A 56247-nucleotide genomic window follows, 5' to 3' on the forward strand; every position below is an offset into this window, starting at 1 on the left:
AGATGGACATGAAATCGGTAGTATGGGTTATAATTACACGTCCTACACTTCTCTAGAGGCAAATGAAATACGAAGAGATCTTCTGCGAGCACAAGATGTTTTTACAAAACTCGGCGTGAAACAAATTAAACTATTGCGTCCACCTAGTGGAGACTTTAACAAGGCAACACTTAAAATAGCAGAATCACTCGGATACACTGTCGTTCATTGGAGTAATAACTCAAACGATTGGAAAAACCCTGGCGTAAACAATATCGTTTCCACCGTCTCTAATAATCTAAAAGGTGGAGATATCGTCTTATTACATGCATCCGATTCTGCTCTTCAAACAAATAAAGCTTTACCACTGCTTCTACAGAAATTAAAGAGTGACGGCTATGAACAAATATCCGTATCACAACTTATTTCCAACACAAGTACGAAAAGTAAAGATGTCCAATAATTTTTCACACATAAAAAGCTCTACTACCTTTCGTTCAGGTAATAGAGCTTTTTTTATCCCGATATTTCCATTCGTACAACTACCCTGCGTAAAAACTCTCTTAATTAGGCCGACTTACTCGCCTTTCCAATTAAACGATGTAATATAAGTAACTGATATGCATTACATAATAAAAGTGGTATCACCATTAAATATAACCAATCTGTATCATTAATTCGAAGTGCTGGTACCCACTCAAGAATTGTTACAACGACCATAAAGAACAAAGCTGGCACAAATGCCTTTTTATTCGTTTCCTTACTTTTTATATAAGCAACGATGGCACCAAACATAAATAACACACCAGCAACAAGTATGTTATTCCCTAATGAAACTTCCCCATTTGCAATCAATACCGATCTTAAATACACAAAATCAAATAAAACGAATGCAATAAAGAAGAGCTGGACTATATTCCATAAAGAAGACGATCGAAACATTCCCAGTCCAAAACGGTGGATTGTTAAATAAGCAAAGAACCCCATTTGACTTATCACACTAAAAATAAATCCTACACCCATCAACCAGAAGGAGACTGCCAAAATTTCCTTTCCGTCGAAATTTTGAAAAAATTTAGCGTACTTGTCCCACTCTAAAACAAATCCAATAATGACTGTACTAACCCCACCAAGAAACAACGTCGTAAAAAATAGTCGTACCCACTTGCGGCTATTCACAACACATCCCCCATTATCCTTATATTTCTAATTAAATTGTATCAATGACAATTTCAAAAAGCTAGCCATGTTCATGTATAAATTCCTTAAAGATATTTATATTAAAAAGAGAGAACTGTGCTGAAAGGAGTTCCAACTTATGAAACGGATGCTGCTCGTTTTGACTTCTTCTTTTCTATTTCTTGTACTTGTAGCATGTGCACAAGAAAAAGAAGCAAAGTCCGAACTTGATTATGATCAAACGAAGAAAATGATTGTTGATATTTTAAAAACCGATCAAGGTAAGAAAGCCATTCAAGATGTGTTAACTGATGAAAAAATGAAACAAGCACTCATACTAGATGAAACAGTAGTAAAGAAAACGATTGAAGATGCAATGGTATCCGATAAAGGGCAACAATTCTGGGAAAAGCTCTTTAAAGACCCTGAGTTCTCATCGAAATTCGCTAAAAGTATGGGAAAAGAACAAACAGCCTTAATGAAAACATTACTAAAAGACCCTGAATACCAAGCAGGCGTCATGGAAATTATGAAAAACCCTGAAGTAGAAAAAATGATGTTACAAACGATGAAGAGCAAAGAATACCGTCAATATTTACAACAAGTACTAACAGAAACTGCTGAAAGCCCACTCTTCCAAGCTAAGATGATTGATATTATTAGTAAAGGTGTCCAAAAAGCCGAAAAAAGTGGTTCTGATAAAAAGGAAGCCGGCGGTGAAGGTGGTTCCCAAGAAGGTAAAAAGGAACAGCAGTAAAAATAATAACGATAATAATGAGTGGACAATATATGTATCATCCACTCATTATTATTTTATTTTTGCGCAACAGTTGTTTTATCAATTACCGTTTCAGCTATTGTGCGATAAATAAGACCTGTCGTATGCGTATCTTCATATACTGACGGCGCAAAATCTTCTTTATTCCAATCAGGTTGTTGAAGCGGGATTCGGCCAAGTACTTCTGTTTGAAGTTCTGTAGCTAGTTTATCTCCTCCACCTCTTCCAAACACATATTCTTTTTCGCCAGTTGTTTTACTTTTAAAATAAGCCATATTCTCAACAACACCAAGAATACTATGTTCTGTACGTAAAGCCATTGCTCCAGCACGTGCTGCTACAAATGCCGCTGTTGGATGCGGTGTTGTGACAATAATCTCTTTACAAGCTGGTAGCATCGAATGTAAGTCTAGCGCAACATCACCTGTACCTGGTGGTAAATCTAAAACTAAATAATCTAAATCGCCCCATTCTACTTCTGTAAAGAAATGATTTAACATTTTCCCAAGCATAGGTCCTCTCCAAATAACCGGTGCATTATCTTCTACAAAGAACCCCATTGAGATTACCTTTACACCTAGACGCTCCACTGGAATGATTTTATCTCCTCTTACTACAGGGCGTTTTTCTATCCCCATCATATCAGGTACGCTAAAACCATAAATATCGGCATCAATGATACCAACTTTTTTCCCTAGACGAGCTAGAGCAATAGCAAGATTAACAGAAACTGTTGATTTCCCTACTCCACCTTTTCCACTCGCCACTGCTAAAAATGTCGTTTTCGAATTTGGTGACAATAAAGATTCAGTTTGCTCTTCTTCTTGTTCTGGTGCAAACTGAGCTAATTCCTCTTCTGTAAATTCTGCAAAGCGAAGCCCTACTGTTGCTGCTCCTAGTTCTTTCACTAACTTTACAATTCCAGATTGCAATTGCATTTGTTCCGCTGTACCGGTTTTTACGATTGCAATTTTAACACTTACATGTTCCTTCTCAGGCTTGACTGTCACCTCTTTAATTGCCCCTGTTTCTTTTAACGTTTTATGTAAAAACGGATCTACAATCCCTTCTAACGCTTCCACTACTTGCTCTTTCGTTACCATAATTAGCCCAGCCCCCTGTATGAAAAATAACATAATGTTAATTAAATATATCTCTCTTTACTTTTGAAATAAATGCGTTTACATTTCCAGTATAACATATTTTCGGAAAACTTCGTTAACGAGAGAAACGCAAAAAAATCCTCCTTATTCTGGAGGATTTCCTTTTTCCGTGAAATAACGTAATATACCACGATATACTGCAGCTGCTACCTTTTGCTGATATTTCTCCGAATTTAACATATACCTTTCATTTACATTCGATAAAAAGCCAGCTTCAATTAAAGCGCCTGGTGTTTTCGCATACTTTAATAAATACACATGAGAAATTGTTTTAGCAGAACGATTTGTATTCTCTAAACTCGTTCTCAACTCAGCTTGTATAAATTTCGCAGCACGTTCATTTTCAATTGAAGAACGGTAATAGAACGTTTGTGCGCCCTTCGATCCACTACTAGTTAAAGCATTTAAATGGATACTTGCAAAAAAGTCTACATCGGGTTTATTAATAATCTCTACACGTTTTTTTAAATCTTCTGCTTTACGTCTACTATATGACTTTGTATCTTTCTGGGCTAAATCATAATCTCCCTCACGCGTTAAAATAACTAGTGCACCTTGCTCTTGTAAATAATCTTGCACCTTCTTTGTGATCTCAAGCGTAATATCTTTTTCTACAATATCCTTGCCACCAACAGCCCCTCCGTCTGGTCCACCATGCCCAGCATCTAATACGATTACTTTCCCTGATAAGGGTAAATTCCAAGCTCGCCACGATTTTGTAATTTGAAATTCTTGTTTGACTAAAAAAAACAAAATAACCGCAGCGAGTGCAAAAGAGATAATTCGAATTCTCTTCATACCTTTCCTCCTCCAGCTAGTCCCTCTAATTACTTATATGGGACAAGAGGAAAGTTTATGCTTGTCTTAATGAAGCTTTAATCGATATCTTCTTTCACCTTTTTCATATCCTTCCTGCCACCATAAGCCGATAAACTGCTGGCAAGATTCAAAAAGTAATTCCTCATCTTGTAATTTAATTTCCCGCATAGTCATGCTCGTTAAAAATTGAAATAGTGTTTCCGTTAATTGTTGCTCTTCTTCTAAGGCCCTATATTTCACATCAAAGAACGATTCGCCATAATAGCCAAATTTACTATATCTCGCTCCTAATAAATACGATTCTATCCCTAATTCAATGCAGTAATCTTCATACTGACGATGAAGTTCCTGCATCTGAAAGGCATCTCTAATATTTGAACGTAATGTTTTTAATGATAATTCCCGCAGCATCTTCCGCTCATATTTCAACTGCTTTTCTTTTTGTTTTTCTTGTAAGCTGACAATGACATTCATAGTACTTATAAACCTCCCTAATACGTATTAGTCTAAACTTCTAAAGAAGAAGCATACGCGAGAGGATAGCACTAAAATATTCCAAACTACAAAAATTACAAAAGAGGAATGAAACATAAAAAAACCCCAACCAAAATGGTTGGGGTTTGTAGTTCGCAAAAATTAACGTTTTGAGAACTGAGGTGCACGACGTGCGCCTTTAAGACCGTATTTTTTACGCTCTTTCATACGTGCGTCACGAGTTAATAGACCTGCACGTTTTAGTGTTAGACGGTATTCTGGATCAGCTTTTAATAAAGCGCGAGAAATACCGTGACGAATAGCACCAGCTTGACCAGTGTATCCACCACCATTTACGTTTACAAGTACATCGTAGTTACCTAAAGTTTCTGTTGCAACTAGAGGTTGTTTCACTACTTCACGTAATGCAGCAAATGGGATATAGTTTTCAAAATCACGACCGTTAATGATAACGCGTCCTTCGCCTGGAACTAGGCGTACGCGCGCTACTGAACTCTTACGACGTCCAGTGCCATAGTATTGAACCTGTGCCAAAGTAAGCCCTCCTTTAATTGATTATCCGCGAAGTTCGTAAACTTCTGGTTTTTGTGCTTGGTGTGGATGCTCTGCTCCAGCATACACGTTTAGTTTCTTAGAAACTTGACGGCCTAAGCGTCCTTTTGGAAGCATGCCTTTAATTGCAAGCTCTAACATTTGTACAGGGTAGTTTGTACGCATTTCAAGAGCTGTTCTTTGTTTAAGTCCACCTGGGTGGTTAGTGTGACGGTAGTAAATTTTATCGTTTAATTTATTACCTGTTAAATGAATTTTCTCAGCGTTAATAATAATTACATGATCACCCGTGTCAACGTGTGGTGTAAATGTAGGTTTGTTTTTACCACGTAAAATGGATGCTACTTCACTAGCAAGGCGACCTAAAGTTTGACCTTCAGCATCAACCACATACCATTTACGCTCAACTTCGTTAGCTTTTGCCATAAAAGTCGTACGCATGTGTTTCCCTCCTCGTTATCTTTTCCATAGAAAAAATCTATTGTTTATCTTAAACACGATTTCCTTCCGGGGCTAATCGTGGTTTTAGAAACAATACCATATGTTATGATATACTTTTGAGTTTCTAATGTCAAGCAAATGTTACACCAGGATTAGTTGTTATAGTTTACCTGCCATAAATAAAGCCCATGACCAGGAGCCATCTTTCCAGCAAACTGACGATTTTGTTTCGCTAAAATCTCTGGAATGCTATCCGGATCAAGCTTTCCTTGCCCTACGCTCAGTAACGTACCAACAATAATCCTGACCATATTATATAAAAATCCATTACCTACAAAACGAAAAATTAATTCGTCGTCCTGCTCAATTAGCTCGATTTCATAAATTGTTCTCACTTTATCTTTTTTGTCAGTTTTTGCCGAACAAAAAGAAGTGAAATCATGCGTTCCAATAAAATAAGGGATCGCTTTTCTTATAGCGTTTATTTCGAGCGGATATGGATATTGATATACGTAATTTCTACGGAATACATCCGCAGTCTTTGATAATAATACACGATAACGATATTCTTTTCTCTCGACACCGTAACGTGCGTGAAATTCTTCTGTTTTTTTCTCTACCTGTGTGATAACAATATCATCTGGTAACATTGTGTTTAATGCATTGTTCCATTGCCACTCTTCAAGAGACAACGGTGTATCAAAGTGTATCACTTGTCCTTTAGCATGAACAGTAGAATCTGTTCTGCCCGATGCCTGAACACGGACAAGTTCCCCTTTATGCAATTTCTGTAAAGCTTTCTCTATTTCTTGTTGAACAGTACGATGCTGCGGTTGAATTTGATAACCACAAAAGTGCATGCCATCATATGCAACCGTACATTTTATTCTATCCATTTCTTTATTCTCCATTACGATCGCACCCATGCCAAAATACAAGCTAAACAAAGTAAGCTTATAATTGTTACTGTATCGCTTGTTTTCCAGCGTAGTTGCCTGAATTTAGTACGTCCTTCGCCACTTTGATATCCACGGGCTTCCATAGCAATTGCTAAGTCCTCTGCACGCTTAAAAGCACTGATGAATAGAGGAACGAGTAGTGAAATGATAGCTTTCATCCTATCTTTTATCGGTCCCCCTGCAAAATCAATACCACGTGACGATTGTGCCTTCATTATTTTACTCGTTTCATCCATTAATGTCGGGATAAAACGAAGAGAAATTGACATCATTAATGCGATTTCATGAACAGGAACTTTTATACGCTTCAACGGCTTTAATAACGTCTCCAAACCATCTGTAATCTCAATAGGTGTCGTCGTTAACGTTAATAATGTCGTCATTAAAATAATAACGAAGAATCGTATAGAAATGTATATTCCTTGCTCTAATCCTTTTTCATGTATCGAAAACCAACCAAGCTGGAATAGTACTTCCCCTTCTTTATTTGTTAAAATATGCAGGAAAAATGTAAACAGAAAAATCCATAGAATTGGTTTTAAGCCCGAAAGTACATAACGAATCGGCACTTTTGCAAAAAATAAAGCAATGAGTGCATATAAAAATAAAAATCCATATGAAATCGCATTATTTGCTAAGAAAACAACAAATACATATAAAAAGACAATCAGCAGCTTCGTACGTGGATCAAGTTGATGAATAAGAGAATTCCCTGGAATATATCTTCCAATAATCAACTGCTGCATGATTCATGACCACCTTTTCGTAACACCTGCACAACTTCATGAGTAAGATCCTCTAAAGATAAGGTAGCCTTTGGGATTGAAATGCCAAACTTCTCTTCAATTGCACGTTTATACTTTAAAGACATAGGAAGGTCCACGCCAATTTTCTCTAGTTCATCAGCATGTGAAAATACTTCCTCTGCACTTCCTTGCAAAAAGACCGTTCCTTTATGCATGACTACAATCTGCTCGGCATATTTAGCAGCATCCTCCATATTATGCGTTACAAGGATAACTGTAAGGCCTTTCTCCTTATGTAGCTTATAAAACATCTCCATAAGTTCATTTTGCCCTTTTGGATCTAGTCCTGCTGTAGGTTCATCTAATACAAGCACTTCGGGTTCCATCGCTAATACGCCTGCTATCGCAACACGCCTCATTTGCCCACCACTTAACTCAAATGGTGAACGTAATAACAGTTCTGGTTCTAACCCTACAAGTTCAATTGCCTCTCTTGCCTTTTGCTTCGCTTCTTCTACAGATACACCAAAATTAGTAGGTCCGAAGCAAATATCTTTCTCTACAGTCTCTTCAAACAACTGATGTTCTGGGAATTGAAAGACAACCCCTACCTTTTTACGTAGTGGCTTTAGCTTTTTTTCTTTCTTTCCTGCCGAAATGAAATGTTCACCAATTTGAACTGTGCCATTTGTCGGCTGCAATAAACCATTTAAATGTTGAATCATCGTCGACTTACCTGAACCAGTATGACCGATAATGGCATAATAGCCCCCACTTGGAAACGACACGTCTACATCATAAAGTGCGCGTCTTTCAAATGGAGTTTTATGTTGATAACGATGTTCTACTTTTTGGAATGTAATCTCCAAAGTTCGTTCACCAAGCTTTCCATTGTAAGATGCGTATTTTGCAAGAGAATTTCATTTCTTTTTAATAATTCTGCTATTTTCACTGAAAATGGTACATCTAATCCAATTTCTTGGAGCATATGAGAGGACTTGAAAATTTGTTCTGGAGTCCCTTCCTCTAATATCTCTCCCTTATTTAAAATAATGACACGGTCTGACTGTGCCGCTTCTTCTAAATCATGCGTAATTGATAACACGGTAATACCTTTTCCATTAACAAGTTGTCTAACCGTTTCTACCACTTCACGTCTCCCTTGAGGGTCTAGCATTGACGTTGCTTCATCTAATATCAAAATAGATGGCTGAAGTGCTAAAACGCCTGCTATTGCTACTCGCTGCTTTTGCCCACCAGATAACGAATGTGGCTCATCATTAAGAAAATCTTCCATACGGACTAGTCGTAAGGCCTGATCTAATCTTTCTACCATTTGCTCTCTTGGCATTCCGATATTCTCTAAACCAAAGACAACGTCATCTTGCACTGTTGTTCCAACAAATTGATTATCTGGATTTTGAAATACCATCCCAATTTGTTTTCGAACATCCCATACCGTTTCCTCTGACAAAACCATTGTATCATTTACTGTAATTGTCCCTGCTTCCGGCAAAAACAAACCATTCAATAATTTTGCAAGTGTAGACTTCCCAGAACCGTTTTGTCCAATAACAGATACCCATTCACCTTCATATAAGGAGAATGAAACATCTTTTAATGCATAAGTGGCTGCACCAGGATATTGAAATGATATATTTTCTGTCCGAAGTTTCTCTTTTTTCAATACAAGGCACCCTTTCCTTCGCCAAGTAAGCCTATTTTTATATTTAAAAAAAAGGGCCATGACCAGTTTCTTGAAAAGAACTGTCCTGCCCTTTTAATTATCATTATACTAACTCGATAATTACCATTGGTGCTGCGTCTCCGCGACGTGGACCAATTTTTGCAATACGAGTGTATCCGCCTTGGCGCTCAGCATAGCGTGGAGCTACATCAGCGAATAGTTTTTGAAGTGCATCTTGACCAGTCTCAGCGTTAGCTACTTCATTGCGAATGAAAGCTGCTGCTTGACGACGAGCATGAAGATCTCCGCGTTTACCTAAAGTGATCATTTTTTCCACTACAGAACGAAGTTCTTTTGCACGAGTTTCTGTCGTTTGGATGCGCTCGTTGATAATTAAATCAGTAGCTAAGTCACGTAACATAGCTTTACGTTGCGCACTTGTACGGCCTAATTTTCTGTATGCCATTCGTAGTTCCCTCCTTTGTTGATGGGTTTAAATCCTCAGTCATCTTTACGTAAACCTAAACCTAATTCCTCAAGTTTATGTTTAACTTCTTCTAAGGATTTACGTCCTAAGTTACGAACTTTCATCATATCTTCTTCTGTTTTGTTCGCAAGCTCTTGTACAGTATTAATTCCTGCACGTTTTAGGCAATTATAAGAACGAACAGAAAGGTCTAGTTCTTCGATAGTCATCTCAAGAACTTTCTCTTTTTGATCTTCTTCCTTCTCGACCATAATCTCAGCATTTTGTGCTTCATCAGTTAAACCAACAAAGATATTTAAATGCTCAGTTAAGATTTTGGCACCTAAAGAGATAGCTTCTTTTGGCCCGATGCTTCCATCCGTCCATACATCAAGCGTAAGCTTATCATAATTAGCCACTTGTCCGACACGTGTCTTTTCCACTTGGTAAGTCACACGTGATACTGGAGTATAAATAGAATCAATAGGAATTACTCCTATTGGTTGATCTTCGCTTTTATTTGCATCAGCTGGCGTATACCCACGGCCACGCTTTGCAGTTAAACGCACGCGGAAATGCGCATCTTTTGCTAACGTTGCAATGTGTAAATCTGGATTTAAGATTTCTACATCACTATCGTGAGTAATATCAGCAGCTGTGACAATACCTTCGCCCTGCACATCAATTTCCAACGTCTTCTCTTCTTCAGAGTAGATTTTAAGAGCTAACTTTTTCAAGTTTAAGATGATCGTTGTAACGTCTTCTACTACGCCCTCAACTGTTGAAAATTCATGTAATACGCCATCGATTTGGATAGCAGTAACAGCGGCACCAGGGAGTGAAGATAAAAGAATACGACGTAAGGAGTTACCCAACGTAGTACCATATCCACGCTCAAGCGGTTCAATTACGAATTTACCATATTTAGCATCTTCGTTAAGTTCAACCGTTTCGATTTTCGGCTTTTCGATTTCAATCATTAACTAAACCCTCCTTCAAAACGTCGAAACCCCGGTTAAACAAAGGTATAACCCCTGTCTAACCGAAAGTCCCCCTTAGGCAGTTCCCGATTGTGCACAACAAGCGATGTTTCTGTACGAAATTTCTCGATAATGCATCATATCCATTATAGACAAAAGGGAAAATTCTATACAGAAAAATTACACACGACGACGTTTTGGTGGACGACATCCATTATGAGGAACTGGAGTAACATCTCTAATTGCTGTTACTTCTAGACCTGCAGCTTGAAGAGCACGAATTGCAGCTTCACGACCAGCACCAGGACCTTTAACAGTAACCTCTAAAGTTTTTAAACCGTGCTCCATTGCAGCTTTAGCAGCAGTTTCAGCAGCCATTTGCGCAGCGAATGGAGTAGATTTACGAGATCCACGGAAACCAAGTGCACCAGCACTAGACCAAGAAAGCGCGTTACCGTGAGTATCTGTAAGTGTTACGATTGTGTTGTTGAAAGTAGAACGAATATGAGCTACACCAGCTTCAATATTCTTTTTCACACGTTTTTTACGAGTGTTTGTTTTACGTGCCATTGTTAGTTCAACCTCCTTTACTTATTATTTCTTTTTATTTGCTACTGTACGACGTGGACCTTTACGTGTACGAGCATTGTTTTTAGAGTTTTGACCACGAACTGGTAAACCACGACGGTGACGAAGACCACGGTAAGAACCGATCTCCATTAGACGTTTGATGTTAAGAGATACTTCACGACGAAGGTCTCCCTCAACTTTAATACGATCGATGATATCACGGATACGTCCTAATTCGTCTTCCGTTAAATCACGAACTCGTGTTTCTTCAGAAACACCAGCTTCAGCAAGAATTTTTTCAGCAGTTGTGCGACCAATGCCGAATACGTAAGTTAAAGAAATAACAACGCGTTTGTCACGAGGAATATCTACACCTGCGATACGTGCCATTCCGAATGCACCTCCTTCTGATTAACCTTGTTTTTGTTTATGTTTAGGGTTTTCACAAATAACCATTACTTTTCCACGTCTACGAATAACTTTACATTTTTCGCAGATTGGTTTAACTGACGGTCTTACTTTCATGTCTCGAACCTCCTTAAAGATTACGGAGTGCTATATTATTTAAAACGGTACGTAATACGACCACGATTTAAATCGTACGGAGATAATTCTACCGTAACTTTGTCTCCTGGTAAAATACGAATGAAGTTCATACGGATTTTACCAGAAACGTGAGCCAATACGACATGCCCATTCTCTAATTCTACTTTGAACATAGCATTTGGCAACGTTTCAAGAACGGTACCTTCGACTTCAATTACATCATCTTTAGCCATTCAATAGTTCTCCCTTCTTCAAATCAGTAACATTTTACACTGCTCTGAAATCCCGGAGAGCCAGCTACTTATAAAGTGGTAAGGATTTCGTATCCTGCTTCTGTAAGAGCAATCGTGTGCTCAAAATGGGCACACCATTTACCATCTACCGTTACCACTGTCCAGTCATCAGATAGTGTTTTTACATATCGTCTTCCTTGATTCACCATCGGCTCAACACAGATGACCATTCCCGGCTTTAATCTAGGGCCTCTATTTGGTGGACCATAGTGCGGGATTTGAGGGTCCTCATGTAAGTCTTGCCCGATTCCGTGACCAACATACTCCCTAACGATCGAGAATCCATTCTCTTCAGCATGGGTTTGAACCGCATGTGAGATATTTGATAATCTCTCGCCTGGTTTTACTTGTTCTAGACCAAGATACAACGATTTTTCTGTGACATCAAGTAGCTTTTGAACAGATTCAGAAATGTTTCCAACTGGATACGTCCATGCAGAATCTCCATGGTACCCATTGTATTTCGCACCAATATCGATACTGATGATATCGCCCTCTTTGAGCTTGCGCTTCCCTGGAATTCCGTGTACAAGCTCTTCATTTACAGAAGCACATATGCTCCCCGGAAATCCGTTGTATCCTTTAAAAGATGGCGTAGCACCATATTTTTGAATCGTCTTTTCCGCTATTTGATCGAGCTCTTTCGTTGTAATTCCTGGAGTAATGTGCTGTTTTAACTCTTGATGAGTTAAAGCAACGATCCTGCCAGCTTCTCGCATGATTTCTATCTCGCGAGGAGTTTTGCAGATTATCATTACGCTAAGCCTCCGATGAGAACATCGATATCAGCAAATACTTTATTGATATCTTGCTCACCATTAATGCTTTGTAAGTAACCAAGCTCCTCGTAGAAATCAAGCAAAGGTTTAGTTTGCTTAATATTTACATCTAAGCGATTTGCTACAGTTTCTTCATTGTCATCAGAGCGTTGATATAATTCGCCACCACATTTATCGCACACGTCAGCTTTTGCTGGCGGATTGAATTCTAAGTGGTAAGTCGCACCGCACTCTTTACAAATGCGACGGCCTGTAAGGCGCTTTAATAACAACCCTGAATCCACATTAATGTTTAAAACATAGTCGATTTTTTTGCCAAGATCTTTCATAATCTCTTCAAGAGCTGATGCTTGTGCAACAGTTCGTGGGAAACCATCTAATAAGAAGCCTCTTACGCAGTCTTCTTGGCTTAAACGTTCACGAACGATTCCGATTGTAACTTCATCTGGAACAAGTGCACCTTTATCAATAAAAGATTTTGCTTGTAAACCCATTTCAGTTTCAGCCTTCATAGCTGCACGGAACATATCTCCTGTTGAGATGTGAGGGATGTTATACTTGGCAACAATCTGTTCGGCTTGTGTACCTTTACCAGCACCAGGAAGCCCCATTAAAATTAAGTTCATCCTTGTTCCCCCTCAGAGTACATGAGCATGTAGGGAAGACAATACTTCCCACTTACTCACTGCTTGATAAACCCTTTGTAATGGCGTTTTACCAGTTGGCTTTCTAGTTGCTTCATTGTTTCTAAAGCAACGCCGACAACGATTAACATACTCGTTCCACCGATCTGTGCAGATGGAGGAAGATTTCCCAGCTTCGTAAAGATAACTGGTAAGATTGCAATCGCTGCTAGGAAAATTGATCCTACAAAGGTCAAACGATACAAGATTTTTGTTAGATATTGTTCTGTATTCTTACCCGGACGAATACCTGGAACATATCCACCTTGTTTGTTTAGATTCTCTGACATTTGCTCTGGATTAACCTGAACAAACGCATAGAAATATGTGAAGGCTACAATGAGCGCAACATATATGATCATTCCCACTGGGTGAGAATAGTTAAAGTTTGCAATAATCCACTGCGATACATCATGTTTCGGGAAGAACTGTGCAATAGTCGGAGGCGTAATTAAGAATGAAACAGCAAAAATTACTGGAATAACACCAGCACTATTTACCTTAAGCGGTAAATGTGTGTTTTGTGCTCCAGCATAACCACCATTTCCTCCTGTTACACGCTTCGCATATTGAATTGGGATCTTTCTAACAGCCTGTTGAATGAAAATAACACCCACAATAACTGCTAACACAGCTAGTAAGATCAATGCAACTTTAACGATACTCATGAACAATTGATCTCCGATATTTTGAAACTGTTGCTGATACACTTGAGATATAACACTTGGGATCGCTGCGGCAATACCACCAAAGATTAGGATGGAAATACCATTACCTACACCTTTAGCTGTAATCTGTTCACCTAACCACATTAAAAATGCAGTACCAGCAGTCAGTACCGTAGCAATGTATAAATAAGTGCTCCAACCAGGATTCAAAATTAATTGTCCACCTACCATACCGTTAAAACCGATTGACATACCAAACCCCTGAATAAACGCAAGAACAATTGTAAAATAACGCGTGAATTGCGTTAATTTACGACGGCCCATTTCACCTTGCTTCGCCCATTCCGAAAATTTAGGAACAACATCCATCTGCAATAATTGCACGATGATGGATGCTGTAATATACGGCATGATTCCCATCGCAAAGATGGAGAAGTTTTTCAAGGCTCCACCGCCAAATGTATTTAGAATACCTAAAGCATTTAATTGATCTTGTGCCTTCAGTACGTCTCCATTTGTAAATGGCACGGGGATAAACGTGCCAATCCTGAATACGATTAACATCGCTAAAGTGAATAATATTTTACGTCTTATCTCAGCAACGCGCATAAAGTTGGAGATTGTACGAAACATTAGATCACCTCAACTGATCCGCCAGCTGCTTCAATTGCTTCTTTAGCACTTGAAGAGAACTTGTGCGCTTTAACAGTTAGTTTTTTCTCTACTGCGCCGCTTGCAAGAATTTTAACACCGTCGTTTAATTTGCTGATAACGCCAGTTTCCAGCAATAATTCAGGTGTTACTTCTGTACCATCTTCAAAACGATTTAACGTTGATAAGTTTACAATAGCAAACTCTTTACGGTTAATGTTTGTGAAGCCGCGTTTTGGTAAACGACGGAATAATGGAGTTTGACCACCTTCGAAGCCAAGACGAACACCGCCGCCAGAACGTGCGTTTTGTCCTTTATGACCTTTACCAGCAGTTTTACCGTTACCAGAACCGATACCACGACCGACACGGTTACGTACTTTACGAGAACCTTCTGCAGGTTTTAATTCATGAAGTTTCATTCCCAGGCACCTCCTTATATTAATGAGTTATCCTTAAGCTTCTTTTACAGTTACAAGGTGAGAAACTTTGTTGATCATACCAAGAATAGCAGGAGTTTCTTCCTTAACTACAGTTGAATTCAACTTTTTAAGACCTAAAGCTTCTACCGTCGCACGTTGATCTTGTGGACGACCAATTACACTACGAGTGAGGGTAATTTCTAACTTTTTCGCCATTTGTTTTCCCTCCTTAACCTAGTAGCTCTTCTACAGATTTACCGCGTAATTTTGCAACATCTTCAGCGCGCTTAAGTTCGCTTAATCCGTTCACAGTAGCGCGAATCATGTTGATTGGTGTGTTAGAACCAAGAGATTTCGAAAGAATATCTTGTACACCTGCTAATTCAAGGACCGCACGAACAGGTCCACCAGCAATAACACCAGTACCCTCAGCAGCAGGCTTTAAGAATACTTCACCAGCTCCAAAATGACCGTTGATTGTGTGTGGAATTGTTGTACCAACTAATGGTACAGCGATTAAGTTTTTCTTAGCGTCTTCGATAGCTTTGCGGATTGCGTCTGGTACCTCTTGTGCTTTACCAGTACCGAATCCAACATGACCGTTTTTATCGCCAACTACAACTAGTGCAGCAAAGCGGAAACGACGACCACCCTTAACAACTTTCGCGACACGATTTATCGTAACTACACGTTCTTCAAGTTCTAATTTACTTGGGTCAATGCGATGCATCAATTTTCCCTCCTTTGACCATTAAAATTGTAATCCAGCCTCACGAGCAGCTTCAGCTAGAGCTTTAACACGGCCATGGTATAAGTAACCACCGCGATCAAATACTACTTCTTTAACGCCTTTCTCTACAGCACGCTTAGCAACTGATTCTCCAACTTTCGTAGCAGCTTCAATATTGCTAGTACCGTTAAGAGCAAGGTCTTTATCAAGAGTAGATGCACTTACTAACGTTACACCATTTACATCATCAATAACTTGAGCGTAAATATGTTGGTTAGAACGGAACACGTTTAAACGTGGACGTTCTGCAGTACCAGTAAGTTTAGCACGTACACGCGCATGTCTTTTCTTACGAGTCGCATTTTTATCAGCTTTAGTGATCATTCTTGTCACTCCTTTCTCTCACCTAACGGGTTTACTTAGCAGTTTTACCTTCTTTACGACGAACAACTTCGCCTTCGTAACGAATACCTTTACCTTTGTAAGGCTCAGGAGCACGTACAGCACGGATGTTAGCAGCGAATTCGCCAACACGTTGCTTGTCGATACCTTTGATTACGATCTTAGTTGGTGCAGGTACTTCAACTTCAAGACCTGCTTCCGGAGTCATTTCTACTGGATGAGAATAACCTACGCTTAATACAAGTTTATCACCTTGTTTTTGAGCACGGTAACCAACACCGACTAATTCAAGTCCGCGTGCGAAACCTTCAGTTACACCTTCAACCATGTTTCCAATTAAAGCACGAGTTGTACCGTGTAATGCACGGTGTTCCTTCTGTTCAGATGGACGCTCAACTGTTAATGTATTCTCTTCAATTTTGATAAGCATATCAGCATTGAAAGTACGAGTTAATTCACCTTTAGGGCCTTTTACTGTTACAGTATTGTCTTCTGCAACTGTAATAGTAACACCTGCAGGGATTTCAAGAATCTTTTTACCAATACGAGACATGTGGTCACACCTCCGTTCGTTTTAAATATATATTACCAAACGTATGCTACTACTTCTCCACCAGTTTGTAATTGACGAGCGTCTTTGTCTGTCATTACTCCCTTAGATGTAGAAACAAGAGCGATACCTAATCCGTTAAGTACACGTGGTACTTCGTCAGCTTTAGCGTAAACGCGTAAGCCAGGTTTACTGATACGTTTTAATCCAGTGATTACACGTTCGTTGTTTGCACCATATTTCAGGAAAATACGAAGGATACCTTGTTTGTTATCCTCGATGTATTCTACATCACGAATGAAACCTTCACGTTTTAAAAGTTCAGCGATCTCTTTTTTGATTTTAGAAGCAGGAACCTCTAATTTCTCATGACGTACCATGTTCGCATTACGGATGCGAGTAAGCATGTCTGCAATTGGATCTGTCATCACCATGTGTTTTACCTCCTTCCCATTTGTGGGTTTTACCAACTAGCTTTTTTAACACCAGGAATTTGACCTTTATATGCAAGTTCACGGAAACAAATACGGCAAAGTTTAAATTTGCGGTATACAGAATGCGGACGACCGCAGCGTTCGCAACGTGTATACTCTTGTACTTTAAACTTAGGAGTACGCTTTTGTTTCGCAATCATAGATTTTTTAGCCACGTTTTCGCCTCCTCTACTTAGCGTTGGCTTCCATTATTTTTGGAATGGCATACCGAATTGTGTTAAAAGTTCACGAGCTTCTTCATCAGTGTTCGCTGTAGTAACGATTACGATGTCCATACCGCGGACTTTGCTTACTTTATCATAATCAATCTCAGGGAAAATAAGTTGCTCTTTAACACCTAATGTATAGTTTCCACGACCATCGAATGATTTCTTAGAAACACCACGGAAATCACGTACACGTGGTAAAGAAACTGATACTAATTTATCGAAGAACTCATACATTTGCTCGCCGCGTAAAGTTACTTTCGCACCGATTGGCATACCTTCACGAAGACGGAAACCAGCGATTGATTTTTTAGCACGAGTTACAACAGGTTTTTGACCTGCGATTTGTGTTAATTCTTCTACTGCGTTGTCTAAAGCTTTTGAGTTAGATACCGCGTCACCAACACCAGTGTTGATTACGATCTTTTCGATTTTTGGTACCTGCATTACAGATTTATAGTTAAACTTGCTCATTAGAGCAGGAGTAATTTCCTTTTGGAACTTCTCTTTAAGGCGATTCAATGAAGTGACCTCCTTTCTTAAGAAAATTATTTATCTAATAATTCACCAGATTTTTTTGCAATACGAACTTTTTTACCATCTTCTACCTTGAAGCCTACGCGAGTAGGTTCACCTGTTTTCGGATCTAAAATCATAACGTTAGAAACGTGAATAGGTGCCTCTTTAGTAATAATTCCACCTTGTGGATTTAATTGAGATGGCTTAGAGTGCTTCTTAACGATGTTAACACCCTCAACGATAACACGGTTTTGCTTTGGGAAAGCCACAAGGATAACGCCTTGTTTTCCTTTGTCTTTACCAGTGATTACCTGTACTTTATCACCTTTTTTTACATGCATCTTAATTCTGCACCTCCTTAGCAAGGCAATACCTTAAATTATAGAACTTCTGGAGCTAAAGAAACGATCTTCATGAAGTTGCTATCACGTAATTCACGAGCTACTGGTCCGAAGATACGAGTACCACGTGGGCTCTTATCGTCTTTAATGATAACCGCTGCGTTTTCATCAAATTTGATGTAAGAACCATCCGGACGACGAGCACCGCTCTTCGTACGTACTACTACTGCTTTAACAACGTCACCTTTTTTAACAACGCCACCTGGTGTTGCTTGTTTTACCGTAGCAACGATAATGTCACCAATGTTAGCATATTTACGACCAGAGCCGCCTAATACTTTAATTGTTAAAAGTTCACGTGCACCAGAGTTGTCAGCAACTTTCAAACGAGATTCTTGTTGGATCATGTTATGAAACCTCCCTTCGGACTAAAAATTCCGATTCGTCTATTTAGATAATAACCGCTTCTTCAACGATTTCAACTAAACGGAAACGCTTAGTAGCAGAAAGCGGGCGAGTTTCCATGATTTTTACGATATCGCCAAGTTTCGCTTGGTTTTGCTCATCATGGGCTTTGTACTTCTTAGAATACTTAACACGTTTTCCGTACAAGGAATGAGTTTTGTAAGTTTCAACTAAAACTGTAATCGTTTTGTCCATTTTGTCAGACACTACACGACCAGTATAAACTTTGCGTTGGTTACGTTCGCTCACTATGCAAACCTCCCCTCAATTTATCGATTAATTCCGATCTCTCTTTCACGAACTACAGTTTTCATACGAGCAATTGCCTTACGCACTTCACGAATGCGAGTTGGATTCTCTAATTGTCCTGTAGCAAGTTGGAAGCGAAGATTAAACAACTCTTCCTTTAAAGCTTTAACTTTTGTTTCGATTTCGGCAGTGGTTAATTCACGAATATCATTAGTTTTCATTAGATTCACCACCATTTTCTTCACGTTTTACGAATTTACATTTCACAGGTAACTTGTGAGCTGCAAGACGTAATGCTTCGCGTGCTACCTCTTCAGATACACCCGCGATTTCGAACATAATTTTCCCAGGTTTTACTACTGCTACCCAGCCTTCTGGTGCCCCTTTACCGGAACCCATACGTACTTCTAGAGGTTTTGCAGTGTAAGGTTTAGAAGGGAAAATTTTAATCCATACTTTACCGCCACGTTTCATGTAACGAGTCATTGCACGACGAGCAGCTTCGATTTGACGGTTTGTAATCCATGAAGCAGCTTGTGCTTGTAAACCGAATTCACCGAAAGCTACTTCAGTTCCACCTTTAGCACGACCACGCATTTTACCACGATGCTCTCTACGATATTTTACGCGTTTTGGCATTAACATATTATTTTCCTCCTTCCTCAGAAGCTTTCTTTTTTGTAGGAAGGACTTCTCCACGGTAGATCCATACTTTTACGCCTAATTTACCGTATGTTGTATCAGCTTCAACTGCTGCATAGTCAATATCAGCGCGAAGTGTATGAAGTGGAACAGTTCCTTCACTGTAAGATTCTGCACGAGCGATATCAGCTCCGCCAAGACGACCAGAAACCTGTGTTTTAATACCTTTAGCACCTGCACGCATAGCACGTTGAATAACTTGCTTTTGTGCACGACGGAATGATACACGGTTTTCTAATTGACGAGCGATGTTTTCGCCTACTAATTTAGCGTTAAGATCAGCTCTCTTAACTTCTAAAATGTTGATGTGTACACGCTTGCCTGTTAATTGGTTAAGAGCTTTACGAAGTGCTTCAACTTCAGTACCACCTTTACCAATTACCATACCAGGTTTTGCAGTGTGAATTGTAACATTTACACGATTTGCTGCACGTTCGATTTCTACTTTAGCAACAGCAGAATCTTTTAAGCGTACATTAATGTACTCACGGATTTTGATGTCTTCATGTAATAATGTAGCGTAATCTTTCTCAGCGAACCAACGAGATTCCCAGTCACGGATAACGCCGACACGAAGACCAATTGGATTAACCTTTTGACCCATCGATTATCCCTCCTTCTTTTCTGATACCACAACTGTGATGTGGCTTGTGCGTTTGTTAATTTGGCTTGCACGACCCATTGCACGTGGACGGAAACGTTTTAACGTTGGACCTTCGTCAACGAAAACTTTCTCAACAACTAAGTTGTTAATGTCCATTTCATAATTGTGCTCTGCATTTGCGATTGCAGATTTTAAAACTTTTTCTACAACTGGAGAAGCAGTTTTTGGTGTGTGGTTAAGGATAGCAATCGCTTCACCCACTTGCTTACCTCGGATTAAGTCTACAACTAAACGAACTTTACGAGGAGCAATACGAACTGTTCTCGCTACTGCTTTAGCTTGCATTGAAGTGCCTCCTCTCATTATCTTCTAGTTTTCTTATCGTCAGCATCATGACCTTTATACGTACGAGTTGGTGCGAATTCACCTAACTTGTGGCCTACCATGTCTTCAGTAACATATACAGGTACATGTTTACGACCGTCATATACAGCGATTGTGTGACCGATGAACTGAGGGAAGATCGTTGAACGACGAGACCAAGTTTTAACAACTTGCTTTTGCTCAGTTTCATTTAGCTTTGCAATTTTACTCATTAAATGATCATCGACAAATGGTCCTTTTTTCAAGCTACGAGCCATTTTGGTGCCTCCCTTCGTGATTGCCGTACGGTTCTTAAAGTGAACCGTACTACAATCCCATTATTTTTTACGACGACGAACGATGAATTTGTCAGACGCTTTGTTTTTCTTACGAGTTTTGAATCCAAGAGTTGGTTTACCCCATGGAGACATTGGAGACTTACGTCCGATTGGTGAACGTCCTTCACCACCACCGTGTGGGTGATCAACTGGGTTCATTACAGAACCACGAACAGTTGGGCGCTTACCTAACCAGCGAGAGCGACCAGCTTTACCGATCTTGATAAGTTCGTGTGACTCGTTACCAACTTGACCTACAGTTGCACGACAAGCAGATAATACAAGACGCACTTCACCAGAAGTTAAACGTACAAGAACGTATTTACCTTCTTTACCAAGTACTTGTGCAGATGTACCAGCAGAACGAACTAATTGTCCACCACGACCTGGTTTAAGCTCGATGTTATGAACAACAGTACCTACTGGAATGTTGATTAATGGTAATGCGTTACCGATTTTAATGTCAGCTTCAGCGCCAGACATAATTTCCATACCTACTTCTAAGTTCTTAGGAGCAAGAATGTAACGTTTTTCACCGTCAACGTAGTTAATTAATGCGATATTCGCAGAGCGGTTTGGATCGTATTCGATCGTAGCAACGCGTCCTGGAATTCCATCTTTGTTACGTTTGAAGTCGATGATACGGTATTGACGCTTATGTCCGCCACCTTGATGACGTACAGTGATTTTACCTTGGTTATTACGACCAGCCTTTTTGCTTAAAGGAGCAAGTAAAGACTTTTCGGGTCTGTCAGTCGTGATTTCAGCGAAATCATTCGTAGTCATGTTACGACGACCGTTAGTAGTTGGATTATACTTTTTAATTCCCATCTCAATTTCCCTCCTTCTTTAGTAAGAATTAAACGCCTTGGAAGATTTCGATTTCTTTGCTGTCAGCAGTTAGCTTAACGATTGCTTTACGACGACGGCTAGTAAAACCAGCGTGACGACCAACGCGTTTTGCTTTCGGCTTGTAGTTCATGATGTTCACTTTTTCTACTTTAACACCAAAGATCGCTTCTAGAGCATCTTTAACTTCTGTTTTATTAGATTTAACGTCCACATCGAACGTGTATTTTTTTTCAGCCATCATTTCCATAGAACGTTCAGTGATAACTGGGCGCTTAATGATATCACGAGGATCTCTCATTATGCAAGCACCTCCTCTACTTTTTCCACTGCCGCTTTTGTCATGATTAGCTTATCATGATGAAGCACGTCTAAAACGTTTACGCCATCAGCAGTGATTACTGTTACTCCAGGGATATTGCGAGCAGATAACTCTACAGATTCGTTTGCATCAGCAGTTACGATAAGAGCTTTCTTCTCAACAGTTAATCCTTTAAGTACTGCTAGCATATCTTTTGTTTTTGGTGCATTTAACACTAGGTCTTCAAGAACTACAATGTTGTTCTCAACTACTTTAGTAGCTAATGCAGATTTGATTGCTAAACGACGAACTTTCTTAGGAAGTTTGTACGCATAGCTTCTTGGTGTAGGTCCGAATACCGTACCACCACCACGCCATTGAGGAGAGCGGATAGACCCTTGACGAGCACGTCCAGTTCCTTTTTGACGCCATGGTTTACGACCACCACCGCGAACTTCAGAGCGAGTTTTTACTTTGTGTGTACCTTGACGTAAAGATGCACGTTGCATCATTACAGCTTCGAAAAGTACAGCTTCATTTGGTTCGATACCGAAAATAGCTTCAGCTAATTCGATTTCACCAACCTGTGAACCAGTTTGGTTATATACAGTAACTTTTGGCATTGGAATTCCTCCTTCCTATTGTGAATTATTTGCTAACCTTCACAGCGCCTTGAACAACTACAAGAGATTTCTTAGCACCTGGAACGTTACCTTTTACTAGTAATAAGTTGCGCTCAGTGTCAACTTGAACGATTTCTAAGTTTTGGATAGTAACTTGGTCTCCACCCATACGTCCAGCAAGTTTTTTGCCTTTGAATACACGGTTCGGAGCAACTGGGCCCATTGAACCTGGACGACGGTGATAGCGAGAACCATGAGACATAGGTCCGCGAGATTGTCCGTGGCGTTTGATAACACCTTGGAAACCTTTACCTTTAGAAATTCCTGTTACATCAACGATTTCACCTGCAGCGAATACGTCAACTTTTACCTCTTGACCAACCTCTAATCCGTCCACGTCTGCATCGCGGATTTCGCGAATGAAGCGCTTAGGAGTTGTAGATGCTTTAGCAGTGTGGCCTTGTTCAGGTTTGTTAGTTAACTTTTCACGCTTATCTTCAAATCCTAACTGAATTGCGTTGTAGCCATCAGTTTCAGTTGTTTTCTTTTGAAGAACAACGTTTGGATTAGCAGCGATAACTGTTACTGGGATTAACTCACCGTTCTCAGCAAATACTTGAGTCATACCGATCTTTCTTCCTAAGATTCCTTTGGTCATGAGTTACACCTCCTACATTTTTAAGTTATATAAATTATAGTTTGATTTCGATATCTACACCAGATGGTAAGTCTAAACGCATTAATGAATCTACTGTTTGTGGAGTAGGACTCACGATGTCGATTAGACGTTTGTGCGTGCGCATTTCGAATTGCTCACGAGAATCTTTGTACTTATGAACAGCACGAAGAATTGTGTAAACAGTTTTTTCAGTTGGTAATGGGATCGGACCAGAAACTGTTGCCCCAGAACGCTTAGCTGTTTCTACAATTTTCTCAGCTGACTGATCAAGAATACGGTGATCGTAAGCTTTTAAACGGATACGAATTTTTTCTTTTGCCATTATTTTCCCTCCTTCGTTCGCCTATTTCTAAAATAGACCTTCTCCATGGAAATTTCCTCACACCATGCCATGGCAAAGCGGCCGGGTGTGTCAGCAACCTTCCACTTCATCGCAGTCAAAGACCAACATTGTCTATTATACAATGTTATTCGTCTAGATGCAAGCATCTTTTTGTTTGCATCTGCTTTTCTCTACTTTTGCTATTATACATGGCACTTTAAAGAATTTCAAGTTTTCATCTAGCAGAATTCATTTTACAGTTTCTGGATTTCGGTTTTGATGATTTTACATTACTATAGAAGAAACTCGTCAAAATATGAAACAATCATTTTGTTCATTATATAAATGCAAACAAAAACCCCAAGGGAAAATCCCTCGGGGTTTTTTATATCAGTTAAGATTACTCAACGATAGTAGCAACTACGCCGTAACCTACTGTACGTCCACCTTCACGAATAGAGAATTTAGTTCCCTCTTCGATAGCGATTGGAGCGATAAGTTCGATAGTCATTTCTACGTTGTCACCAGGCATTACCATTTCAGTACCTTCTGGTAATTGGATGATACCAGTTACGTCAGTTGTACGGAAGTAGAACTGTGGACGGTAGTTAGCGAAGAATGGAGTGTGACGTCCACCTTCTTCTTTAGATAATACGAAAACTTCAGCTTTGAATTTAGCGTGAGCTTTTACAGAACCGCTTTTTGCAAGTACTTGTCCACGTTGGATGTCTTCACGAGCAACCCCACGAAGTAAAGCACCGATGTTGTCACCAGCTTGAGCTTGGTCAAGAAGTTTACGGAACATTTCTACACCAGTTACAGTTGTAGAAGCATTTTCTTCAGCAAGACCGATGATTTCTACAACGTCACCAACTTTAACGATACCGCGCTCAACACGACCAGTAGCAACTGTACCACGACCTGTGATAGAGAATACATCCTCTACAGGCATTAAGAATGGTTTGTCAGTTTCACGTTCTGGAGTTGGGATGTAAGCATCAACTTCAGCCATTAATTCAATGATTTTTGCTTCCCAATCAGCTTCTCCTTGAAGAGCTTTAAGAGCAGAACCTTTGATTACAGGAATGTCGTCGCCTGGGAATCCGTATTCAGATAATAGGTCGCGAACTTCCATTTCTACTAATTCTAATAATTCTTCGTCGTCTACCATGTCGCATTTGTTTAAGAATACAACGATGTAAGGTACACCTACTTGACGAGAAAGAAGGATGTGCTCACGAGTTTGAGGCATTGGGCCATCAGCAGCAGATACTACTAAGATACCGCCGTCCATTTGAGCAGCACCAGTGATCATGTTTTTAACATAGTCAGCGTGACCTGGGCAGTCAACGTGTGCATAGTGACGAGTTTCAGTTTCGTACTCAACGTGTGCAGTTGAGATTGTGATACCGCGCTCTCTTTCTTCTGGAGCAGCATCGATTTGATCGTATCCGCGTGCTTCAGCACCACCAGCTTTTGCAAGAACTGTAGTGATCGCAGCAGTTAATGTAGTTTTACCATGGTCAACGTGGCCGATTGTACCGATGTTAACATGGGGTTTAGAACGTTCGAATTTAGCTTTAGCCATTCTAAATTCCTCCTTAGTTTATATAGGTTATTTTATATTTAGTCTAGAAAGCGAAACTTGCGTCCCACTTTCTAAGCTTACATAAGTAGTTATACTTGAACAATCGATAAAAATCAATTATTCACCTTTATTTTTTTTGATAATTTCTTCAGAAACAGACTTTGGTACTTCTTCATAGTGGTCAAACACCATAGAGAATGTTCCGCGTCCTTGAGTGTTAGAACGTAATGACGTTGCATAACCGAACATTTCAGAAAGTGGAACCATAGCGCGAACAACTTGAGCGTTACCGCGAGCTTCCATACCTTCTACACGTCCACGACGAGATGTTACGTCACCCATAATGTCACCCATGTACTCTTCAGGAATTACAACTTCAACTTTCATCATTGGCTCAAGGATTACTGGGTTACATTTAGAAACCGCAGCTTTAAGTGCCATAGATGCAGCGATTTTGAACGCCATCTCAGATGAATCGACATCATGGTAAGATCCGTCAACTAATGCAGCTTTAATGTCTACTACTGGATATCCAGCAAGTACACCATTTTTAAGTGCATCTTCAAGACCTGCGCCTACAGCTGGGATGTATTCACGTGGAACAACACCACCGACGATCTTGTTTTCGAATTCGAATCCTTTACCTTCTTCGTTAGGTTCAAACTCAATCCAAACGTGTCCGAATTGTCCACGTCCACCAGATTGACGAGCGAACTTACCTTCAACTTTCGCAGCAGAGCGGAAAGTCTCACGGTATGCTACCTGAGGAGCACCAACGTTTGCTTCAACTTTGAACTCACGGCGCATACGGTCAACGATGATATCAAGGTGAAGTTCACCCATACCAGCGATGATTGTTTGGCCAGTTTCTTGGTCAGTGTGAGCACGGAATGTTGGATCTTCTTCAGAAAGCTTAGCTAATGCTGTACCCATTTTATCTTGGTCAGCTTTAGATTTTGGTTCGATAGCTACAGAGATAACTGGCTCTGGGAATTCCATAGACTCAAGGATAACAAGGCTCTTCTCGTCACAAAGAGTATCACCAGTAGTAGTATCTTTTAAACCTACAGCAGCAGCGATGTCACCAGCGTAAACTGTTGAGATCTCTTCACGGCTGTTAGCGTGCATTTGTAGGATACGACCTACACGCTCACGCTTACCTTTAGTTGAGTTTTTCACGTATGATCCAGAGTTTAACACACCAGAGTACACACGGAAGAACGTTAACTTACCAACATAAGGGTCAGTCATGATTTTGAATGCTAATGCTGAGAAAGGCTCTTCATCGCTAGACTTACGTTCTACTTCTTCATCTGTATCAGGAACGATACCTTTAATAGCAGGTACGTCTAATGGAGATGGTAGGTAGTCGATAACTGCGTCTAACAGAATTTGAACACCTTTGTTTTTGAATGCAGAACCACAGATTACTGGGAAGAATTCTACAGAAGTTGTAGCCTTACGGATACCAGCTTTAAGCTCTTCTACAGTGATTTCTTCACCTTCTAGGTACTTCATCATCATTTCTTCATCTAGCTCAGCTACCGCTTCGATAAGTTTTCCACGGTATTCTTCAGCTAGTTCTTTGTGCTCTTCAGGAATCTCAACACGTTGAATGTCTGTTCCTAAATCGTTACCGTACATGTAAGCACATTCTTCAACAAGGTCAATGATACCATTGAACTCATCTTCAGCACCGATTGGTAACTGAATTGGATGTGCGTTTGCTTGTAAACGATCGTGGATTGTTCCTACAGAGTATAAGAAGTCCGCACCAATCTTATCCATTTTGTTAACGAATACGATACGAGGTACGCCATAAGTAGTAGCCTGACGCCAAACAGTTTCTGTTTGTGGTTCAACACCAGATTGTGCATCAAGTACTGCTACCGCGCCATCAAGTACGCGTAAAGAACGTTCTACTTCTACTGTGAAGTCTACGTGACCTGGAGTGTCAATGATGTTTACACGGTGACCTTTCCATTGTGCTGTAGTTGCAGCAGAAGTAATTGTGATACCACGCTCTTGCTCTTGCTCCATCCAGTCCATCTGAGATGCACCTTCGTGAGTTTCACCGATTTTATGAATACGTCCTGTGTAGTACAGAATACGCTCAGTAGCTGTTGTTTTACCAGCATCGATGTGAGCCATGATACCAATATTACGAGTGTTTTCTAAAGAGAACTCTCTTCCCATTTGGTGTCTTGCTCCTTCCATATATGGATTGGATTTTTTATTTTAAGTAGCAAAAAAGCCACTTTATATTGTTACATATGTCAGTATGTCCAGTACTCTCATTATGTAAAACGAGCGCCATTGAAAGGGAGAGGCATTCTCCCTCTCCACACTTCCATAAGCGACAAATAAAGCGGTCTATGCTTACATTTATTTTACGTTGTATCCTACCAACGGTAATGAGCAAATGCTTTGTTAGCTTCTGCCATTTTATGAGTGTCTTCACGTTTCTTAACAGATGCACCAGCGTTGTTAGCTGCATCTAAGATTTCGTTAGCAAGACGCTCTTCCATAGTTTTTTCACCACGAAGACGAGCGTAGTTTACTAACCAACGAAGACCTAAAGTTGTACGGCGTTCTGGACGAACCTCAACTGGAACTTGGTAGTTAGCACCACCAACACGACGAGCGCGTACTTCAAGAACAGGCATAATGTTCTTAAGAGCTTGCTCGAATACTTCCATTGGCTCTTTACCAGTACGTTCGCTTACGATATCGAACGCATTATAAAGAATTGTTTGAGATTTACCTTTTTTACCGTCAACCATCATTTTGTTGATAAGGCGTGTTACTAGCTTTGAATTGTACATTGGATCTGGTAACACGTCACGTTTTGCAACAGGTCCTTTACGAGGCATATTGAGTTCCTCCTTTCATTAAAAAGTTATTATTTCTTAGCCGCTTTTGGCTTTTTAGTACCGTATTTAGAACGGCCTTGCATACGCTTGTCAACACCAGCTGTATCAAGCGCACCACGAACGATGTGGTAACGTACCCCTGGTAAGTCTTTTACACGACCACCGCGAATTAATACTACGCTGTGCTCTTGTAAGTTGTGACCGATACCTGGGATGTATGCTGTTACCTCAATACCATTTGTTAAACGAACACGAGCATATTTACGTAACGCTGAGTTTGGTTTCTTTGGAGTCATTGTACCAACACGAGTACATACACCACGTTTTTGAGGTGCAGAGATATCAGTTGATTTTTTCTTTAAAGAGTTAAAACCTTTGTTTAACGCAGGTGATTTAGATTTCCATACTTTATCAGTACGACCATTTCTCACTAATTGGTTAATAGTAGGCATTTGATTATCCTCCCTTCGCATGTTTGTATGACCACATATCCAGGTGGTTCATTATTAGTTGAAAACAAAGTTTTTGCAAGGGAGAGCAAATGCTCTCTCCTCACAAAAACAGTTTTAACTTATTATTCCTATTGCTGAAGCTCCCACTTGAATCCCCGCAACTTTTCCAAGTTTACGAACTGATTCAACTTTTGTTATGGGTATGTTATGTTGCAATGCAGTACGAATGATAACATGGGTTAACCGCATATCAGCATCTTCTGCAATGACAACTTCTTTAACTATACCATTTTTGATTGCTTCCAATGTACGTTTATGACCAACGACCACATTTTCAGCATTTGACACTTTTTGATAAGACATATAAATATCCTCCAAAGCATCGTTCAGGAGCAACCTTGCTTATAGTAACATTTTGACTCATACAATGTCAACTAGGATTAACTGTTTTTATACAAAATTTACGACGGAAAATTTTACTGTTCCACATAAACTTCATCGTTTTCTACATTCATGTCATCTTGTGTTGTTTTAACAAGATCCACTTTGCGATAACGATTCATACCTGTTCCAGCAGGAACAAGTTTACCGATAATAACATTTTCTTTCAATCCTAGAAGCTCATCACGTTTACCCTTAATTGCTGCATCAGTTAAGACACGAGTTGTTTCTTGGAACGATGCTGCAGATAAGAATGAATCTGTTTCAAGTGAAGCTTTTGTAATACCAAGTAGAACAGGTCTAGCTGTTGCTGGTTGTTTACCTTGTAGTAACACCTTCGCATTTGCATCAGTAAACTGATGGATATCTAGTAATGTTCCTGGTAATACATCTGTTTCACCTGCATCACTTACACGAACTTTGCGTAACATTTGGCGTACCATTACTTCTACGTGTTTGTCACCAATTTCTACCCCTTGCATACGGTATACTTTTTGAACTTCACGTAATAAGTATTCTTGAACTGCCGTAATGTCCGTTACTTTTAGTAATTCTTTCGGATCAATAGAACCTTCTGTTAACTCTTTACCGTGGCTAATTTGCTGTCCTGGAATTACTTTCAGACGAGCACCGTAAGGAATAGCATACGTACGAGTTTCAACTTCACCCTGTACAACTACTTCTTGGCGATCTTTAACATCGTTGATCGCTGCGATAACACCGTCGATTTCACTGATAACTGCCTGACCTTTCGGATTACGAGCTTCGAAGATCTCTTGGATACGAGGTAAACCTTGAGTGATATCATCTCCGGCAACCCCACCTGTATGGAACGTACGCATCGTTAACTGTGTACCTGGCTCACCGATAGATTGAGCTGCGATAATACCTACCGCTTCCCCTACCTCTACGTCTGTTCCAGTTGCTAAGTTACGACCGTAACACTTCTTACATACACCGTGGCGAGTGTTACACGTGAACGCTGAACGAATGTTTACAGTTTCAACACCCGAATTTTCAACGATATGAGCGATATCTTCAGTAATTAATTGATTTTCAGCAACTAATACTTCACCTGTTTCAGGATGTTTTACAGTTTTTCTTGCAAAACGTCCAACAAGACGATCATATAATGACTCGATAACTTCATTACCCTCTTTAATCGCACCAATTAATAAACCACGATCTGTTCCACAATCATCTTCACGAACGATTACATCTTGTGCAACGTCAACAAGACGACGTGTTAAGTAGCCAGAATCGGCAGTTTTCAGTGCTGTATCGGCAAGACCTTTACGCGCACCATGCGTAGAGATGAAGTACTCAAGTACTGTTAAACCTTCACGGAAACTTGATTTGATTGGAAGTTCGATGATACGACCAGATGGATTGGCCATCAGACCACGCATACCAGCAAGCTGAGTAAAGTTCGATGCGTTACCACGGGCACCGGAATCACTCATCATGAAGATTGGGTTGCGTTTATTCAAGGATTTCATCAGTTTTCCTTGGATAACATCTTTTGCATTACTCCAAATAGAGATAACGCGATCGTAACGTTCTTCTTCCGTGATTAAACCGCGACGGAATTGTTTAATTACATTATCTACTTTTGCTTGTGCTTCGTGGAGAATTTCATCTTTTTCACCTAATACAAGAATGTCAGATACCCCAACTGTAATACCAGCTTTTGTAGAGTACTTGAATCCTAAGTTTTTCATACGGTCAAGCATGCGAGACGTTTCTGTAATTTTGAAACGTTTAAACACTTCCGCAATGATGTTACCAAGGATTTTCTTGCTGAATGGCGCCACTTCTTCGCGACTAGCAATAATCTCTTTAATGTTCGCACCTTTTTCAACGAAATATTTCGCTGGTGTTTCTTTTTCAAGGTTTGAATTTGTTGGTTCATTAATATAAGGGAACGACTCTGGTAAGATTTCGTTAAATATTAATTTACCAACTGTTGTTAATAGAAGCATACTCTTTTGCTCTTCAGTAAATGTTGCGTTGTTTACTGCGCTTGCAGCTACTGCAACACGTGTATGAAGATGTACATATCCATTTTGGTATGCAAGTAATGCCTCGTTCGCATCTTTGAAGACCATACCTTCACCGATTGCACCTTCACGCTCAAGTGTTAAGTAGTAGTTACCTAATACCATATCCTGAGATGGAGTAACAACTGGTTTACCGTCTTTCGGGTTCAAGATGTTTTGTGCCGCTAACATAAGAAGACGAGCTTCTGCTTGTGCTTCTGATGATAAAGGTACGTGAACGGCCATTTGGTCACCGTCAAAGTCCGCGTTGTATGCAGTACATACAAGTGGGTGAAGACGGATTGCGCGACCTTCTACTAATGTAGGTTCAAACGCCTGAATACCAAGACGGTGAAGTGTTGGTGCGCGGTTTAGAAGTACTGGATGTTCTTTAATCACAGATTCTAAAACGTCCCAAACTTCAGGTTGTACACGCTCGATTTTACGTTTCGCACTCTTAATGTTGTGTGCTAATCCTTTTTCAACTAACTCTTTCATTACGAAAGGTTTGAACAGTTCAAGCGCCATCTCTTTTGGTAATCCACATTGGTACATCTTTAAGTTCGGTCCTACAACGATTACAGAACGACCAGAGTAGTCAACACGTTTACCTAATAAGTTTTGACGGAAGCGTCCTTGTTTACCTTTAAGCATGTGAGATAGTGATTTTAATGGACGGTTACCTGGTCCAGTAACTGGACGGCCACGACGACCATTATCGATTAATGCGTCTACAGCTTCTTGTAACATACGTTTTTCGTTCTGAACGATAATGCTTGGTGCACCTAAGTCCAATAGACGTTTTAAACGGTTGTTACGGTTAATTACACGACGGTATAAGTCGTTTAAGTCAGAAGTAGCAAAACGTCCACCATCTAACTGTACCATTGGGCGTAGTTCTGGTGGGATTACTGGTAGAACATCTAAGATCATCCAAGATGGCTCATTTCCAGAGTTACGGAATGCTTCTAATACTTCTAGACGTTTAATAGCACGAGTACGGCGTTGTCCTTGTGCTGTTTTTAATTCTTCTTTTAAGAAGTCTACTTCTTTATCTAAATCGATGTCTTGTAATAGCTTTTTAATCGCTTCTGCACCCATAGCAGCTTGGAATGTGCTACCATATCGATCACGATATGCACGGTATTCTTTTTCAGAAAGTAATTGCTTCTTATCAAGTGGTGTATCTCCACTTTCTGTTACAACATAAGAAGCGAAATAAATTACTTCTTCAAGCGCGCGAGGGGACATGTCTAAGACAAGTCCCATGCGGCTCGGGATACCTTTGAAATACCAAATATGAGATACAGGAGCAGCTAATTCGATATGACCCATACGTTCACGACGCACTTTCGCACGCGTTACTTCAACGCCACATCGATCACAAACTACACCTTTATAACGTACACGTTTGTATTTTCCGCAATGACATTCCCAGTCCTTTTGTGGTCCGAAAATACGCTCACAGAACAAGCCATCTTTTTCAGGCTTTAACGTACGATAGTTAATTGTTTCTGGTTTCTTAACTTCACCGTATGACCAAGAACGAATCTTGTCAGGTGAAGCAAGTCCAATCTTCATATATTCAAAGTTATTTACATCTATCAAGGGGCCTACCTCCCTTTTAGTCTACAGGTTATCCCAATTATTCCTTAGTTGTCTCAACTTCGACATTCAATTTGTCTGCTGATTGATGATCATCGTCATCTTCCGTATCACGCATTTCAATTTCTGTATCGTCGCTAGACATCATTTTAACGTCCATACCTAAACTTTGCAGCTCTTTAATCAATACTTTGAATGATTCAGGAACGCCTGGTTCTGGAACATTTTCGCCTTTAACAATTGCTTCATACGTCTTAACACGTCCAACAACATCATCAGACTTCACTGTTAAGATTTCTTGAAGAGTATAAGCAGCACCATAAGCTTCAAGTGCCCAAACCTCCATCTCACCGAAACGCTGTCCACCGAACTGAGCTTTACCTCCAAGAGGCTGCTGCGTTACAAGTGAGTATGGTCCAGTAGAACGAGCATGAAGTTTATCGTCAACCATGTGCGCAAGTTTGATCATATACATGACACCAACAGATACACGGTTATCGAATGGTTCACCAGTACGTCCGTCATACAGGATTGTTTTCGCGTCATTTGCCATACCAGCTTCTTCAATTGTGCCCCAAACATCTTCCTCACGAGCACCATCGAATACTGGTGTTGCAATGTGAATGCCAAGGTATCTTGCTGCCATACCAAGATGAAGCTCTAATACCTGACCGATATTCATACGAGATGGTACCCCTAATGGGTTTAACATGATATCGATTGGCGTACCGTCTGGTAAGTAAGGCATATCTTCTTCTGGTAAAATACGAGAGATAACACCTTTGTTACCGTGACGTCCGGCCATCTTGTCACCTTCAGAAATTTTACGTTTTTGAACGATATATGCACGCACAAGTTGATTCACGCCTGGTGGCAATTCGTCGCCATCTTCACGGTTGAATACTTTTACGTCTAAGATAATACCGCCACCACCGTGTGGTACACGTAGTGATGTATCACGTACTTCACGCGCTTTTTCTCCAAAGATAGCATGTAATAGACGTTCTTCAGCTGTTAATTCTGTTACACCTTTAGGTGTTACTTTACCAACAAGTAAATCTCCATCTTTTACTTCCGCACCAACGCGAATGATACCGCGCTCGTCAAGGTTGCGTAATGCATCTTCCCCAACGTTTGGAATGTCACGTGTAATTTCTTCTGGTCCAAGCTTCGTATCACGAGCTTCTGACTCATATTCTTCAATATGAATAGAAGTGTACACATCATCTTTTACAAGGCGCTCACTCATAATGATCGCATCCTCGTAGTTATAACCGTCCCAAGTCATGAAACCAACAAGCACGTTACGTCCAAGTGCTAGTTCACCTAATTCCATAGAAGGACCATCCGCAAGGATTTCACCTTTTACAACTTCATTTCCAACACTTACGATTGGACGTTGGTTGTAGCAAGTTCCTTGGTTAGAACGAATGAATTTTTGCATTTTGTAGCGATCTAAGTCGCCTTTTACTGTTTGACCGTCAACTTCTACATATCGACGTACCCAAACTTCACGTGCTTCTACTCGTTCAACAATACCAGGGTGTTTACAGATTACTGCAGCACCTGAGTCTTTTGCTGATACGTACTCCATACCTGTACCTACAATCGGAGATTCCGGATTCATTAACGGAACCGCCTGACGTTGCATGTTCGCTCCCATAAGTGCGCGGTTAGAGTCATCGTTTTCTAAGAACGGAATACAAGCTGTCGCTGCCGACACTACTTGTTTTGGTGATACATCCATGTAGTCGATGCGTTCTTTATTTGTGACAATGTTTTCACCACGGAAACGAGCTACGATATCTTCATCAAGGAATTCTCCTTCTTCAGATAATTTCATATTCGCTTGGGCTACAACATAATTATCTTCTTCATCTGCTGTTAAATAATCAACATGCCCTGTTACAAGACCAGTTTCTGGGTCAACACGACGGTATGGTGTTTCAATGAAACCAAACTCATTTACTTTCGCGAACGAAGATAATGAGTTAATCAAACCGATGTTTGGTCCCTCTGGTGTTTCAATCGGACACATACGACCATAGTGAGAGTAGTGAACGTCACGTACTTCAAAGCCTGCGCGCTCACGCGTTAAACCACCAGGTCCTAATGCAGATAATCTTCGTTTGTGAGTTAACTCTGCTAACGGATTTGTTTGGTCCATGAACTGAGATAACTGAGAACTTCCGAAGAACTCTTTAATAGATGCAATAACAGGACGAATATTAATTAATGCCTGTGGTGTAATTGCATTTGTATCTTGGATCGACATTCTCTCACGAACAACACGTTCCATACGAGAAAGACCGATACGGAATTGATTTTGTAATAGTTCTCCAACAGAACGCAGACGACGGTTTCCTAAGTGGTCGATATCATCTGTATCCCCTACTTTATATAGTAGGTTGAAGAAGTAACTGATAGAAGCAAGGATATCACCTGGTGTGATGTGTTTTACATCGCGAGTAATATTTGCATTACCAATTACGTTAATTACGCGCTCGCCTTCTGACTCAGGAGCATAAATCTTAATAGATTGCAGCTCAACATCGCCTTCTACCACTCCACCCATTGGTTTCGCTGTTTTGAATCCAATGTTTTTCTCTAAGTAAGGTAAAATGCGATCAAGTGTACGACGATCTAAGATTGTTCCTTCTGCCGCTAAAATTTCACCAGTTTCTGGATCCACTAATGTTTCAGCTAAACGTTGATTAAACAATCTGTTTTTAATGTGTAACTTTTTGTTGATCTTGTAGCGACCTACATTTGCTAAATCGTAGCGCTTTGGATCAAAGAAACGAGACACAAGTAAGCTCTTAGCATTTTCTACTGTTGGTGGTTCACCAGGACGTAGGCGCTCATAAATTTCAAGCAATGCTTTTTCTGTGCTATCTGTGTTGTCTTTTTCTAATGTGTTGCTTAAGTATTCGTTATCACCTAAAAGCTCGGTGATTTCTTGATCAGAGCCAAACCCTAATGCGCGTAACAAAACAGTTACAGGAAGTTTACGCGTACGGTCAATACGCACATATACAACATCCTTAGCATCTGTCTCATACTCTAACCAAGCTCCGCGGTTTGGAATTACAGTAGCAGTAAAACCACGTTTTCCGTTTTTATCCACTTTGCCACTATAGTATACGCTTGGAGAGCGAACTAACTGGGAAACGATAACACGTTCTGCACCGTTAATTACGAATGTTCCAGTCTCTGTCATGAGTGGGAAATCTCCCATGAACACATCTTGTTCTTTTACTTCACCAGTTTCCTTGTTGATTAGACGCACTTTTACACGAAGTGGTGCTGCATACGTCACATCACGCTCTTTGCATTCGTCTACAGAGTATTTAGGTTCACCTAAGCTGTAGTCGATAAATTCAAGCGATAGATTTCCCGTAAAGTCTTCAATCGGAGAAATGTCTTGGAACATTTCTCGCAAACCCTCATCAAGAAACCACTGATAAGAAGAGGTTTGAATTTCGATAAGATTTGGTAACTCTAATACTTCACTAATACGGGCATAACTTCTTCGTTGGCGGTGGCGTCCGTATTGAACTAGTTGACCTGTCAACTGCTTCACCCCTCAAATCATGAGTATTATAAATGCACAAAAAAATTTGTGCAAAATCACAAATAAATACAACTACTGCTATTTAGCGTAGTCTTTTTTCTCTTAAAGATAAATACGTTGAGTCTTTCTACCTGTTCAAAAAAGAAAAATGGCTTCTATAAGAAAACCATCATTCTGTTTCATAATCTGCTGATTTTACTATCTTTTCCAAGAGAAACAAAAATATACATCTTTCTCAACGCAGAAAATCATATATTGGCATTGTATAATGTTAACATAGCCAAAAATAACCGTCAACGTTTTTTTGATTTTATGATATAATATCCTTTTTTCTTTTCTACAACTTCGACTTCAGAAAACACTTCTTCTAGTTTCTTCAGCGCAGATGGTGCACCTTGTTTCTTTTGAATAACAATCCACAACTCTCCACCTGAAACTAAATGTTCTACAGCTTTTTCTAAAATCTCATGCACGATATCTTTACCTGCACGAATTGGAGGATTAGATAGAATAGCAGCATACATACCATCTACATTTTCATAGACGCTACTTTGAAAAATGTGCACATTTCCAATTCTATTGTTAGCGGCATTTTCTTTTGCAAGCTCAAGTGCCCTTTCATTCACATCCACCATGTGAACTTTACGGTCTTGAAACTCTTTCGCCAACGATAAACCAATTGGTCCATATCCACAACCTACGTCTAATATGTCACCTTTAATATCTGGCACTTGAAACGCTTCAATTAAAAGACGAGAACCAAAGTCCACTTCGTTTTTCGAGAACACCCCACGGTCAGATAAGAAAGTAAATTGAGATCCACGAAGCGTAAATTCCCATCGCTTACGATCACTTTTACTAGAAGGGTCGTTAGAAAAATAATGGTCTGCCATATGGCCACCTCTTTTCTTTACAGTTAAAAAAAAAGCTCGCATGAGAGCGAGCTTTTTTTAAAGCATCAAAAGTTAATTACTTAACTTCTACAGCAGCGCCAACTTCTTCAAGTTTAGCTTTGATTTCTTCAGCTTCTTCTTTAGCAGCAGCTTCTTTGATTACTTTTGGAGTGTTGTCAACTAATTCTTTAGCTTCTTTTAAGCCAAGACCAGTGATTTCACGAACAACTTTGATAACTTTGATTTTTTGTGCACCAGCGCTAGTTAGTTCCACATCAAATTCAGTTTTCTCAGCAGCAGCTTCTCCAGCGCCACCAGCAACAGCTACAGGAGCAGCAGCAGTTACGCCGAATTCTTCCTCGATAGCTTTTACTAAGTCGTTAAGTTCTAATACAGTCATAGATTTAACTGCTTCAATGATTTGTTCTTTAGTCATTGTAAATATCCTCCCTTAAATAGGTTTGTATTGTTTTATCGATAATACGTAATTATCTTTTAAAAAATTAAGCGCCTTGCTCTTCCTTTTGGTCTGCAACTGCTTTAGTAGCAAGTGCAAGGTTACGGATTGGAGCTTGAAGAACGCTAAGAAGCATAGAAAGTAAGCCTTCACGTGATGGAAGAGTAGCGATAGCTTTAACCTCATCAAGTGTTACAAGTTTACCTTCGATTACGCCCGCTTTAATTTCTAAAGCTTCATGATCTTTAGCGAAGTCGTTTAATACTTTCGCAGGAGCAACTACATCCTCGTTACTGAACGCGATTGCGTTTGGTCCTGTTAAGAATTCATTTAACTCAGCCATTTCAGCAGATTCTGCAGCACGACGAGTTAGAGAGTTTTTGTAAACTTTGAACTCAACGCCAGCTTCACGTAATTGCTTACGTAATTCTGTTGCTTCAGAAACTGTTAAACCACGGTAGTCAACAACGATTGTAGATTTACTAGCGCGAAGTTTGTCCGCGATTTCAGTTACAACTTGTTGTTTAGTTTCGATTACTTTGCTCATGTTATTACACCTCCTGTAGATTATATAGAAGATGTACCGAAAGTGCACTAAAAACCTCCATGCCCAACTTGTAGACATGGAGGCATATAGTCACAGAAAAAAATTCCGCTTCGTATATTAACACCTAGGTAGGAAATTAAGTCTATTGACACCTACTGTCTACGGTACACTAATTAAATTCACAACATAAATGATTATATTAAAACTTCTTTATGAAGTCAACTTCCAAAATTTACGCTAATGTAGAAACGTCTACACGTACGCCAGGTCCCATTGTAGAAGCAACTGTTACGTTCTTCATGTAAGTACCTTTTGCAGCAGCTGGCTTAACTTTTTGTAAAGTGTCAGCGATTGTTCTGAAGTTTTCTACTAATTTAGCATCTTCGAAAGATACTTTACCGATTGGAACGTGGATGTTACCAGCTTTATCAACGCGGTATTCAACTTTACCAGCTTTGATTTCGTTAACAGCTTTAGTTACATCGAAAGTAACTGTTCCAGTTTTAGGGTTTGGCATTAAACCTTTAGGTCCTAATACGCGACCAAGTTTACCAACTTCACCCATCATGTCAGGAGTTGCTACTACTACATCGAAATCGAACCAACCTTGTTGGATTTTACCGATGTAATCAGCATCGCCTACGAAGTCAGCTCCAGCAGCTTCAGCTTCTTTAGCTTTTTCACCTTTAGCGAATACTAATACACGTTGTACTTTACCAGTACCGTGTGGAAGAACAACTGCACCACGGATTTGTTGGTCAGCTTTCTTAGGGTCAACACCTAAACGGAATGCAGCTTCTACAGTTGCATCAAATTTAGCTGTGTTTGTTTTCTTTACTAATTCTACTGCTTCTGTTGCAGAGTAAGCAGCTGCACGATCAACAAGCTTTGCAGCTTCTACGTACTTTTTACCTCTTTTAGCCATTTTTATTTCCTCCTCGAATGTGGTTTTAGCGGAATAACCTCCCACGTTTACGCTTATTTTCAGGTATAACCTGAGGATGCGCGCCACCCATTTATTTAAAAACGATAATCATTTACGATAATAAAGGTTGCGAATTGGAATTCCAGACCCGCAACCTTTTTTAAAAAACAAATCGAATTAGTCTTCGATAACGATGCCCATACTGCGTGCAGTACCTTCAACCATACGCATTGCAGCTTCTACGCTAGCAGCGTTTAGGTCAGGCATTTTAGTTTCAGCGATTTCGCGTACTTTATCACGCTTAACAGTTGCCACTTTATTACGGTTTGGTTCACCAGAACCAGACTCAATACCAGCTACTTTCTTAAGAAGAACAGCAGCAGGAGGAGTTTTAGTAATGAAAGTGAATGAACGGTCCTCAAATACCGTAATTTCAACAGGGATGATAAGACCAGCTTGATCTGCTGTACGAGCGTTAAACTCTTTACAGAAGCCCATGATGTTAACACCTGCTTGTCCTAATGCTGGACCAACTGGTGGAGCTGGGTTAGCTTTACCTGCAGGAATTTGAAGCTTTACCATTTTAATTACCTTTTTAGCCACGAGACACACCTCCTTAAGTCCGTGATGTGGTCAATTGGACAGTGATTTGCCCTCCCACGTCATATTTTATCTCTAAGGATAAAATCTTTCAAAAAACGTCTCCGATAACGAAGACGTACTGACTTAAAAGATATTATCACTTTTTACAATTCATTTCAAGTTTCATTTTATAATTTTTCAATTTGATGGAAGTCAAGTTCAACTGGAGTCTCGCGACCAAACATGTCCACAAGCACGCTAACCTTCTTCTTCTCCACATCAATTTCTTCGATAGCACCTGTATAATCTGCGAATGGCCCCTCATTTACACGTACTGTCTCATGAAGTTCAAAGTCGAAATCAACCACCTCGTTGTCCATTCCCATATGTTTCATAATGGTAACAACTTCCTCTTCTAATAGAGGTGATGGTTTAGATCCAGAACCAGAAGAACCAACGAATCCAGTTACACCTGGTGTGTTACGTACAACATACCAAGAGTCATCAGTCATGATTAATTCTACTAATACATAACCTGGGAACACTTTTCTTTTCATTAATTTTTCTTTACCATTTTTCATTTCTACTTCTACTTCTTCCGGGACAACAACACGGAAAATTTTATCTTGCATACCCATTGATTCTACACGTTTCTCTAGGTTTGCTTTTACTTTATTTTCATATCCAGAATAAGTATGGACAACATACCAACTTTTTTCCATTCATTTAGGACGAGCGTCCTTCCCTCCCTGACGTACATTTTTTTGCGCAAATGAAAAAACCCGTTCACCGGGCTTTTACACAGTTCTTATAAATAACATTATATCATGGATAAGTGCTTCTTATTCAAGAATTAACCAAGAATTAACCGAATTAAAGAAGAAATGCCCATATCAACAACTGCGAAGAAAATCGCAAAGAAGACAACTGTAGCGATAACAGTCGCTGTTGAACGGAGTAATTCATCTTTTTTAGGCCAACTTACTTTTTTCATTTCGCGACCTACATCGCCGAAAAAGTTCGTTAAACGCATCTACGGGACCTCCAGTGTATTATTTCAATTATTTATTTTGTTTCCTTGTGAACTGTATGCTGATTGCATGTTTTACAAAATTTCTTTATTTCAAGTCGCTCTACTGAGCTCGTATCTTTCATCGTAGAGTAGTTTCGATTTTTACACTCTTCACATGAGAGTACAACTTTTTTCCTCATTAGTTACACCAACCTTGTAACATTATGTCCCTAAAAATGTATCATACAATAAAAGACAATGTCAATGTCATGCCTTTTGCACTCCCTACAAAAAGAAAACAGGTGATTTTTACACCTGTAGTACTTGTTATGAATTTAAAGTGGTACTCTCTCGCATTTCCATATATCGTTCCAATTTCCGCTTCACCCTCTGTAAAGCGTTATCAATAGATTTCACATGTCTATTTAACTGTTCCGAAATCTCTTGATAAGAACGGCCGTCTAGATATAAAGAAAGCACTTTTCTTTCTAAATCGCTTAATAATTCAGATATTTTAGATTCTATGTCTGTATATTCTTCCTGACTTATAATCATTTCTTCAGGATCAGTTACCTTCGCTTCCGAAATAACATCTAATAATGTCCGATCAGATTCCTCGTCATAAATCGGTTTATCTAAAGACACATATGAATTTAACGGAATATGCTTTTGCCTGGTTGCTGTTTTAATAGCGGTAATAATTTGTCGAGTGATACACAGTTCAGCAAATGCTTTGAATGAAGACAGCTTGTCCTCCTTATAATCACGAATCGCTTTAAACAATCCAATCATACCTTCTTGAACAATATCTTCTCGATCGGCACCCACTAAGAAATAAGATCTCGATTTCGCGCGAACAAAGTTCTTATATTTGTGAATCAAATATTCTAGAGCGTCAGTATTACCTTTTCGAACTAACTCAACGATTGCCTCATCTTCTAAATCACGAAATGTAACGTCGCCTACACTTACGAAGCCTGCTTCCACCTTGATCCCTCCGACCGCTATTTATTTAGCAATATTATACAGTAAAAAGACAAAGAGCGTCAATGCTTCAACGCTCTCCTCTTCTTAATTTTTCTAACTTTTCTGTAATATCTTTACTAAATATCTTTCGCATGGCGGGTTGCTTTTCTTTTGTGTCTTGTGTACGCCTTCTTACTTGTTGCTCCATCGCTTGTACTTCCAACTCTAATTCCCGCGCAGATTTCCGGAGCGCACCTTGAGCAAATATAACCCATTGTTCCGTATAATCAGAAGTCGCAACATATATTTGCGTATTTATATTTCTAAGTTCAATCGCAAGTTGCTCTATCTTTTCATCTGCCGTTTGATTCTTCCTCGTGAATATAACTTCCACACGCGATTGTTTCATCTTTTTTTCAATACCGTGGACTGTATACGCATCAAAAACTATCATTACCTTTGTCCCTGTGTAACCTTGGTAATCCGCCATCTTATCAATCAGTGCATCTCTTGATGACTGCAAATCTACATCCCGTAGTTTCTTCAAGTCTCCCCAAGCTCCAATAATGTTGTAACCGTCAACGATTAAAATATCGTTCATTTTTTATTTACCAATTTCGTTACGTTTACGATATACCTCATACATTAACAAACTTGCGGCCACTGAAGCATTTAAGGATGTAACTTTACCAACCATCGGTAAAGTAATTAAGAAATCACATTTTTCACCAATAATACGACTCATACCTTTTCCTTCACTTCCAATTACTAATCCAATTGGCATTTTACCATCTAAATTACGATAATCCGTTTTCCCTTTTGCATCTGTACCAGCAATCCAAAGTCCACGTTCTTTTAATTCATCGATTGTACGAGATAAATTCGTTACGCGTGCAACAGGAATATATTCAATTGCCCCAGTAGATGCTTTCGCAACTGATGCAGTAAGTCCCACAGCTCTTCTTTTCGGAATTATAATTCCATGAGCCCCTGTTGCGTCCGCAGTACGCATAATAGAACCTAGGTTATGCGGGTCTTCAATTTCATCTAGAATTAAGAAGAACGGATCTTCGTTACGCTTCTCTGCTACTTTAAATAGATCTTCTAGCTCCGCATATTGATATGCGGCCACTTGAGCAATTACACCTTGATGGTTCCCCTCAACTAATTGATCTAACTTCTTTTTTGGTGCATGTTGCAAAATAATTTTATTTTCTTTCGCTAGTGCTAGTACAATTTGTACTTGTCCTTTGGCAGCACCTTCTGCGATCCAAATTTTATTAATATCTCTCCCTGATCGTAACGCTTCAATTACAGGGTTACGTCCGATAATATATTCACTACTCATGATGATGTGCCCCCTTCCTTTTCTTCTAGAACAGCAATTGCCTTATATACAATTTCGTCTAATCTTTCACGATTATTTAATAAGTGATGATAGCCAATTAACGCTTCAAAGGCTGTACTATGTCGATATGTTTGTACATCTGTATTTTTCGGAACAGTACCTGAATTTGCATTACGCCCTCTTCTTAGTACTGCCTCTTCTTCCTCAGTTAAAAATGCTGTCTCTAATAAATGATAAACAACTTTCGCCTGTGCTTTTGCCGAAACAAAGCTTGTCCCTAATCGATGCAACTGATTAGGACGAACCTTCCCTTTTTGAAGTAGGTGATAGCGGATATATTGTTCATATACCGCATCACCCATATATGCTAACGCTAAGCTGTTTAATTGCTTTGCATCAATCATTCTTATCCTCTTTTCCATCTTGTACCTTGAGCGGTATCTTCTAAAATAATATTACGATCTTTTAAATCATCGCGAATCTGATCTGATAATGCAAAATCACGATTTTTACGAGCTTCAATACGTTTTTGAATAAGCGCCTCAATTTCTTCATCTAGTAACTCTTCTTGTGCTAATTCTAACCCTAAAATATCAAATAATGTTTCAAGTTGTTTTACGTATGCTTGAATTACCACTGTAGACGTATGTTCTTCCAGTAAATATTGATTTGCATGATTTGCTACATTATATAACTCAGTGATTGCATTAGCAGTATTGAAATCATCATTCATCGCTTCTTCAAATGCAGTTTGGAATTTTTCCAGATCAGCTAACCATTTCTCATTATGATCTGTTAAATCCGTACTACTTTCCATACGGTGTTTCAAATTACCGTAAGCTGTTTTAATTCTTTCCAGTCCGTTATTTGTGCTTTGTAATAACTCTTCACTGAAATTAATTGGGTGACGATAATGTACTGATAGCATAAAGAATCTAATTAACTGCGGATCATATTGCTTAATGATATCGTGAACTAAAATGAAGTTCCCAAGTGACTTAGACATTTTCTCATTATTAATATTAATATATCCATTGTGCATCCAATAACGTGCAAATGTTTTTCCTGTTAGCGCCTCAGACTGCGCAATTTCATTCTCATGATGAGGAAATGCCAAGTCTTGACCACCGGCGTGAATATCAATTGTGTCCCCTAAGTATTTACGCGCCATTGCCGAGCATTCGATATGCCAGCCTGGACGACCTTGACCCCAAGGGCTTTCCCAGAAGATTTCTCCTTCTTTCGCAGCTTTCCATAGTGCAAAATCAAGAGGGTCTTGTTTCTTTTCTCCTACTTCAATACGCGCACCGTGACGTAAGTCCGCGATCGGTTGATGTGATAACTTACCGTACCCTTCGAATTCCTTCGTTCTAAAGTACACATCCCCTTCTGATTCATATGCATATCCTTTATTCACAAGTTCTTGAATAAATTCAATAATAATATCCATATTTTCTGTTACACGCGGATGAACTGTTGCATGTTTGCAACCTAATGCTGTTACATCTTCAAAGTACGCTTCCACGAAACGGTCCGCAATTGTCGGCACATCTTCGCCTAACTCATTTGCTGCTTTAATTAATTTATCATCTACGTCAGTAAAGTTAGATACATACTGCACATCGTACCCTTTATATTCTAAATAACGGCGCACTGTATCAAATACCATAGGTGGTCTTGCGTTCCCGATGTGAATATAGTTATAAACTGTAGGTCCGCATACATACATCTTCACCTTATTTTCTTCTAATGGAATAAACTCTTCCTTTTGACGTGTTAACGTATTATAAATGTGAATAGTCATTTTTATCCTTCCTTTCTACCTTTACTTCAAGTTGTTTTTTCAATTTATCAAGTTCTACTTCCATGACCTTTAATTTATCAAAAATTGGGTCTGGAAGGTCGGAATGATTTAATTCTTGACCGATCTTTACTCCATTTTGAATAACGACTCGGCCAGGTATACCTACAACTGTAGAATGTGCAGGGACTTCTTTTAATACGACAGAACCTGCTCCAATTTTAGAATTCTCTCCAACTGTAATAGAACCTAGTACTTTAGCACCCGTTGCAATTAATACATTATCCTGGATTGTAGGGTGCCTCTTTCCCTTTTCTTTACCCGTACCACCTAATGTAACTCCTTGATAGATCGTTACATTGTCACCAATTTCGCACGTTTCTCCAATTACAACCCCCATTCCATGGTCAATGAAAAAACGACGACCAATTGTTGCTCCTGGATGAATCTCAATGCCAGTAAAGAAACGACTAACTTGTGAGATCCAACGTGCAATAAAGAAGAAATTCTTTTTATAAAAAGCATGTGCAATTCGATGGGCCCAAACTGCATGTAATCCAGAGTAAGTCAAAATGACTTCGAAATAACTTCTTGCCGCTGGATCCTGTTCAAAAACGACTTCAATATCTTCCCGAAGCCTCTTAAACATCGACGTTCCCTCCCCTTTATGGGCTGCTTTTTCGAGTGAACTAACTCCCTACTTATCCCCCTAAATCTTTATACACGTGGATAAAGCTTATACTCACACCCAGTTTTACGGTATAAAAAAAGACGCCTCTGTCATATTGACAGAGACGCCTTATAAGCGCGGTTCCACTCTGTTTAGGCTAAAAAAGCCTCAAACTCATCTCTGATAACGGTGTACACCGCTTCTGCTTACTTTACGTCCTAAGACGTTTCGCAAAACCATTTGCTGTTCAGCAGAAGACTCGAAGGGGCATTTCAAAAACCCGCTTATAAACCACTTCCAGCCTAAGGTGGTTCTCTCTGTAAAAAGCCTGATTTTCTACTTCTCCTTCTCGTCGCTTTTCCTTATTAGGTTTTAAGTATACTTATTATATTTCTAAACCTAGAAAATGTTAACCAATTACTTTTTGAAGACGATTTAAAACTTTTTCTTTTCCAAGAAGTGCAATAGCATTAGGAAGCTCTGGGCCGTGTGTTTGACCAGTAGTTGCAACACGGATTGGCATAAATAAGTTTTTACCTTTATGACCTGTTTCCTTTTGAACTGCTTTAATAGCAGCCTTAATTGCTGCCGGTTCCATAGCTTCTAGTGCTTCTACTTGACCAGCAAATGCACGAAGTACTTCTGGTACTTGTTCACCTTTTAATACTTCTTGTCCTTCTTCTTCATAATCAACATGATCTTTGAAGAACATTTCAGAAAGCTCTACAATTTCAGCTCCAAAGCTCATTTGTTCATGATATAACGCAATTACATCACGAATCCAAGCTTGTTCTTGTTCACTTAAAGTTTCACCTATACGTCCAGCCTTCACTAAATGCGGTAAGCTTAATTCTACCACCGTATCTAAATCTTGCTTTTTCATATATTGGTTGTTCATCCATTTTAGTTTTTGAGAATCAAATAATGCAGGTGATTTTGATAAACGAGCTGCATCGAACATTTTGATAAACTCTTCTTGAGAGAAGATTTCTTCTTCTCCTACTGGCGACCAACCTAGTAATGCAATAAAGTTAAAGATTGCTTCTGGAAGATATCCAAGCTCTTTATATTGCTCAATAAATTGAATAATAGATTCATCACGCTTACTTAATTTTTTACGGCTTTCATTTACAATTAAAGTCATATGACCGAATTGTGGAATATCCCAACCGAAAGCTTCATAAATCATCATTTGTTTTGGCGTGTTTGAAATATGGTCATCACCACGAAGCACGTGTGTAATTTCCATTAAGTGATCATCTACTGCTACTGCAAAGTTATAAGTTGGAATCCCATCTTTTTTCACGATAACGAAATCACCGAAATCATTTGAATGGAATGCAACTTCATCTTTTACAATATCTTTAAATGTGTAATCACGGTCAGCTGGTACACGGAAACGAATACTTGGAATACGTCCCTCAGCTTCAAATTCTTTCACTTGCGCTTCAGTTAAATCACGGTGGTTACCTGCGTAACGAGGTGTTTCACCACGAGCAATTTGCCCTTCGCGTTCTGCTTCTAGTTCTTCTTCTGTCATATAACATTTGTAAGCTAAACCACGCTCTAATAAATCTTCATATAACTTTTTATAAATATCTAAACGCTCTGTTTGACGATATGGTCCAAATTCACCACCAACATCAACACCTTCATCCCAGTCCATACCGAGCCATTTCAAGTATTTTAATTGGCTTTCTTCTCCACCAGCAACATTACGTTTTACATCAGTATCTTCAATACGAATAATAAACTTACCATCTTGATGACGAGCAAATAAATAATTAAATAATGCCGTACGCGCATTTCCGATATGTAAGTGTCCTGTTGGACTTGGCGCATAGCGCACTCTCACTTGCTTTTCCATAATTGGTACACCTTCCATTCTTAATGTCAACACATTCTATAATTGTACACCAAAAAAATGTGATTATCCATCTTACGAATTAAAAACCATTATTTTTTCTGTAATAAAACAACTGCTTGAGAAGCAATTCCTTCTTCTCTACCTGTAAATCCTAATTTTTCTGTTGTTGTTGCCTTTACATTGATATTATCAATAGACGTTTCTAATAGTTCACTAATGCGTTTACGCATACTTTCAATATGTGGTGCCATTTTTGGCTTTTGAGCAATAATTGTACAATCTAAATTTCCTAATTCATAACCTTGTTCACGCACAAATTCCCAAACCTTTTGCAACAATACAGCTGAATCAGCATCTTTAAAGGCAGGGTCTGTATCAGGGAAATGTTTTCCGATATCTCCTGCTGCAATTGCACCTAAACAAGCGTCCGCGATTGTATGTAACAATACATCTGCATCGGAGTGACCGATTAATCCTTTCTCATGAGGAATTGTAACCCCACCAATAATTAACGGTCTACCCTCTGCGAATTCATGCACATCAAAACCTTGTCCAATTCGAAACATTTTTTACATCCTCCTCGAGCTAAACTACTGAGCTTTATGATTCTATATTATATCGCTATCTTTATAAAGAAAAGCCCGGCTGTTGCCGAGCTTTTCTTCGCTATAATCATTGCTATCATTTCTTTTGAACGTGAAGAAAACTTTCAGCAATTAGTAAATCCTCTGGAGTCGTCACCTTAATATTATAGTAACTCCCCTCTACTACACCTACTTGCTTCCCGATACGTTCTACCAGACTTGCATCATCTGTACCAAGAAAACAACTCTGTTTCGCACTTCTATGAGCTTCTAACAAAAGAGAAACAGAGAACCCTTGCGGTGTTTGTACAGCTTTCAGCTGAGATCTTTCTACTGTTTCTACAACAACACCCTGCTCTACTTTCTTAACAGTATCTTTCACTGGCACCGCACAAATGGAAGCTCCATATTTTTCTGCTGCAGTTAATACATCTTGAATCACTTTATTCGTTACAAACGGGCGCGCACCGTCATGTACAAGAACATACTCAACATCACTCGTATGCTGAATCGCGTTATATACACTATCTTGTCTTTCAGCTCCACCTTGAATAAATTGCACTGGCTTTTTAACCGGATACTTCTGCATTAACTCTTCAAAATACGGGCGCTCTTCTTCATTAATTGCCATAATAATATTTTTACATGCTTTATCCTTTTCAAAAGCACGTAACGTATGCACAATAATCGGTACTTCATTAATAAGTAAGAACAACTTATTTTTGCCAGCACCCATCCGCTTTCCTTGACCCGCTGCTGGAATAATTAATGTATACATATTAATAATCCTCTACTTATAATGCTTTTTCTAATAATTTACGTTTGGCAAAAATCATACGCCCCGCCGATGTTTGTAACACACTCGTAACGAGTACATCGAGTTGTGAGCCCACATATTCTCTACCATCTTCTACTACAATCATTGTGCCATCATCTAAATATGCCACACCTTGATTTTGTTCTTTTCCATCTTTTACAACATAAACACTTAGTTCTTCACCTGGGAGTACAACAGGTTTAATTGCATTAGCTAAATCGTTAATGTTTAACACCGTTACCCCTTGTAATTCAGAGACCTTGTTTAAGTTGAAGTCATTCGTTACTACCGTTCCACCAGTGATTTTCGCTAACTTTACAAGTTTGCTATCCACTTCTTGAATATCGTCGAAATCGCCTTCATAAATTTCTACCGGAATCGGCATCTCTTTTTGAATACGATTTAAAATATCTAATCCTCTGCGACCACGATTACGTTTTAAAGCATCAGAAGAATCGGCAATGTGCTGAAGTTCTTCTAACACGAATTGTGGAATGACAATTGTTCCTTCTAAAAACTTTGTTTGGCAAATATCAGCAATACGTCCATCGATAATTACACTTGTATCAAGAATTTTCCAATGCGCTAAAGATTCTTCTACCTCATTTTCTGGTTCTTCATTCTCACTATTATTATTTTTCTTCTTCCCACGTTGTGGTAATGTAAATAATCCTAGCAATTCATTCCTCTTTTTAAACCCTACTTGGAATCCTAAATATCCTAGTAAAAGAGTAAAGAACACTTGCAACACTGTACTAATAACTGGAATTGTAAATTCACGAATTGGTATTAAAATTAAATACGCAACAATAAGCCCAGAGATTAACCCTAATGTACCAAATAAAACATCTGCTACAGGCGCCTTTACAAGAGCCTCTTCAATATGCTTAATAAGTTGAACAATATAATCTACAAGCCAAAATGTTGTTAAAAATAAAATAATTGCACCAATAATTGCACGAACATACGATCCTTCCAATAAAGGAACGGCACCGATGTCTAATACATTAATAACTTTTGGGATTAAGTAAATCCCTAACGCTCCCCCGATTACTAAAAAGAAGAGCTGTACAATCCGTTTTAACATCCAACCACCTCCTACTCATTATTAACCATTGTTTCGCTAATCAAAACGCCGAATGCAAAAGCGGACGTGTTTTTTTATAAATAGTTTTATTTACCAATATATCATATCATATACCAAAAATGTTCTAGTGTCGTTATATTATGGAATCAATGTAATATTCTTAATTGTGTCTACTCATATAGAGATGCTCTTGAATTCTTTTTAGGCCTTCTCGTATTTTCTTCGCCCTGACTTCTCCAATTCCTTCCACATCATCTAATTCATTAATAGTTGCACGACAAACACCCTGCAAGGTTTTAAATCGATTAATTAAATTTTCAATGATAAGTGGTGGAACACGCGAAATTTTGCTTGTGATTCGGTATCCTCTCGGCGTCACACTTTCTTCTAAGCTCGTTTGTCCCGGATATCCGAGCAATTTAACTAAATCACTATCCTCTAGAAGTTGTGTATTCGCAAGCTCTTGTAACTTTTTCAAAATTTGATGATGGTCTTGTGTTTTTTCTTGATAGTAATCTTTAATTAATAGCGCTGCCTCTGCTTCTAAGTCGGCTAGTAGTTCCGTAAGTTGTAAACGAATTAACCTACCTTCTGTTCCCAATTCATGAATATAGCTCAATATTTCATTTTTAATACGTAGTACCATTTCAACACTATGTAAAACATGAACCACCTCGGACATTGTAACAACCTCTTCAAATTCTAGAATGCCCAAATTCGTAATCCCATCATTCCATACAGCCTTATATTTTTCTAACGTCTGAATAGCCTGGTTTGCCTTTGTTAAAATAACACCTATATCTTTTAGTGTATAACGTAAATTCCCTTGGTATAGTGTAATTACGTTACGTCTTTGTGAAATAGCCACAACAAGGCTACCAGTCTGCTTTGCTACACGCTCCGCTGTTCGGTGGCGCATACCTGTCTCAATAGAGTCGATAGATGACTCTGGAACTAACTGTGCGTTCGCAATCAAAATTTTACTTCCAGTTTCATTTAAAATAAGTGCCCCATCCATTTTTGCTAATTCGTATAAACTAGCCGGAGAAAATGCACAATTAATATGAAAACCTCCATCAACAATACTTTTAATCTGCTCATTATATCCAAGAACAATTAATCCCCCTGTTTGTGCGCGAAGTACATTATCTATCCCTTCGCGCAGTGGTGTTCCCGGGGCCACAAGTTGTAAAATATTAATCATACTTTTGACACGTTGCTTGTTTTCTTCCATAGCCTAGCCTCCTAATGTCAAACGAAGCGCTTCTCCTAAATTAGATACACCAACTACCTCAATCCCATCTGGAATTGTCCATCCTCCCAAATTTTTTCTAGGAATAATAGCGCGTTGAAATCCTAATTTAGCTGCTTCTTGTACACGTTGTTCAATTCTTGATACTCTTCTTATTTCTCCAGTTAATCCTACTTCTCCTATTACTGCATCGGTTGGTGCCGTAGATTTATCTCTAAAACTTGAAGCTATACTTAAAGCGACAGCTAAATCAATTGCTGGTTCATCTAACTTCAAACCACCTGCTACTTTTAAATATGCATCCTGATTTTGCAATAATAAGCCTGTTCTTTTTTCTAGCACTGCCATAATAAGCGATACACGGTTATGATCAATTCCCGTTGCCATTCTTCGAGGGTTTCCAAAACTAGTAGGGGAGATTAATGCTTGTATTTCTACTAAAACTGGTCTTGTTCCTTCCATTGAGGCAACCACTGTTGATCCTGCAACCCCAACTGGTCTTTCCTCAAGAAAAATTTCAGAAGGGTTTAATACTTCTGCAAGGCCAAGCTCTTTCATTTCAAAAATACCCATTTCATTCGTAGAACCAAAACGATTCTTTACTGCTCGCAAAATGCGGTATGTATGATGACGGTCTCCTTCAAAGTAAAGAACTGCATCGACCATATGTTCTAACATACGAGGTCCTGCAATCGCTCCCTCTTTTGTCACATGTCCAACGATAAAAATAGGGATCCCTTTCGTTTTTGCAAGTTTCATTAATTCCGCTGTACATTCACGAACTTGTGCCACACTTCCCGGCGCTGATGTTACTTCAGGTAGATGTATTGTTTGAATAGAATCAATAACAACAAAGGCTGGGTTCACCTCTTCAATATGTGTTGCAATTCGCTGTAAATCCGTCTCTGATACAACAAATAGATTACTACCATTTACATGTAAACGATCCGCACGCAGTTTAATCTGTTTTGCTGATTCTTCACCCGATATATATAGGACATCATATGAAGAATCTGCTAATTGCGATGATATTTGTAACAGTAACGTTGATTTTCCAATCCCGGGGTCTCCACCAATCAGTACTAAGGATCCATCTACAATCCCGCCACCAAGTACACGGTTAAATTCTTGAAATTTTGTTTCAATACGCGCCTCAGACTTTGTTTCCACTTCTGTTAGACGTCTTGGTTTTGTTACTTCTGTTTGAATTGCATTGGCATAATTAAGGCGCCTTGATGATACAACTGGTTCCATCTCTTCAACAAGCGTATTCCATTGACCACATCCAGGGCATTTCCCCATATATTTTGGTGACTGATACCCACACTCTTGACATGTGAATTTTGTTTTCTTTTTAGCCATATTGTTTTATATCTCACTTCACTTTCATCTATAACAATTTATCCTTGTCGTACAAGAAAGAGGGCTATCTCGTAGCCCTCTTAGTTTGTCTATACTTATTTTACCTTTTCAGCACTATGAATGACAAATGATTCTCCTTCAACATCAAAGATAACTTTTTGTCCTTTCTCAATAGCACCTTTTAAAAGTTCTTCCGATAGTCTATCTTCTACATGTTTCTGAATTGCTCTACGAAGCGGACGAGCACCGTACTCTCGGTCAAACCCTTTATCAGCAATAGCCGAAATCGCTCCTTCTGTTAAATGCAATTCAATTTCTTGCTCTTTTAAGCGATTTACTAACTGATTTACCATAAGTGTTACAATCTCTTGAATATGTTTTTTCTCAAGCATATGGAACACGATAATTTCATCAATACGGTTTAAGAATTCTGGACGGAATGCCTTTTTCAGTTCATCCATTACTTTACCTTTCATATCTGAATAATCGCGGCTCTCATCTTGTACGTTAAATCCAAGATGCTTATTACGTTTTAATGCTTCTGCACCAACGTTAGATGTCATAATAACAATTGTATTACGGAAATCAACTGTACGCCCTTTAGAATCTGTTAAGCGACCATCTTCTAATACTTGTAGTAAAATGTTAAACACATCAGGATGAGCTTTCTCTACTTCATCTAATAAGACAACTGAATATGGCTTACGGCGAACCTTTTCTGTTAATTGTCCACCTTCTTCATATCCAACATATCCTGGAGGAGATCCAACTAAACGAGAAGTAGAATGCTTCTCCATGTACTCAGACATATCGATGCGAATCATTGCATCCTCATCACCGAACATAGATTCTGCCAACGCTCTTGCTAGCTCCGTTTTACCTACACCTGTTGGTCCTAAGAAAATAAATGAACCAATCGGACGTTTCGGATCTTTCAAGCCTGCTCTAGCACGACGAACAGCTTTCGCTACAGCTACTACCGCTTCATCTTGACCAATAACACGATCGTGAAGAATCGATTCTAAGTTTAATAATTTATCAGTCTCTGTTTGTGCAAGTTTAGAAACCGGGATACGAGTCCACGTAGAAACGACATTTGCAATATCTTCTACTGTCACTTCTGAGTTTTCTTTTCCTTGTTGCTCTTTCCATTGACGCTTCGTATCTTCTAACTTCTCACGTAAGCGTTGTTCCATATCACGTAGCGAAGCAGCTTTTTCAAATTCTTGACTTTGTACAGCTGCATCTTTCTCTTTTCTAATTTCCTCAAGCTTCACTTCAAGCTCTTTTAGATTTGGTGGTGTTGTATAAGAGCGTAAGCGAACCTTTGAAGCAGCTTCATCAATTAAATCAATTGCTTTATCTGGTAAGAAACGATCTGTAATATAACGATCTGAAAGCTTTACAGCTGCATCAATTGCATCATCCGTAATAGATACGCGGTGATGTGCCTCATAACGATCGCGTAAACCTTTCAAAATTTGAGTTGATTCATCTAAACTTGGCTCATCAACGTGAATTGGTTGGAAACGTCTCTCTAAAGCTGCGTCTTTTTCAATATATTTGCGGTATTCATCTAACGTTGTCGCCCCAATACATTGTAATTCACCACGAGCTAAAGATGGTTTTAAAATATTCGATGCGTCAATAGCACCTTCTGCGCCACCTGCACCAATTAATGTATGAAGTTCATCAATAAATAGAATGATATTTCCTGCTTGGCGGATTTCATCCATTACTTTCTTCAAACGGTCTTCAAATTCACCACGGTATTTCGTTCCGGCTACCACCGTACCCATATCTAGTGTCATAACACGCTTATCTCTTAAAGTTTCAGGAACTTCATTATTTACAATTTGTTGTGCTAATCCTTCTGCAATTGCCGTTTTACCTACACCAGGCTCCCCAATTAATACAGGGTTGTTTTTTGTTCTACGACTTAAAACTTCAATTACACGTTGAATTTCTTTACCACGTCCAATAACAGGATCTAAACGATTTTCACGTGCAACAACTGTTAAATCACGTGCTAAGCTATCAAGTGTTGGTGTATTTGCATTTGTTGAAGAACCACCTTGATGACCTGAACTTGCTTCATTACTTCCAAGAAGTTGCAATACTTGTTGTCTTGCCTTATTTAAGCTAACACCTAAATTATTTAAAACACGTGCTGCTACCCCTTCACCTTCGCGGATTAAACCAAGTAAGATATGTTCTGTTCCAACATAAGAATGGCCTAATTTGCGAGCTTCATCCATAGACAACTCAATAACCTTTTTAGCACGCGGTGTATAATGTACAGTTTGAGAAGCTTCTGTTCCGCGCCCAATTAACGCTTCTACCTCTTTTTGAACTTTCTCCGGGCTTAATCCAAGAGCAATCAACGCTTTTGCTGCAATTCCTTCACCTTCGCGTACAAGCCCAAGTAAAATATGTTCTGTTCCAATATTGTTATGCCCAATACGAATCGCTTCCTCTTGAGATAAAGCTAATACTTTCTGTGCTCTTTCTGTAAATCTTCCAAACATCATAGAAATCGCCTCCTACTTGCGCTTAGTTTTTTTCAATACGTAATCGCTCACGGATTAAGGTTGCTCTTCGATAATCTCTTTCTTCTGGTCCTAAAGGTCCTCCTGCATATTGTTGTAAAATGCCTGGTTGTGTAAGGACCATTAGCTCAGTCAAAATATTTCTCGATATACCTTTTATATATCCTAAATCAATACCAAGTCGTAAATCTGATAAGCAATTGGCTGCTTCCGCAGATTGAATTAAACGACTGTTGGCTAGTATGCCATAAGAGCGATAAACTTTATCTTCAAGCTCAATACTTGAATTTTGTACAATTAATTCTCTAGCCATCTTTTCTTGCTGTATGATTTGTTGAATGACACTCTTTAAATCTGCAATAATATCTTCTTCAGATTTTCCTAGCGTCATTTGGTTTGACACTTGAAATATATTACCTAACGCTTCGCTACCTTCACCGTATATTCCTCTTACTACTAACCCTAATTTTTGAATTACTTGTATAATACGGCTAATTCTTTTCGTTAAAACGAGTCCCGGTAAATGAATCATTACGGAAGCCCTCAATCCTGTACCAACATTAGTAGGGCAGCTTGTAATATATCCAAGTGATTCATCAAAAGCATATTCAACCTCTTTCTCAATCCAATTATCTATTTGATTGGCACTTTGAAGAGCCTCTGATAACTGCAATCCTGAAAATAAGCACTGAATCCGAATATGGTCTTCTTCATTCAGCATAACACTAATATGTTCGCTTTCTGACAATAGACATGCTCCATATTCTGTTCCTGCAAGGTTGGGACTAATTAAATGCTTTTCAACTAATACTCTCCTTTGAAGAGGCGTCAATTCATTCATTTGTAATAGCTCAAACTCTCCAAAAGGTTCTACCGTTTTATTTATAAATTCCTTTTTAAATAATTCTTGAATCAGTTTAGCTTCTTCTTCATTTTGCATAGTAGAGAATTGATATTTTTTAAAATTACGAGCCAAACGAATTCGACTACTTAAAACAATATCAGAATCAGGGCCATCCCCCTTCATCCATGGACTAATCGCTTCATTCATAATTTTGTCCAGTGACATAGAACTATTCCCCCTCTCTATGCTCACTAAGCTGATTTTCAAGGTTTCTAATTTTATCCCTTACTTCAGCAGCTTTCTCAAATTCCTCTTTCTGTACGTATTGTTTCAGAATGAGTTTTAGTTCATCTAATTCTTTCTTTAAGTGAATATTTCCTTCTATACGCTCCGGAATTTTTCCGCAATGATCTGTATGCCCGCCGTGAAGACGTTTTAATAACGGCTTTAAATGTTCCTTAAATGTATCGTAACAAGAAGCACATCCAAAGCGTCCTACCTTTGTAAGTTGCTCATATG

At 39.2% G+C, this 56247-nt stretch carries 72 protein-coding genes and 2 other annotated features (2 of these 74 only partly in view); of the genes, 2 read left to right on the top strand and 70 right to left on the bottom strand.

The genetic code is table 11. The features are described 5' to 3' along the window. A protein-coding gene (pdaB, locus tag LMD38_RS25405; RefSeq protein ID WP_000464707.1) for a polysaccharide deacetylase family sporulation protein PdaB crosses the window boundary here: on the top strand, positions 1–442 show its 3' portion. The gene continues 323 nt to the left of window position 1, outside the view; the window shows 442 of its 765 coding nt (coding positions 324–765); its start codon lies beyond the left edge, outside the window; its stop codon occupies positions 440–442. A gap of 104 nt (positions 443–546) precedes the next feature. Here the strand turns inward: pdaB and kbaA are convergent, their stop codons facing one another. Continuing rightward, positions 547–1158, bottom strand: coding sequence for a KinB signaling pathway activation protein KbaA (gene kbaA, locus LMD38_RS25410; protein WP_016716249.1), 612 nt, complete (start codon positions 1156–1158; stop codon positions 547–549). Between the two features lie 139 nt (positions 1159–1297). On the opposite strand from kbaA, the gene gerD reads away from it, so the two are divergent. Beyond that, on the top strand, positions 1298–1915 hold the full coding sequence (gene gerD / locus LMD38_RS25415) for a spore germination protein GerD (RefSeq protein WP_000827521.1): 618 nt from the start codon (positions 1298–1300) through the stop codon (positions 1913–1915). Between the two features lie 56 nt (positions 1916–1971). Here the strand turns inward: gerD and LMD38_RS25420 are convergent, their stop codons facing one another. The 69 genes from LMD38_RS25420 to LMD38_RS25760 all read right to left on the bottom strand — a co-directional run. Further along, entirely contained in the window at positions 1972–3039 is a 1068-nt protein-coding gene (locus LMD38_RS25420) for an Mrp/NBP35 family ATP-binding protein (RefSeq protein ID WP_061183203.1), read from the bottom strand. A 144-nt stretch (positions 3040–3183) separates the two neighbouring features. Further along, positions 3184–3897: an N-acetylmuramoyl-L-alanine amidase CwlD gene (gene cwlD, locus LMD38_RS25425; protein WP_000822436.1), complete on the bottom strand. Its 714-nt coding sequence runs from the start codon at positions 3895–3897 to the stop codon at positions 3184–3186. A 66-nt stretch (positions 3898–3963) separates the two neighbouring features. Further along, positions 3964–4392, bottom strand: coding sequence for a YbaK family protein (locus LMD38_RS25430; RefSeq protein WP_001101006.1), 429 nt, complete (start codon positions 4390–4392; stop codon positions 3964–3966). Between the two features lie 162 nt (positions 4393–4554). Continuing rightward, positions 4555–4947 (bottom strand): 30S ribosomal protein S9, encoded by a 393-nt coding sequence (gene rpsI, locus LMD38_RS25435; RefSeq protein ID WP_000079986.1) that lies wholly within the window; start codon positions 4945–4947, stop codon positions 4555–4557. Positions 4948–4968: 21 nt separating this feature from the next. Further along, positions 4969–5406, bottom strand: coding sequence for a 50S ribosomal protein L13 (rplM, locus tag LMD38_RS25440; RefSeq protein WP_001260793.1), 438 nt, complete (start codon positions 5404–5406; stop codon positions 4969–4971). A gap of 152 nt (positions 5407–5558) precedes the next feature. Beyond that, a complete protein-coding gene (gene truA / locus LMD38_RS25445; protein ID WP_011039908.1) occupies positions 5559–6302 on the bottom strand; it encodes a tRNA pseudouridine(38-40) synthase TruA in 744 nt (247 codons plus the stop codon). 14 nt (positions 6303–6316) lie between these two features. Then, a complete protein-coding gene (locus LMD38_RS25450) occupies positions 6317–7111 on the bottom strand; it encodes an energy-coupling factor transporter transmembrane component T family protein (protein ID WP_001186536.1) in 795 nt (264 codons plus the stop codon). Continuing rightward, positions 7099–7980 carry an energy-coupling factor ABC transporter ATP-binding protein gene (locus LMD38_RS25455; protein WP_061183204.1) on the bottom strand — a complete coding sequence of 294 codons (882 nt, stop codon included), beginning with the start codon at positions 7978–7980 and terminating at the stop codon, positions 7099–7101. The genes LMD38_RS25450 and LMD38_RS25455 overlap by 13 nt, the downstream gene beginning before the upstream one ends. Continuing rightward, positions 7956–8798 carry an energy-coupling factor ABC transporter ATP-binding protein gene (locus tag LMD38_RS25460; RefSeq protein ID WP_061183205.1) on the bottom strand — a complete coding sequence of 281 codons (843 nt, stop codon included), beginning with the start codon at positions 8796–8798 and terminating at the stop codon, positions 7956–7958. The genes LMD38_RS25455 and LMD38_RS25460 overlap by 25 nt, the downstream gene beginning before the upstream one ends. A gap of 103 nt (positions 8799–8901) precedes the next feature. Then, positions 8902–9264 carry a 50S ribosomal protein L17 gene (gene rplQ / locus LMD38_RS25465; RefSeq protein ID WP_000331490.1) on the bottom strand — a complete coding sequence of 121 codons (363 nt, stop codon included), beginning with the start codon at positions 9262–9264 and terminating at the stop codon, positions 8902–8904. 35 nt (positions 9265–9299) lie between these two features. Next, entirely contained in the window at positions 9300–10244 is a 945-nt protein-coding gene (locus LMD38_RS25470; RefSeq protein ID WP_000569643.1) for a DNA-directed RNA polymerase subunit alpha, read from the bottom strand. Positions 10245–10424: 180 nt separating this feature from the next. Beyond that, positions 10425–10814 carry a 30S ribosomal protein S11 gene (rpsK, locus tag LMD38_RS25475; protein ID WP_000101799.1) on the bottom strand — a complete coding sequence of 130 codons (390 nt, stop codon included), beginning with the start codon at positions 10812–10814 and terminating at the stop codon, positions 10425–10427. A 24-nt stretch (positions 10815–10838) separates the two neighbouring features. Continuing rightward, positions 10839–11204, bottom strand: coding sequence for a 30S ribosomal protein S13 (gene rpsM / locus LMD38_RS25480; protein ID WP_000090789.1), 366 nt, complete (start codon positions 11202–11204; stop codon positions 10839–10841). Positions 11205–11225: 21 nt separating this feature from the next. Then, a complete protein-coding gene (gene rpmJ, locus LMD38_RS25485) occupies positions 11226–11339 on the bottom strand; it encodes a 50S ribosomal protein L36 (RefSeq protein ID WP_000868344.1) in 114 nt (37 codons plus the stop codon). Positions 11340–11374: 35 nt separating this feature from the next. Next, positions 11375–11593, bottom strand: coding sequence for a translation initiation factor IF-1 (gene infA / locus LMD38_RS25490; RefSeq protein ID WP_001029884.1), 219 nt, complete (start codon positions 11591–11593; stop codon positions 11375–11377). Positions 11594–11661: 68 nt separating this feature from the next. Then, the gene (gene map / locus LMD38_RS25495) at positions 11662–12408 is read right to left on the bottom strand and encodes a type I methionyl aminopeptidase (protein ID WP_000582539.1); all 747 of its coding nucleotides are present in this window, start codon (positions 12406–12408) and stop codon (positions 11662–11664) included. Next, positions 12408–13058: an adenylate kinase gene (locus LMD38_RS25500; protein WP_001048996.1), complete on the bottom strand. Its 651-nt coding sequence runs from the start codon at positions 13056–13058 to the stop codon at positions 12408–12410. Before LMD38_RS25500 ends, map begins: the two co-directional genes overlap by 1 nt. Before the next feature lie 56 nt (positions 13059–13114). Continuing rightward, positions 13115–14416, bottom strand: a complete 1302-nt coding sequence (secY, locus tag LMD38_RS25505) for a preprotein translocase subunit SecY (RefSeq protein ID WP_000490114.1) — start codon at positions 14414–14416, stop codon at positions 13115–13117. Next, the gene (gene rplO, locus LMD38_RS25510) at positions 14416–14856 is read right to left on the bottom strand and encodes a 50S ribosomal protein L15 (protein WP_000766080.1); all 441 of its coding nucleotides are present in this window, start codon (positions 14854–14856) and stop codon (positions 14416–14418) included. Before rplO ends, secY begins: the two co-directional genes overlap by 1 nt. A 33-nt stretch (positions 14857–14889) precedes the next feature. After that, on the bottom strand, positions 14890–15072 hold the full coding sequence (rpmD, locus tag LMD38_RS25515) for a 50S ribosomal protein L30 (protein WP_001085234.1): 183 nt from the start codon (positions 15070–15072) through the stop codon (positions 14890–14892). Between the two features lie 13 nt (positions 15073–15085). Then, complete coding sequence (rpsE, locus tag LMD38_RS25520) at positions 15086–15586, bottom strand: 30S ribosomal protein S5 (RefSeq protein ID WP_000554646.1); 501 nt, start codon at positions 15584–15586, stop codon at positions 15086–15088. A 21-nt stretch (positions 15587–15607) separates the two neighbouring features. After that, positions 15608–15970 (bottom strand): 50S ribosomal protein L18, encoded by a 363-nt coding sequence (gene rplR / locus LMD38_RS25525; RefSeq protein WP_000628816.1) that lies wholly within the window; start codon positions 15968–15970, stop codon positions 15608–15610. A 31-nt stretch (positions 15971–16001) separates the two neighbouring features. Continuing rightward, positions 16002–16541 (bottom strand): 50S ribosomal protein L6, encoded by a 540-nt coding sequence (gene rplF / locus LMD38_RS25530; protein ID WP_000086558.1) that lies wholly within the window; start codon positions 16539–16541, stop codon positions 16002–16004. A gap of 32 nt (positions 16542–16573) precedes the next feature. Then, complete coding sequence (rpsH, locus tag LMD38_RS25535; protein WP_000245511.1) at positions 16574–16972, bottom strand: 30S ribosomal protein S8; 399 nt, start codon at positions 16970–16972, stop codon at positions 16574–16576. Positions 16973–17001: 29 nt separating this feature from the next. Continuing rightward, positions 17002–17187: a 30S ribosomal protein S14 gene (gene rpsN, locus LMD38_RS25540; protein WP_001085700.1), complete on the bottom strand. Its 186-nt coding sequence runs from the start codon at positions 17185–17187 to the stop codon at positions 17002–17004. A gap of 33 nt (positions 17188–17220) precedes the next feature. Beyond that, positions 17221–17760 (bottom strand): 50S ribosomal protein L5, encoded by a 540-nt coding sequence (rplE, locus tag LMD38_RS25545; protein WP_001080827.1) that lies wholly within the window; start codon positions 17758–17760, stop codon positions 17221–17223. Positions 17761–17786: 26 nt separating this feature from the next. After that, positions 17787–18098, bottom strand: coding sequence for a 50S ribosomal protein L24 (rplX, locus tag LMD38_RS25550; protein WP_000558200.1), 312 nt, complete (start codon positions 18096–18098; stop codon positions 17787–17789). Between the two features lie 38 nt (positions 18099–18136). Next, complete coding sequence (rplN, locus tag LMD38_RS25555) at positions 18137–18505, bottom strand: 50S ribosomal protein L14 (RefSeq protein WP_000615912.1); 369 nt, start codon at positions 18503–18505, stop codon at positions 18137–18139. A 43-nt stretch (positions 18506–18548) separates the two neighbouring features. Next, positions 18549–18812, bottom strand: a complete 264-nt coding sequence (rpsQ, locus tag LMD38_RS25560; protein ID WP_000004106.1) for a 30S ribosomal protein S17 — start codon at positions 18810–18812, stop codon at positions 18549–18551. 20 nt (positions 18813–18832) lie between these two features. Beyond that, entirely contained in the window at positions 18833–19033 is a 201-nt protein-coding gene (gene rpmC / locus LMD38_RS25565) for a 50S ribosomal protein L29 (protein WP_000855718.1), read from the bottom strand. Then, complete coding sequence (gene rplP / locus LMD38_RS25570) at positions 19023–19457, bottom strand: 50S ribosomal protein L16 (RefSeq protein WP_000928971.1); 435 nt, start codon at positions 19455–19457, stop codon at positions 19023–19025. The genes rpmC and rplP overlap by 11 nt, the downstream gene beginning before the upstream one ends. Before the next feature lies 1 nt (position 19458). Then, positions 19459–20118 (bottom strand): 30S ribosomal protein S3, encoded by a 660-nt coding sequence (gene rpsC / locus LMD38_RS25575; RefSeq protein ID WP_000529956.1) that lies wholly within the window; start codon positions 20116–20118, stop codon positions 19459–19461. Between the two features lie 3 nt (positions 20119–20121). Further along, on the bottom strand, positions 20122–20463 hold the full coding sequence (gene rplV, locus LMD38_RS25580; protein ID WP_001148024.1) for a 50S ribosomal protein L22: 342 nt from the start codon (positions 20461–20463) through the stop codon (positions 20122–20124). Positions 20464–20480: 17 nt separating this feature from the next. Next, positions 20481–20759: a 30S ribosomal protein S19 gene (gene rpsS, locus LMD38_RS25585; RefSeq protein ID WP_000124453.1), complete on the bottom strand. Its 279-nt coding sequence runs from the start codon at positions 20757–20759 to the stop codon at positions 20481–20483. A 60-nt stretch (positions 20760–20819) separates the two neighbouring features. After that, positions 20820–21650 (bottom strand): 50S ribosomal protein L2, encoded by an 831-nt coding sequence (rplB, locus tag LMD38_RS25590; protein ID WP_000511580.1) that lies wholly within the window; start codon positions 21648–21650, stop codon positions 20820–20822. Positions 21651–21678: 28 nt separating this feature from the next. Further along, the gene (rplW, locus tag LMD38_RS25595) at positions 21679–21969 is read right to left on the bottom strand and encodes a 50S ribosomal protein L23 (RefSeq protein ID WP_001205558.1); all 291 of its coding nucleotides are present in this window, start codon (positions 21967–21969) and stop codon (positions 21679–21681) included. Beyond that, a complete protein-coding gene (rplD, locus tag LMD38_RS25600; protein ID WP_001127258.1) occupies positions 21969–22592 on the bottom strand; it encodes a 50S ribosomal protein L4 in 624 nt (207 codons plus the stop codon). Before rplD ends, rplW begins: the two co-directional genes overlap by 1 nt. A 25-nt stretch (positions 22593–22617) precedes the next feature. Further along, complete coding sequence (rplC, locus tag LMD38_RS25605; RefSeq protein WP_073531215.1) at positions 22618–23250, bottom strand: 50S ribosomal protein L3; 633 nt, start codon at positions 23248–23250, stop codon at positions 22618–22620. Positions 23251–23284: 34 nt separating this feature from the next. Continuing rightward, a complete protein-coding gene (rpsJ, locus tag LMD38_RS25610) occupies positions 23285–23593 on the bottom strand; it encodes a 30S ribosomal protein S10 (RefSeq protein ID WP_001040596.1) in 309 nt (102 codons plus the stop codon). Between the two features lie 400 nt (positions 23594–23993). After that, positions 23994–25181 (bottom strand): elongation factor Tu, encoded by a 1188-nt coding sequence (tuf, locus tag LMD38_RS25615; protein WP_001029615.1) that lies wholly within the window; start codon positions 25179–25181, stop codon positions 23994–23996. Positions 25182–25298: 117 nt separating this feature from the next. Beyond that, the gene (gene fusA / locus LMD38_RS25620) at positions 25299–27377 is read right to left on the bottom strand and encodes an elongation factor G (protein ID WP_000532231.1); all 2079 of its coding nucleotides are present in this window, start codon (positions 27375–27377) and stop codon (positions 25299–25301) included. Positions 27378–27583: 206 nt separating this feature from the next. After that, positions 27584–28054 carry a 30S ribosomal protein S7 gene (rpsG, locus tag LMD38_RS25625; protein WP_001137493.1) on the bottom strand — a complete coding sequence of 157 codons (471 nt, stop codon included), beginning with the start codon at positions 28052–28054 and terminating at the stop codon, positions 27584–27586. A 29-nt stretch (positions 28055–28083) separates the two neighbouring features. After that, a complete protein-coding gene (gene rpsL / locus LMD38_RS25630) occupies positions 28084–28506 on the bottom strand; it encodes a 30S ribosomal protein S12 (protein WP_001142340.1) in 423 nt (140 codons plus the stop codon). A 114-nt stretch (positions 28507–28620) separates the two neighbouring features. Beyond that, a complete protein-coding gene (locus LMD38_RS25635) occupies positions 28621–28869 on the bottom strand; it encodes a 50S ribosomal protein L7ae-like protein (RefSeq protein WP_000121830.1) in 249 nt (82 codons plus the stop codon). A gap of 113 nt (positions 28870–28982) precedes the next feature. Beyond that, positions 28983–32594: a DNA-directed RNA polymerase subunit beta' gene (gene rpoC / locus LMD38_RS25640; protein ID WP_000567938.1), complete on the bottom strand. Its 3612-nt coding sequence runs from the start codon at positions 32592–32594 to the stop codon at positions 28983–28985. A 37-nt stretch (positions 32595–32631) separates the two neighbouring features. Continuing rightward, positions 32632–36165: a DNA-directed RNA polymerase subunit beta gene (rpoB, locus tag LMD38_RS25645; protein WP_000147554.1), complete on the bottom strand. Its 3534-nt coding sequence runs from the start codon at positions 36163–36165 to the stop codon at positions 32632–32634. A 293-nt stretch (positions 36166–36458) separates the two neighbouring features. Then, entirely contained in the window at positions 36459–37058 is a 600-nt protein-coding gene (locus LMD38_RS25650) for a class I SAM-dependent methyltransferase (RefSeq protein WP_073531216.1), read from the bottom strand. 76 nt (positions 37059–37134) lie between these two features. Beyond that, positions 37135–37494: a 50S ribosomal protein L7/L12 gene (rplL, locus tag LMD38_RS25655; protein WP_000159736.1), complete on the bottom strand. Its 360-nt coding sequence runs from the start codon at positions 37492–37494 to the stop codon at positions 37135–37137. Between the two features lie 67 nt (positions 37495–37561). After that, positions 37562–38062: a 50S ribosomal protein L10 gene (rplJ, locus tag LMD38_RS25660; RefSeq protein ID WP_000048716.1), complete on the bottom strand. Its 501-nt coding sequence runs from the start codon at positions 38060–38062 to the stop codon at positions 37562–37564. Between the two features lie 39 nt (positions 38063–38101). Next, positions 38102–38245 (bottom strand) — a sequence feature (ribosomal protein L10 leader region). Between the two features lie 49 nt (positions 38246–38294). Continuing rightward, a complete protein-coding gene (gene rplA, locus LMD38_RS25665; RefSeq protein WP_002020168.1) occupies positions 38295–38987 on the bottom strand; it encodes a 50S ribosomal protein L1 in 693 nt (230 codons plus the stop codon). A 177-nt stretch (positions 38988–39164) separates the two neighbouring features. Then, on the bottom strand, positions 39165–39590 hold the full coding sequence (gene rplK / locus LMD38_RS25670; protein ID WP_001085872.1) for a 50S ribosomal protein L11: 426 nt from the start codon (positions 39588–39590) through the stop codon (positions 39165–39167). 167 nt (positions 39591–39757) lie between these two features. Beyond that, on the bottom strand, positions 39758–40291 hold the full coding sequence (nusG, locus tag LMD38_RS25675; protein WP_000415794.1) for a transcription termination/antitermination protein NusG: 534 nt from the start codon (positions 40289–40291) through the stop codon (positions 39758–39760). Between the two features lie 131 nt (positions 40292–40422). Beyond that, positions 40423–40602, bottom strand: coding sequence for a preprotein translocase subunit SecE (secE, locus tag LMD38_RS25680; RefSeq protein ID WP_001241321.1), 180 nt, complete (start codon positions 40600–40602; stop codon positions 40423–40425). A gap of 32 nt (positions 40603–40634) precedes the next feature. Beyond that, entirely contained in the window at positions 40635–40781 is a 147-nt protein-coding gene (rpmG, locus tag LMD38_RS25685) for a 50S ribosomal protein L33 (RefSeq protein WP_002070160.1), read from the bottom strand. A gap of 127 nt (positions 40782–40908) precedes the next feature. Further along, positions 40909–41568 carry an RNA polymerase factor sigma-70 gene (locus LMD38_RS25690; protein WP_000387198.1) on the bottom strand — a complete coding sequence of 220 codons (660 nt, stop codon included), beginning with the start codon at positions 41566–41568 and terminating at the stop codon, positions 40909–40911. Between the two features lie 67 nt (positions 41569–41635). Beyond that, positions 41636–42148, bottom strand: coding sequence for an NYN domain-containing protein (locus tag LMD38_RS25695; protein WP_000997883.1), 513 nt, complete (start codon positions 42146–42148; stop codon positions 41636–41638). Between the two features lie 3 nt (positions 42149–42151). Continuing rightward, a complete protein-coding gene (rlmB, locus tag LMD38_RS25700) occupies positions 42152–42895 on the bottom strand; it encodes a 23S rRNA (guanosine(2251)-2'-O)-methyltransferase RlmB (RefSeq protein WP_000093759.1) in 744 nt (247 codons plus the stop codon). Continuing rightward, the gene (locus tag LMD38_RS25705) at positions 42892–43299 is read right to left on the bottom strand and encodes a Mini-ribonuclease 3 (RefSeq protein WP_000564261.1); all 408 of its coding nucleotides are present in this window, start codon (positions 43297–43299) and stop codon (positions 42892–42894) included. The genes rlmB and LMD38_RS25705 overlap by 4 nt, the downstream gene beginning before the upstream one ends. Positions 43300–43301: 2 nt before the next feature. Then, positions 43302–44699 (bottom strand): cysteine--tRNA ligase, encoded by a 1398-nt coding sequence (gene cysS / locus LMD38_RS25710; protein WP_000152256.1) that lies wholly within the window; start codon positions 44697–44699, stop codon positions 43302–43304. Then, on the bottom strand, positions 44680–45345 hold the full coding sequence (gene cysE / locus LMD38_RS25715) for a serine O-acetyltransferase (RefSeq protein WP_000476500.1): 666 nt from the start codon (positions 45343–45345) through the stop codon (positions 44680–44682). The genes cysS and cysE overlap by 20 nt, the downstream gene beginning before the upstream one ends. A 138-nt stretch (positions 45346–45483) precedes the next feature. Continuing rightward, positions 45484–45728 (bottom strand) — a binding site (T-box leader). Positions 45729–45775: 47 nt separating this feature from the next. Next, a complete protein-coding gene (gene gltX, locus LMD38_RS25720; protein ID WP_000415154.1) occupies positions 45776–47233 on the bottom strand; it encodes a glutamate--tRNA ligase in 1458 nt (485 codons plus the stop codon). An 89-nt stretch (positions 47234–47322) separates the two neighbouring features. Beyond that, a complete protein-coding gene (ispF, locus tag LMD38_RS25725; protein ID WP_000488396.1) occupies positions 47323–47799 on the bottom strand; it encodes a 2-C-methyl-D-erythritol 2,4-cyclodiphosphate synthase in 477 nt (158 codons plus the stop codon). A gap of 115 nt (positions 47800–47914) precedes the next feature. Beyond that, positions 47915–48595 carry a 2-C-methyl-D-erythritol 4-phosphate cytidylyltransferase gene (gene ispD, locus LMD38_RS25730; protein ID WP_000288294.1) on the bottom strand — a complete coding sequence of 227 codons (681 nt, stop codon included), beginning with the start codon at positions 48593–48595 and terminating at the stop codon, positions 47915–47917. A 16-nt stretch (positions 48596–48611) separates the two neighbouring features. Then, positions 48612–49721, bottom strand: coding sequence for a PIN/TRAM domain-containing protein (locus LMD38_RS25735; protein WP_000919684.1), 1110 nt, complete (start codon positions 49719–49721; stop codon positions 48612–48614). Between the two features lie 160 nt (positions 49722–49881). Then, positions 49882–50955 (bottom strand): DNA integrity scanning diadenylate cyclase DisA, encoded by a 1074-nt coding sequence (gene disA / locus LMD38_RS25740; protein WP_000392168.1) that lies wholly within the window; start codon positions 50953–50955, stop codon positions 49882–49884. Positions 50956–50958: 3 nt separating this feature from the next. Then, a complete protein-coding gene (gene radA, locus LMD38_RS25745) occupies positions 50959–52335 on the bottom strand; it encodes a DNA repair protein RadA (RefSeq protein WP_001085212.1) in 1377 nt (458 codons plus the stop codon). A 95-nt stretch (positions 52336–52430) separates the two neighbouring features. After that, on the bottom strand, positions 52431–54866 hold the full coding sequence (clpC, locus tag LMD38_RS25750; RefSeq protein ID WP_000971179.1) for an ATP-dependent protease ATP-binding subunit ClpC: 2436 nt from the start codon (positions 54864–54866) through the stop codon (positions 52431–52433). Between the two features lie 22 nt (positions 54867–54888). Then, positions 54889–55953, bottom strand: a complete 1065-nt coding sequence (locus tag LMD38_RS25755; RefSeq protein ID WP_016716245.1) for a protein-arginine kinase McsB — start codon at positions 55951–55953, stop codon at positions 54889–54891. Between the two features lie 4 nt (positions 55954–55957). Beyond that, positions 55958–56247: the 3' portion of a protein-arginine kinase activator protein McsA gene (locus LMD38_RS25760; RefSeq protein WP_000128394.1), read on the bottom strand. The gene runs 259 nt beyond the window's last position; only the last 290 of its 549 coding nucleotides appear in the window; the start codon falls outside the window, past its right edge; the stop codon is at positions 55958–55960.

The sequence above is a fragment of the Bacillus pacificus genome, from assembly GCF_020861345.1.
GTDB lineage: Bacteria > Bacillota > Bacilli > Bacillales > Bacillaceae_G > Bacillus_A > Bacillus_A pacificus.

Bases quoted from the DNA above. Each gene is read 5' to 3' on its own strand.
- gerD (WP_000827521.1), top strand. From the start codon at position 1,298: ATGAAACGGATGCTGCTCGTTTTGACTTCTTCTTTTCTATTTCTTGTA.
- LMD38_RS25420 (WP_061183203.1), bottom strand. From the start codon at position 3,039: ATGGTAACGAAAGAGCAAGTAGTGGAAGCGTTAGAAGGGATTGTAGAT.
- cwlD (WP_000822436.1), bottom strand. From the start codon at position 3,897: ATGAAGAGAATTCGAATTATCTCTTTTGCACTCGCTGCGGTTATTTTG.
- LMD38_RS25430 (WP_001101006.1), bottom strand. From the start codon at position 4,392: ATGAATGTCATTGTCAGCTTACAAGAAAAACAAAAAGAAAAGCAGTTG.
- rplM (WP_001260793.1), bottom strand. From the start codon at position 5,406: ATGCGTACGACTTTTATGGCAAAAGCTAACGAAGTTGAGCGTAAATGG.
- truA (WP_011039908.1), bottom strand. From the start codon at position 6,302: ATGGATAGAATAAAATGTACGGTTGCATATGATGGCATGCACTTTTGT.
- LMD38_RS25450 (WP_001186536.1), bottom strand. From the start codon at position 7,111: ATGCAGCAGTTGATTATTGGAAGATATATTCCAGGGAATTCTCTTATT.
- rplQ (WP_000331490.1), bottom strand. From the start codon at position 9,264: ATGGCATACAGAAAATTAGGCCGTACAAGTGCGCAACGTAAAGCTATG.
- LMD38_RS25470 (WP_000569643.1), bottom strand. From the start codon at position 10,244: ATGATTGAAATCGAAAAGCCGAAAATCGAAACGGTTGAACTTAACGAA.
- rpsK (WP_000101799.1), bottom strand. From the start codon at position 10,814: ATGGCACGTAAAACAAACACTCGTAAAAAACGTGTGAAAAAGAATATT.
- rpsM (WP_000090789.1), bottom strand. From the start codon at position 11,204: ATGGCACGTATCGCAGGTGTAGATATTCCTCGTGACAAACGCGTTGTT.
- rpmJ (WP_000868344.1), bottom strand. From the start codon at position 11,339: ATGAAAGTAAGACCGTCAGTTAAACCAATCTGCGAAAAATGTAAAGTT.
- infA (WP_001029884.1), bottom strand. From the start codon at position 11,593: ATGGCTAAAGATGATGTAATTGAAGTCGAAGGTACCGTTCTTGAAACG.
- map (WP_000582539.1), bottom strand. From the start codon at position 12,408: ATGATAATCTGCAAAACTCCTCGCGAGATAGAAATCATGCGAGAAGCT.
- LMD38_RS25500 (WP_001048996.1), bottom strand. From the start codon at position 13,058: ATGAACTTAATTTTAATGGGGCTTCCTGGTGCTGGTAAAGGTACACAA.
- secY (WP_000490114.1), bottom strand. From the start codon at position 14,416: ATGTTTCGTACAATCTCCAACTTTATGCGCGTTGCTGAGATAAGACGT.
- rplO (WP_000766080.1), bottom strand. From the start codon at position 14,856: ATGAAACTTCATGAATTAAAACCTGCAGAAGGTTCTCGTAAAGTACGT.
- rpmD (WP_001085234.1), bottom strand. From the start codon at position 15,072: ATGGCGAAAAAGTTAGAAATTACCCTCACTCGTAGTGTAATTGGTCGT.
- rpsE (WP_000554646.1), bottom strand. From the start codon at position 15,586: ATGCATCGCATTGACCCAAGTAAATTAGAACTTGAAGAACGTGTAGTT.
- rplR (WP_000628816.1), bottom strand. From the start codon at position 15,970: ATGATCACTAAAGCTGATAAAAATGCGACTCGTAAGAAAAGACATGCG.
- rplF (WP_000086558.1), bottom strand. From the start codon at position 16,541: ATGTCTCGTATTGGTAAAAAGATTCTTGAAATCCCTGCAGGTGTTACT.
- rpsH (WP_000245511.1), bottom strand. From the start codon at position 16,972: ATGGTGATGACAGATCCAATTGCAGACATGCTTACTCGCATCCGTAAT.
- rplX (WP_000558200.1), bottom strand. From the start codon at position 18,098: ATGCATGTAAAAAAAGGTGATAAAGTACAGGTAATCACTGGTAAAGAC.
- rplN (WP_000615912.1), bottom strand. From the start codon at position 18,505: ATGATCCAACAAGAATCTCGTTTGAAAGTTGCTGACAACTCTGGTGCA.
- rpmC (WP_000855718.1), bottom strand. From the start codon at position 19,033: ATGAAAACTAATGATATTCGTGAATTAACCACTGCCGAAATCGAAACA.
- rplP (WP_000928971.1), bottom strand. From the start codon at position 19,457: ATGTTAATGCCAAAACGCGTAAAATATCGTAGAGAGCATCGTGGTAAA.
- rpsC (WP_000529956.1), bottom strand. From the start codon at position 20,118: ATGGGTCAAAAGGTTAATCCAATTGGTCTTCGTGTCGGCGTTATCCGT.
- rplV (WP_001148024.1), bottom strand. From the start codon at position 20,463: ATGCAAGCTAAAGCAGTAGCGAGAACAGTTCGTATTGCTCCTCGTAAA.
- rpsS (WP_000124453.1), bottom strand. From the start codon at position 20,759: ATGGCTCGTAGCTTGAAAAAAGGACCATTTGTCGATGATCATTTAATG.
- rplB (WP_000511580.1), bottom strand. From the start codon at position 21,650: ATGGGAATTAAAAAGTATAATCCAACTACTAACGGTCGTCGTAACATG.
- rplW (WP_001205558.1), bottom strand. From the start codon at position 21,969: ATGAGAGATCCTCGTGATATCATTAAGCGCCCAGTTATCACTGAACGT.
- rplD (WP_001127258.1), bottom strand. From the start codon at position 22,592: ATGCCAAAAGTTACTGTATATAACCAAACTGGTTCACAGGTTGGTGAA.
- rplC (WP_073531215.1), bottom strand. From the start codon at position 23,250: ATGACCAAAGGAATCTTAGGAAGAAAGATCGGTATGACTCAAGTATTT.
- rpsJ (WP_001040596.1), bottom strand. From the start codon at position 23,593: ATGGCAAAAGAAAAAATTCGTATCCGTTTAAAAGCTTACGATCACCGT.
- tuf (WP_001029615.1), bottom strand. From the start codon at position 25,181: ATGGCTAAAGCTAAATTCGAACGTTCTAAACCCCATGTTAACATCGGT.
- fusA (WP_000532231.1), bottom strand. From the start codon at position 27,377: ATGGGAAGAGAGTTCTCTTTAGAAAACACTCGTAATATTGGTATCATG.
- rpsG (WP_001137493.1), bottom strand. From the start codon at position 28,054: ATGCCTCGTAAAGGACCTGTTGCAAAACGTGACGTGTTACCAGATCCA.
- rpsL (WP_001142340.1), bottom strand. From the start codon at position 28,506: ATGCCTACTATTAACCAATTAGTGAGAAATGGTCGTACTGATAAAGTA.
- LMD38_RS25635 (WP_000121830.1), bottom strand. From the start codon at position 28,869: ATGTCTTATCAAAAAGTGTCAAATGCTGAAAATGTGGTCGTTGGTCAT.
- LMD38_RS25650 (WP_073531216.1), bottom strand. From the start codon at position 37,058: ATGGCAGACCATTATTTTTCTAACGACCCTTCTAGTAAAAGTGATCGT.
- rplL (WP_000159736.1), bottom strand. From the start codon at position 37,494: ATGACTAAAGAACAAATCATTGAAGCAGTTAAATCTATGACTGTATTA.
- rplJ (WP_000048716.1), bottom strand. From the start codon at position 38,062: ATGAGCAAAGTAATCGAAACTAAACAACAAGTTGTAACTGAAATCGCG.
- rplA (WP_002020168.1), bottom strand. From the start codon at position 38,987: ATGGCTAAAAGAGGTAAAAAGTACGTAGAAGCTGCAAAGCTTGTTGAT.
- nusG (WP_000415794.1), bottom strand. From the start codon at position 40,291: ATGGAAAAAAGTTGGTATGTTGTCCATACTTATTCTGGATATGAAAAT.
- secE (WP_001241321.1), bottom strand. From the start codon at position 40,602: ATGCGTTTAACGAACTTTTTCGGCGATGTAGGTCGCGAAATGAAAAAA.
- rpmG (WP_002070160.1), bottom strand. From the start codon at position 40,781: ATGAGGAAAAAAGTTGTACTCTCATGTGAAGAGTGTAAAAATCGAAAC.
- LMD38_RS25695 (WP_000997883.1), bottom strand. From the start codon at position 42,148: ATGAACGATATTTTAATCGTTGACGGTTACAACATTATTGGAGCTTGG.
- rlmB (WP_000093759.1), bottom strand. From the start codon at position 42,895: ATGAGTAGTGAATATATTATCGGACGTAACCCTGTAATTGAAGCGTTA.
- LMD38_RS25705 (WP_000564261.1), bottom strand. From the start codon at position 43,299: ATGATTGATGCAAAGCAATTAAACAGCTTAGCGTTAGCATATATGGGT.
- cysS (WP_000152256.1), bottom strand. From the start codon at position 44,699: ATGACTATTCACATTTATAATACGTTAACACGTCAAAAGGAAGAGTTT.
- cysE (WP_000476500.1), bottom strand. From the start codon at position 45,345: ATGTTTAAGAGGCTTCGGGAAGATATTGAAGTCGTTTTTGAACAGGAT.
- gltX (WP_000415154.1), bottom strand. From the start codon at position 47,233: ATGGAAAAGCAAGTGAGAGTGCGCTATGCGCCAAGTCCAACAGGACAC.
- ispF (WP_000488396.1), bottom strand. From the start codon at position 47,799: ATGTTTCGAATTGGACAAGGTTTTGATGTGCATGAATTCGCAGAGGGT.
- ispD (WP_000288294.1), bottom strand. From the start codon at position 48,595: ATGTATACATTAATTATTCCAGCAGCGGGTCAAGGAAAGCGGATGGGT.
- LMD38_RS25735 (WP_000919684.1), bottom strand. From the start codon at position 49,721: ATGTTAAAACGGATTGTACAGCTCTTCTTTTTAGTAATCGGGGGAGCG.
- disA (WP_000392168.1), bottom strand. From the start codon at position 50,955: ATGGAAGAAAACAAGCAACGTGTCAAAAGTATGATTAATATTTTACAA.
- radA (WP_001085212.1), bottom strand. From the start codon at position 52,335: ATGGCTAAAAAGAAAACAAAATTCACATGTCAAGAGTGTGGGTATCAG.
- clpC (WP_000971179.1), bottom strand. From the start codon at position 54,866: ATGATGTTTGGAAGATTTACAGAAAGAGCACAGAAAGTATTAGCTTTA.
- LMD38_RS25755 (WP_016716245.1), bottom strand. From the start codon at position 55,953: ATGTCACTGGACAAAATTATGAATGAAGCGATTAGTCCATGGATGAAG.